The sequence below is a fragment of the Marinobacter koreensis genome (genome assembly GCF_023156285.1).
Taxonomy (GTDB): domain Bacteria; phylum Pseudomonadota; class Gammaproteobacteria; order Pseudomonadales; family Oleiphilaceae; genus Marinobacter; species Marinobacter koreensis.
Map to the genome: position 1 here is coordinate 1 of NZ_JAKZAJ010000004.1, position 57,108 is coordinate 57,108.

General features: G+C 60.7%; 51 protein-coding genes (1 of these 51 only partly in view). 32 read left to right on the forward strand and 19 right to left on the reverse strand.

Features of this window, described 5'->3' with window-relative positions; translation table 11 throughout:
- Positions 1 to 124 precede the first annotated feature (124 nt).
- The 3 genes from MLD04_RS11295 to hrpB all read left to right on the forward strand — a co-directional run bounded on the left by MLD04_RS11295 (position 125) and on the right by hrpB (position 4,905).
- Positions 125 to 787, forward strand: coding sequence for an SCO family protein (locus tag MLD04_RS11295; protein ID WP_248158295.1), 663 nt, complete (start codon positions 125 to 127; stop codon positions 785 to 787).
- Positions 787 to 2,001, forward strand: coding sequence for a YbfB/YjiJ family MFS transporter (locus MLD04_RS11300; RefSeq protein ID WP_248158296.1), 1,215 nt, complete (start codon positions 787 to 789; stop codon positions 1,999 to 2,001). The genes MLD04_RS11295 and MLD04_RS11300 overlap by 1 nt, the downstream gene beginning before the upstream one ends.
- Positions 2,002 to 2,418: 417 nt before the next feature.
- The gene (hrpB, locus tag MLD04_RS11305) at positions 2,419 to 4,905 is read left to right on the forward strand and encodes an ATP-dependent helicase HrpB (RefSeq protein WP_248158297.1); all 2,487 of its coding nucleotides are present in this window, start codon (positions 2,419 to 2,421) and stop codon (positions 4,903 to 4,905) included.
- Here hrpB and MLD04_RS11310 read toward each other — a convergent pair.
- Genes MLD04_RS11310 through MLD04_RS11330 form a run of 5 tightly spaced genes read right to left on the reverse strand, consistent with a single transcriptional unit; the run spans position 4,859 to position 9,672 of the window.
- The gene (locus MLD04_RS11310; RefSeq protein ID WP_248158298.1) at positions 4,859 to 5,704 is read right to left on the reverse strand and encodes an eIF2B alpha/beta/delta subunit family protein; all 846 of its coding nucleotides are present in this window, start codon (positions 5,702 to 5,704) and stop codon (positions 4,859 to 4,861) included. The genes hrpB and MLD04_RS11310 overlap by 47 nt on opposite strands.
- A gap of 38 nt (positions 5,705 to 5,742) precedes the next feature.
- Positions 5,743 to 6,507: a sulfite exporter TauE/SafE family protein gene (locus MLD04_RS11315; RefSeq protein ID WP_248158300.1), complete on the reverse strand. Its 765-nt coding sequence runs from the start codon at positions 6,505 to 6,507 to the stop codon at positions 5,743 to 5,745.
- A complete protein-coding gene (locus MLD04_RS11320) occupies positions 6,504 to 7,445 on the reverse strand; it encodes an SDR family oxidoreductase (protein WP_248158301.1) in 942 nt (313 codons plus the stop codon). The genes MLD04_RS11315 and MLD04_RS11320 overlap by 4 nt, the downstream gene beginning before the upstream one ends.
- 4 nt (positions 7,446 to 7,449) lie before the next feature.
- A complete protein-coding gene (locus tag MLD04_RS11325) occupies positions 7,450 to 8,364 on the reverse strand; it encodes a bile acid:sodium symporter family protein (RefSeq protein ID WP_248158302.1) in 915 nt (304 codons plus the stop codon).
- 6 nt (positions 8,365 to 8,370) lie between these two features.
- On the reverse strand, positions 8,371 to 9,672 hold the full coding sequence (locus MLD04_RS11330) for a flavin-containing monooxygenase (RefSeq protein ID WP_248158303.1): 1,302 nt from the start codon (positions 9,670 to 9,672) through the stop codon (positions 8,371 to 8,373).
- A gap of 99 nt (positions 9,673 to 9,771) precedes the next feature.
- On the opposite strand from MLD04_RS11330, the gene MLD04_RS11335 reads away from it, so the two are divergent.
- Both MLD04_RS11335 and MLD04_RS11340 read left to right on the forward strand, forming a co-directional pair.
- Positions 9,772 to 10,743 carry an AraC family transcriptional regulator gene (locus MLD04_RS11335; protein WP_248158304.1) on the forward strand — a complete coding sequence of 324 codons (972 nt, stop codon included), beginning with the start codon at positions 9,772 to 9,774 and terminating at the stop codon, positions 10,741 to 10,743.
- A gap of 62 nt (positions 10,744 to 10,805) precedes the next feature.
- The gene (locus tag MLD04_RS11340) at positions 10,806 to 11,624 is read left to right on the forward strand and encodes an ATP-grasp domain-containing protein (RefSeq protein ID WP_248158305.1); all 819 of its coding nucleotides are present in this window, start codon (positions 10,806 to 10,808) and stop codon (positions 11,622 to 11,624) included.
- A 24-nt stretch (positions 11,625 to 11,648) separates the two neighbouring features.
- Here the strand turns inward: MLD04_RS11340 and MLD04_RS11345 are convergent, their stop codons facing one another.
- Positions 11,649 to 13,427 (reverse strand): PAS domain S-box protein, encoded by a 1,779-nt coding sequence (locus MLD04_RS11345; protein ID WP_248158306.1) that lies wholly within the window; start codon positions 13,425 to 13,427, stop codon positions 11,649 to 11,651.
- Positions 13,428 to 13,729: 302 nt separating this feature from the next.
- Between MLD04_RS11345 and MLD04_RS11350 the strand changes: the two genes are divergently transcribed.
- Positions 13,730 to 14,905: a type III PLP-dependent enzyme gene (locus MLD04_RS11350; RefSeq protein ID WP_248158308.1), complete on the forward strand. Its 1,176-nt coding sequence runs from the start codon at positions 13,730 to 13,732 to the stop codon at positions 14,903 to 14,905.
- A 134-nt stretch (positions 14,906 to 15,039) separates the two neighbouring features.
- On the opposite strand, the gene MLD04_RS11355 is transcribed toward MLD04_RS11350, so the two are convergent.
- The 4 genes from MLD04_RS11355 to MLD04_RS11370 are packed head-to-tail and all read right to left on the reverse strand — an operon-like array spanning position 15,040 to position 19,539.
- Entirely contained in the window at positions 15,040 to 16,242 is a 1,203-nt protein-coding gene (locus MLD04_RS11355) for an MFS transporter (protein ID WP_248158310.1), read from the reverse strand.
- A gap of 11 nt (positions 16,243 to 16,253) precedes the next feature.
- Entirely contained in the window at positions 16,254 to 16,649 is a 396-nt protein-coding gene (locus tag MLD04_RS11360) for an ectoine synthase (protein WP_008940138.1), read from the reverse strand.
- A 50-nt stretch (positions 16,650 to 16,699) separates the two neighbouring features.
- Positions 16,700 to 18,130, reverse strand: a complete 1,431-nt coding sequence (locus MLD04_RS11365; protein ID WP_248158312.1) for a GTPase/DUF3482 domain-containing protein — start codon at positions 18,128 to 18,130, stop codon at positions 16,700 to 16,702.
- Positions 18,127 to 19,539, reverse strand: coding sequence for a DUF2868 domain-containing protein (locus MLD04_RS11370; RefSeq protein ID WP_248158320.1), 1,413 nt, complete (start codon positions 19,537 to 19,539; stop codon positions 18,127 to 18,129). The genes MLD04_RS11365 and MLD04_RS11370 overlap by 4 nt, the downstream gene beginning before the upstream one ends.
- A gap of 84 nt (positions 19,540 to 19,623) precedes the next feature.
- Here MLD04_RS11370 and MLD04_RS11375 point away from each other — a divergent pair, with 84 nt between their 5' ends.
- The 10 genes from MLD04_RS11375 (at position 19,624) to MLD04_RS11420 (ending at position 32,924) form a co-directional block, all read left to right on the forward strand.
- The gene (locus tag MLD04_RS11375; RefSeq protein WP_248158326.1) at positions 19,624 to 19,983 is read left to right on the forward strand and encodes a DUF6164 family protein; all 360 of its coding nucleotides are present in this window, start codon (positions 19,624 to 19,626) and stop codon (positions 19,981 to 19,983) included.
- Positions 19,984 to 20,265: 282 nt separating this feature from the next.
- Positions 20,266 to 22,365: a D-(-)-3-hydroxybutyrate oligomer hydrolase gene (locus tag MLD04_RS11380; protein WP_248158328.1), complete on the forward strand. Its 2,100-nt coding sequence runs from the start codon at positions 20,266 to 20,268 to the stop codon at positions 22,363 to 22,365.
- Positions 22,366 to 22,480: 115 nt separating this feature from the next.
- Positions 22,481 to 23,926: a sigma-54 interaction domain-containing protein gene (locus MLD04_RS11385; RefSeq protein ID WP_282451871.1), complete on the forward strand. Its 1,446-nt coding sequence runs from the start codon at positions 22,481 to 22,483 to the stop codon at positions 23,924 to 23,926.
- Between the two features lie 322 nt (positions 23,927 to 24,248).
- Positions 24,249 to 25,301: a TRAP transporter substrate-binding protein gene (locus MLD04_RS11390; RefSeq protein ID WP_248158329.1), complete on the forward strand. Its 1,053-nt coding sequence runs from the start codon at positions 24,249 to 24,251 to the stop codon at positions 25,299 to 25,301.
- A 117-nt stretch (positions 25,302 to 25,418) separates the two neighbouring features.
- The gene (locus MLD04_RS11395; RefSeq protein ID WP_248158330.1) at positions 25,419 to 26,057 is read left to right on the forward strand and encodes a TRAP transporter small permease subunit; all 639 of its coding nucleotides are present in this window, start codon (positions 25,419 to 25,421) and stop codon (positions 26,055 to 26,057) included.
- Positions 26,057 to 27,421 carry a TRAP transporter large permease gene (locus MLD04_RS11400; protein ID WP_248158332.1) on the forward strand — a complete coding sequence of 455 codons (1,365 nt, stop codon included), beginning with the start codon at positions 26,057 to 26,059 and terminating at the stop codon, positions 27,419 to 27,421. Before MLD04_RS11395 ends, MLD04_RS11400 begins: the two co-directional genes overlap by 1 nt.
- A 13-nt stretch (positions 27,422 to 27,434) precedes the next feature.
- A complete protein-coding gene (locus MLD04_RS11405) occupies positions 27,435 to 28,214 on the forward strand; it encodes a 3-hydroxybutyrate dehydrogenase (RefSeq protein WP_248158334.1) in 780 nt (259 codons plus the stop codon).
- Between the two features lie 16 nt (positions 28,215 to 28,230).
- Positions 28,231 to 30,222 carry an acetoacetate--CoA ligase gene (locus MLD04_RS11410; protein WP_248158336.1) on the forward strand — a complete coding sequence of 664 codons (1,992 nt, stop codon included), beginning with the start codon at positions 28,231 to 28,233 and terminating at the stop codon, positions 30,220 to 30,222.
- A gap of 140 nt (positions 30,223 to 30,362) precedes the next feature.
- Entirely contained in the window at positions 30,363 to 30,572 is a 210-nt protein-coding gene (locus tag MLD04_RS11415) for a hypothetical protein (protein ID WP_248158337.1), read from the forward strand.
- A 108-nt stretch (positions 30,573 to 30,680) separates the two neighbouring features.
- Entirely contained in the window at positions 30,681 to 32,924 is a 2,244-nt protein-coding gene (locus tag MLD04_RS11420) for an NADP-dependent isocitrate dehydrogenase (protein ID WP_248158339.1), read from the forward strand.
- An 82-nt stretch (positions 32,925 to 33,006) separates the two neighbouring features.
- Here the strand turns inward: MLD04_RS11420 and ybaK are convergent, their stop codons facing one another.
- Positions 33,007 to 33,477 (reverse strand): Cys-tRNA(Pro) deacylase, encoded by a 471-nt coding sequence (ybaK, locus tag MLD04_RS11425; RefSeq protein ID WP_248158341.1) that lies wholly within the window; start codon positions 33,475 to 33,477, stop codon positions 33,007 to 33,009.
- Positions 33,478 to 33,582: 105 nt separating this feature from the next.
- Here ybaK and MLD04_RS11430 point away from each other — a divergent pair, with 105 nt between their 5' ends.
- Both MLD04_RS11430 and MLD04_RS11435 read left to right on the forward strand, forming a co-directional pair.
- The gene (locus tag MLD04_RS11430; protein ID WP_248158343.1) at positions 33,583 to 34,845 is read left to right on the forward strand and encodes a sensor domain-containing diguanylate cyclase; all 1,263 of its coding nucleotides are present in this window, start codon (positions 33,583 to 33,585) and stop codon (positions 34,843 to 34,845) included.
- 1 nt (position 34,846) lies between these two features.
- A complete protein-coding gene (locus tag MLD04_RS11435) occupies positions 34,847 to 36,133 on the forward strand; it encodes a serine hydrolase domain-containing protein (RefSeq protein ID WP_248158345.1) in 1,287 nt (428 codons plus the stop codon).
- A gap of 1 nt (position 36,134) precedes the next feature.
- Here the strand turns inward: MLD04_RS11435 and MLD04_RS11440 are convergent, their stop codons facing one another.
- Positions 36,135 to 36,479, reverse strand: coding sequence for a hypothetical protein (locus MLD04_RS11440; RefSeq protein ID WP_008940153.1), 345 nt, complete (start codon positions 36,477 to 36,479; stop codon positions 36,135 to 36,137).
- 208 nt (positions 36,480 to 36,687) lie between these two features.
- Between MLD04_RS11440 and MLD04_RS11445 the strand changes: the two genes are divergently transcribed.
- Positions 36,688 to 36,927, forward strand: a complete 240-nt coding sequence (locus MLD04_RS11445; protein WP_248158347.1) for a hypothetical protein — start codon at positions 36,688 to 36,690, stop codon at positions 36,925 to 36,927.
- A 14-nt stretch (positions 36,928 to 36,941) separates the two neighbouring features.
- Here MLD04_RS11445 and MLD04_RS11450 read toward each other — a convergent pair whose 3' ends face one another.
- Positions 36,942 to 37,949 carry a hypothetical protein gene (locus MLD04_RS11450; protein WP_248158349.1) on the reverse strand — a complete coding sequence of 336 codons (1,008 nt, stop codon included), beginning with the start codon at positions 37,947 to 37,949 and terminating at the stop codon, positions 36,942 to 36,944.
- 106 nt (positions 37,950 to 38,055) lie between these two features.
- Here MLD04_RS11450 and MLD04_RS11455 point away from each other — a divergent pair, with 106 nt between their 5' ends.
- Genes MLD04_RS11455 through MLD04_RS11465 form a run of 3 tightly spaced genes read left to right on the forward strand, consistent with a single transcriptional unit; the run spans position 38,056 to position 42,625 of the window.
- A complete protein-coding gene (locus MLD04_RS11455) occupies positions 38,056 to 41,586 on the forward strand; it encodes a response regulator (RefSeq protein WP_379883710.1) in 3,531 nt (1,176 codons plus the stop codon).
- Positions 41,587 to 41,618: 32 nt separating this feature from the next.
- Positions 41,619 to 42,170, forward strand: a complete 552-nt coding sequence (locus MLD04_RS11460; protein WP_248158351.1) for a hypothetical protein — start codon at positions 41,619 to 41,621, stop codon at positions 42,168 to 42,170.
- 41 nt (positions 42,171 to 42,211) lie between these two features.
- On the forward strand, positions 42,212 to 42,625 hold the full coding sequence (locus MLD04_RS11465; protein WP_248158353.1) for a response regulator: 414 nt from the start codon (positions 42,212 to 42,214) through the stop codon (positions 42,623 to 42,625).
- Between the two features lie 27 nt (positions 42,626 to 42,652).
- On the opposite strand, the gene MLD04_RS11470 is transcribed toward MLD04_RS11465, so the two are convergent.
- A complete protein-coding gene (locus MLD04_RS11470) occupies positions 42,653 to 42,925 on the reverse strand; it encodes a hypothetical protein (RefSeq protein ID WP_248158356.1) in 273 nt (90 codons plus the stop codon).
- A gap of 543 nt (positions 42,926 to 43,468) precedes the next feature.
- Between MLD04_RS11470 and MLD04_RS11475 the strand changes: the two genes are divergently transcribed.
- The gene (locus tag MLD04_RS11475; RefSeq protein WP_248158358.1) at positions 43,469 to 43,705 is read left to right on the forward strand and encodes a hypothetical protein; all 237 of its coding nucleotides are present in this window, start codon (positions 43,469 to 43,471) and stop codon (positions 43,703 to 43,705) included.
- Here MLD04_RS11475 and MLD04_RS11480 read toward each other — a convergent pair.
- Positions 43,674 to 44,186 (reverse strand): 3'-5' exonuclease, encoded by a 513-nt coding sequence (locus MLD04_RS11480; protein WP_248158360.1) that lies wholly within the window; start codon positions 44,184 to 44,186, stop codon positions 43,674 to 43,676. The genes MLD04_RS11475 and MLD04_RS11480 overlap by 32 nt on opposite strands.
- Positions 44,187 to 44,342: 156 nt before the next feature.
- On the opposite strand from MLD04_RS11480, the gene queC reads away from it, so the two are divergent.
- Positions 44,343 to 45,008 carry a 7-cyano-7-deazaguanine synthase QueC gene (queC, locus tag MLD04_RS11485; RefSeq protein WP_248158361.1) on the forward strand — a complete coding sequence of 222 codons (666 nt, stop codon included), beginning with the start codon at positions 44,343 to 44,345 and terminating at the stop codon, positions 45,006 to 45,008.
- Complete coding sequence (queE, locus tag MLD04_RS11490; protein WP_248158362.1) at positions 45,008 to 45,664, forward strand: 7-carboxy-7-deazaguanine synthase; 657 nt, start codon at positions 45,008 to 45,010, stop codon at positions 45,662 to 45,664. Before queC ends, queE begins: the two co-directional genes overlap by 1 nt.
- A gap of 4 nt (positions 45,665 to 45,668) precedes the next feature.
- Here the strand turns inward: queE and MLD04_RS11495 are convergent, their stop codons facing one another.
- From MLD04_RS11495 to MLD04_RS11510, 4 genes are all read right to left on the reverse strand, one after another.
- Positions 45,669 to 46,733 carry an AraC family transcriptional regulator gene (locus MLD04_RS11495; RefSeq protein ID WP_248158363.1) on the reverse strand — a complete coding sequence of 355 codons (1,065 nt, stop codon included), beginning with the start codon at positions 46,731 to 46,733 and terminating at the stop codon, positions 45,669 to 45,671.
- A 141-nt stretch (positions 46,734 to 46,874) separates the two neighbouring features.
- Entirely contained in the window at positions 46,875 to 47,777 is a 903-nt protein-coding gene (locus MLD04_RS11500; protein ID WP_248158364.1) for an alpha/beta fold hydrolase, read from the reverse strand.
- A 107-nt stretch (positions 47,778 to 47,884) separates the two neighbouring features.
- Positions 47,885 to 49,645, reverse strand: coding sequence for an ExeM/NucH family extracellular endonuclease (locus tag MLD04_RS11505; protein ID WP_248158365.1), 1,761 nt, complete (start codon positions 49,643 to 49,645; stop codon positions 47,885 to 47,887).
- 10 nt (positions 49,646 to 49,655) lie between these two features.
- Positions 49,656 to 50,558, reverse strand: coding sequence for a helix-turn-helix transcriptional regulator (locus tag MLD04_RS11510; protein ID WP_248158367.1), 903 nt, complete (start codon positions 50,556 to 50,558; stop codon positions 49,656 to 49,658).
- 261 nt (positions 50,559 to 50,819) lie between these two features.
- Between MLD04_RS11510 and MLD04_RS11515 the strand changes: the two genes are divergently transcribed.
- The 7 genes from MLD04_RS11515 to MLD04_RS11545 form a co-directional block, all read left to right on the forward strand.
- Positions 50,820 to 52,103 (forward strand): MFS transporter, encoded by a 1,284-nt coding sequence (locus MLD04_RS11515; RefSeq protein WP_248158370.1) that lies wholly within the window; start codon positions 50,820 to 50,822, stop codon positions 52,101 to 52,103.
- Positions 52,104 to 52,254: 151 nt separating this feature from the next.
- Entirely contained in the window at positions 52,255 to 52,683 is a 429-nt protein-coding gene (locus tag MLD04_RS11520) for a MarR family transcriptional regulator (RefSeq protein ID WP_248158377.1), read from the forward strand.
- 12 nt (positions 52,684 to 52,695) lie between these two features.
- Positions 52,696 to 54,087 (forward strand): MDR family MFS transporter, encoded by a 1,392-nt coding sequence (locus MLD04_RS11525; RefSeq protein WP_248159474.1) that lies wholly within the window; start codon positions 52,696 to 52,698, stop codon positions 54,085 to 54,087.
- A gap of 238 nt (positions 54,088 to 54,325) precedes the next feature.
- Positions 54,326 to 54,895 carry a TMEM165/GDT1 family protein gene (locus MLD04_RS11530; RefSeq protein ID WP_248158381.1) on the forward strand — a complete coding sequence of 190 codons (570 nt, stop codon included), beginning with the start codon at positions 54,326 to 54,328 and terminating at the stop codon, positions 54,893 to 54,895.
- 50 nt (positions 54,896 to 54,945) lie between these two features.
- The gene (locus MLD04_RS11535; protein ID WP_248158384.1) at positions 54,946 to 56,013 is read left to right on the forward strand and encodes a L,D-transpeptidase family protein; all 1,068 of its coding nucleotides are present in this window, start codon (positions 54,946 to 54,948) and stop codon (positions 56,011 to 56,013) included.
- A 46-nt stretch (positions 56,014 to 56,059) separates the two neighbouring features.
- Positions 56,060 to 56,812: an SDR family oxidoreductase gene (locus MLD04_RS11540; protein ID WP_248158387.1), complete on the forward strand. Its 753-nt coding sequence runs from the start codon at positions 56,060 to 56,062 to the stop codon at positions 56,810 to 56,812.
- Positions 56,813 to 56,830: 18 nt separating this feature from the next.
- Positions 56,831 to 57,108, forward strand: the start of a protein-coding gene (locus MLD04_RS11545; protein WP_248158390.1) for an NfeD family protein. Its footprint extends 1,129 nt past the window's final position; the window shows 278 of its 1,407 coding nt (coding positions 1–278); its start codon is at positions 56,831 to 56,833; its stop codon lies beyond the right edge, outside the window.

A 57,108-nucleotide genomic window follows, 5' to 3' on the forward strand; every position in this document is an offset into this window, starting at 1 on the left:
TTTTGGGGGGGGGGGGGGGGGGCAGTGTTTCTGCCGGGAAAAAGATGTCTGAGCGAAGCGAGTTATTTTTCCCAGAAGAAACATTTCCCACCCCCGGCCCCCGAACTCTGCTGTTGGAGCCTGAATGAATCGCTCTGTTCGCATCACCGTGGTTGCACTGGTGTTGATCGTTTTGCTTGTTTTTGGATTGGTCATTGCCCGCCAGGCACTGTTTGTGGACAAGGAGCCACTGCCGGCGCCGGATCTGGCGGAGCTGAACACGTTTGTCTATGACCAGGGCCGGCCACTGGCGGCGTTTTCCCTCACCGACGAGAACGGCAAGACCGTGACTCGCGAAGACCTTAAGGGGCATTGGACCTTTGCCTTCGTGGGTTACACCAACTGCCCGGACATCTGTCCGGTGGCGATGACCAATCTTCGGCAGATGGACCAGCTGTTGCCGAAGACACTGCCGCAACCGGATTACCTGTTGATCAGCGCCGATCCGGAGCATGACACGCCGGAGAAACTCGACACCTACATGGGCTTCTTTGGCGAACACTTCCACGGCCTGACCGGCGACCTTGAGACCACCCGTGCCCTGGCTAAGAGCCTGAATGCCGTGTTTGTCCACCGGCAGGAGAACGGACAGCTTCAAGTGGACCACAGCGGCCATTTCGCGCTTATCAATCCCGATGGTGAACTGCAGGCGGTCATCCAGCCCCCGCACAAGCCCCGCCAGCTGGCGGAGGCCTTCGAACGGATCTACCAGTGGGCCCGGGCCAATCGGGAGCGGGCGGGCTCTTGATGACAGCCCAGACTTCCACACCGCCCAAAGAACTCTTTACCGTCCTGGCCGCCGGCGCGGTGGTCCTGCTCGTGGTCCACGGTCTCGGGCGGTTTATCTATACCCCATTGCTGCCGTACCTGGTGGACGATGGCCAGTTCAGCGCCGCCGACGGTGCCGCCGTTGCCACCTGGAATTACCTTGGTTACCTGATGGGCGCGATGCTGGCGATTCGCTGGTACCGGATTAACCAGATTCGCACTCTGCTGCCGGTTGCACTGGCGGTGCATGTGATTACCACCCTGGCAATCACCCAGACCGACAACCTGACCCTGATTTCGGCCAGTCGCTGGCTCAATGGCGTTGCCAACGGCATGGTGTTCGTGCATGCGCCGGCGCTGATTCTCGAATGGCTGGTGCTGCGCAACCGGGCATCGAAAAGTGGTCTGGTCTATATTGGTGTGGGGCTGGGCCTGCTGGTCTCCAGCGGGCTTGTGACCGGTAGCGCAAACCTCCTGGAAGGCGCAGGACGCTGGTGGCCCGCGGCCCTGCTGTCGATACCCCTGGCGTGGTGGGGCGCTCTCAGACTGATCCGGCTGGATGTGCCCGAGGTCCATCGCGACAATACCGGAAAACCGACGACCACCCGGCTGCTCGACCGCGCCAGCGTTCCCCTGTTTCTGTCCTACGCCGGCGCCGGCCTTGGATACATTCTGCCCATGACCTTCCTGCCGCTGCTGGCGAAACTCGAACTGCCGGCGGGACATTGGCTGTTGGACGGTACCTGGCTGATAGTAGCCCTGTGTACCATTCCGGCGCCGTGGATATGGAATCGATTGGGCGCGAAAATCGGCGATTTGTCGGCATTGAAGCTCAATTTCCTGATCCAGCTACTCGGCGTTCTTGCCGCGGTCATTTTGCCGGACGGCATAGGGCTGGTTCTGTGCGCGTTGCTGGTGGGCAACACCTTCCTCGGCACGGTCCTGCTGACCCAGCGCATCGGGCGAGCCCTGCATCCCCACCAGGGCCCCCGTCTTTCGGCCGCGATGGTGGCGCTGTATGGCTTTACCCAGATGGTCGGTCCCTGGCTGACCAAACAGTGGCTCGACGGCGGGGGCACACTTGTTTCTGCCTTCGGTATTGGGGTGGCGGCGCTGGCGTTTGGGCTGGTGTTCGTGTTCTTCGTGCCGCGGCCTGAGGATTGGCATGCTTCTAGCTCTGGTGCTGGTTCGTAGGACTGGCAGTTGGGGGGATTGATCGGGGTGGTGGGGGTATTTTCCCTTGGAAATGGAACTCGCTGCGCTCAGACATCCATTTCTGGCGGGAAAATACCCCCACCACCCCGCTCTAGCTGACAACGGTGATGTCGTTTTCGAAAAGATGAAAGAAATTGGCTAAGAAAGAAATGCAAAGGGCCAGCTTTTTTAATTGGCTTTCCAGCAACATTTGTATCGAGTTAACCCAAGTCACACCATGGTAAGCTCTCGCGTTAACTGAAAACCTGGCAGGGTGTGGGGGTGCATTTGGATTTGGGCCGGAGAAAGATGTCTGAGCGCAGCGAGTTCTTTCCCGGCCCAAATCCAAATGCGCCCCCGCGCCACCCCCAATCCTCCCAGTCTTAAACCAAACCAAACCAGACCAAGCCAAACCGCATGCTCCCAATCGACCACATCCTCCCGGACCTCAAGCGCACGCTGGAACAGACCACTACGGCCCTGCTCCAGGCCCCGCCGGGTGCCGGTAAAACCACCCGGGTGCCGCTGGCGTTGCTGGATGCACCCTGGCGGGAGGATCGCAGGATCCTGATGCTGGAGCCCCGGCGACTGGCCGCCCGGTCCGCTGCCCGGTTCATGGCGAAGCAGTTGGGTGAGAAACCGGGGCAAACGGTGGGCTATCGGACGCGGATGGATACCCGGGTGTCGGCGTCCACCCGCATCGAGGTGGTGACCGAGGGCATTCTGACCCGGCTGATCCAGAACGATCCCATGCTGGAGGGCTATGCCGCGGTGCTGTTCGATGAGTTTCACGAACGATCGCTGCAGGCGGACCTGGGCCTGGCGCTGGTGCGGGAATCGCAGCAGGCGTTGCGGGAGGATTTGCGGTTGCTGGTGATGTCGGCGACGCTGGATACCGCGCCCATTGCCCGGGTGCTGGGGGATGTGCCGGTGATCACCAGTGAGGGCCGGATGTTTCCGGTGGAGGTGTTTTACCGGCCGGCGCCACCCCGGGACCGGAATGCCCGACTGGAGGAGCGCGTGGTGGCCGCGGTGCGTGACGCGCTCGAAGCGCAGAGTGGTTCGTTGCTGGTGTTCCTGCCCGGTGCCGGGGAGATCCGGCGGGTGGAGCGTCGGTTACGGGATTCGTTGCCAGCAGGGACAGTGGTGGCGCCGCTGTATGGCAACCTGAAAGCCGAGGAGCAGGACCGGGCGATTTCGCCGGCGCCCGAGGGCCAGCGCAAGGTGGTGCTTGCCACGGCGATTGCGGAAACCAGTCTGACCATTGAAGGTATTCGGGTGGTCATCGACAGCGGCCAGCAGCGCCGGGCGGTATTCGATGCCAACAGTGGCATGACTCGCCTGGTCACCGGCCGGGTTTCAAAAGCCTCGGCGGAGCAGCGAAAGGGCCGGGCCGGCAGGGTTGAGCCCGGGGTGTGTTACCGGCTTTGGAGTGAATCCGAGCAGTTCGGGCTGGCGGAGTTTACGCCGCCGGAGATTCAGGAGGCGGATCTGGCTCCCCTCGTACTGGAGCTTGCCCAGTGGGGCGCGCGGGAGCCGGAACAGGTAGCCTGGGTGGATGCGCCGCCTCGGGCCCACTGGAATCAGGCGGTCACCCTGCTTCGTTGGCTCGACATGCTGGATGACGAGGGTGCGGTGACCGACCACGGCAAGGCTGCGCGGGAGCTGGGCATTCATCCACGACTGGCCCATATGGTCTTGCGGGGACGCGGTCTGGGGCTGGCGGTTCCGGCGGCGGAACTGGCGGCGCTTCTGGAAGAGCGGGATCTGCTGGGACCGACCGCGGGTGCCGATCTGCACGAACGCCTTCGGGTGCTGCGGGGGGAATCCGGCGGCGTCCGGGTGGACCCCACACGGCTGAAAGCCATTCGTCAGTCGGTCAGGCGCCTGGCGGGCGATGACCGACACGGGGATGAGTTACCAACCGATGCCGAGGTCGGGCGTTTGCTGGCGCTCGCTTACCCGGACCGGATCGGTCGGCGGCGGCCGGGCGCTGCACCACCGTATCAGCTCAGCAACGGCAAGGGAGCCGTGCTTCGGGACGAGGATGCGCTGGCCCGACACGAGTGGCTGGTGGCCGCGGATCTGGACGGTCAGGCCCGGGAATCCAGGATTTATCTGGCGGCACCGGTGGATCTTGCGGATCTGGAACAGGATCTTGGCGGCCATATTCAGGAGGTCGAGGAAGCACTCTGGGACGATGCGCGGGGGACGGTGGTCGCGCGGCGGGTCCGGAAACTTGGCGAACTGGTGTTGGAGGAAAAAGAACTCGGCAAGCCGGCGCCGGAGCTGATCCAGCAGGGGCTGGTGAACGCGGTACGACGAAAGGGGCTGGGCAACTTGCCGTGGAACGACGCCAGCCGGCAGTGGTGTGCCCGGGTAAGGCTGCTCGCGAGAACCTTTCCCGGAGACTGGCCCGAGGTTGACGACGACGTCCTGCTCGCGACCCTGGAGACGTGGCTTTCGCCGTTCCTGGTGGGGATGCAGCGCTGGGCCGACCTGGCAAGACTGAACCTGCTGCCAGCGCTCAACAGCCTGCTGGATTACCGGCAACAGCAACAGCTGGATGAGCTGGCGCCGGGGGCCCTCACTATTCCAACCGGCCAGTCGGTGTCGCTGGACTACACCGCCGATAACGGCCCGGTCCTTGCCGCCAAGCTTCAGGCCCTGTTTGGATGGACGGAAACGCCCCGAGTGGCCGGCGGCCGCGTTCCCGTGGTGATTCACCTGTTGTCGCCGGCGCAACGACCGCTGGCGGTGACCGCGGATCTCGGCAGTTTCTGGCGCAATGCCTACCCGGAGGTCCGTAAGGACATGCGGGGGCGTTACCCCAAGCACCCCTGGCCGGAAGACCCGTTCACGGCCGAGCCCCAGCAGGGAACGAAGAAACGCCCTGCTCGCTGATCCGGCCCGAGATCAGTGACTCCGGGACGGTTTCGAAATAGATATTGCGGGGGGTAATGCACGATCCTTCCGGTGCCTGAAGTTCCTCGCCCGGCATTTCTTCCAGGATGACGGTCTTGCTGGTATCCGGGCTGTCCCGGAAGCTGTCTGCCAGCACCCAGAAAGGGACTCCCCTTTCCCGGGCGGCCAGGGCCAGCAGGCGGGTGCCGGCCTTGTTGACGAAGTGGTGGTCGGCGAGCCAGCAGTCACAGCCGGTGATCACCAGGTCTGCCTGATCCACGAACAGCGCCATCTGGGCGTCCGTAATCAGGGTAACCGGAATGTTGAGGTCATCCAGCTCACGGGCCAGCCCGTGTCCTTCCAGGCCCGGACTGCTCTGGGTACAGATCACCGACACCGGTCGCTTCTCGCTGGCCAGCCGCTGGAACAGCTTCAGTACCACTGAACTCGCGCTGTGGGTCATGATGATCGCGCCATCGGGAATCCTTGCCACGGCATGGTCGAGGATGCCATCCGTAGCCTGCTCAAGCTGTCGCAGAACACTCCGTACCGCTTCGTCCGGATGTTCCGGCTGTTCGAGGCACCGGGCCTCCACCTTCTCTATCGCGCTGCCGATCACCACCATGCTGGGTCTGGCGGTTCTGAGCGCATTGAGCAGTGCGGCCCGCTCAGAGGATAGCGGACGGGTCTGGTCGAGATAGTCCGCCAGGTCCCGGAGGGTCTTAAGAGCCAGCTCTGTGGCTCCCGACTGATGATCGCTTCTCAGCGCCGATAGCAGCGCTTCTGCCTGCGCATCCATGGACGTGTTCCGGAAGGGTTTGAGTCAGGTTAGCAGGCTCAGGGGGCGAGGAAAAATGTGCCGGCGCGAAGGACCAGGAGGAGGCCCGTGACCAGCAGGACACCGTAGACCGCCCTCCGGAAATGGGTCTCGTTCAGGCGCTGGTGGAGATATTCCCCCACCAAGACCCCGACCACCAGCAGTGGCAGATACCACAGCAGATGGCCCGCACTCGCGACGAGTCGACCGTCGAACAGGTAGAGCAGGCTGAGCGTCAGGTTCAGCGTGAACCACACCGTCAGCAGGGTTGCCCGGGTACGGCCCTTGTCCAGCCGGATGCCGGCCAGGGCGTGGACCAGAAGGGGGCCGCCGGAGGCAAACAGGCCATGGGTAATGCCGGCCGCCAGGGTTATGCCCCGGCTGGCGTTCAGGCTGTGGGGGATGGCTTCGTGTCCGCCGGACAGGCGCCACAGCTCCCTGCCGGCGAACCAGACTACCAGCATGCCGAACAACAGTCTGAGACTGTTGGCGCCCAGCCAGGGAGCCAGCAGATAGCCGGTTACCGTTCCGATCAGCATCAGGGGCAGTATGAGGGTTTTCAGACGGTGCCAATCGATGTGCCGGTGATGTTTCCAGGTCAGGTAGCCACTCATCATGACGTTCAGTGGAACCAGCACTGGCAGCATCTCGGAAATGGGCAGCATCAGCGCCCCCAGGGACAGGGCAATGACGATGGACCCGAACCCGGTGATGGCTTCGATGGTGTAGGCGAGCAGGATGGCACCGCCAAGCCAGACCCAGGGATCGATTGCCGGGCCAGTCACAGGTCCCCCTTCTGACGGGCATGGGCAATGAAATGGTCGAAGGTCTCTTCCGAGGTTTTCTGCAAACGGTAACCGAATTCCTCCTTGAGCCGCCGGTTGCTCAGCACCGGTCGGTACCGCAGAAAGTTGACCTGTTCCGGGCCAACCGGTTTGCCCAGCCATTTGGCGACCTGCAGCCCGGCTTTGACGACAGTGGCCGGCAGGGTGATCAGCGGCTTATCGAGTTTTTTCGCGATGTCGCCGATGGTCAGGGCGCCGTCACCGGCCATGTTATAGCGCCCGGTACGATCCTCCCGTATGCCCTGCTCCATGGCGGCCACCACGTCCTGGTCCCAGATGAACACGAAGGGTGAGTCGCTTCCCCGGATGGCGAGTAGCCTGGGCGCCAGGAACAGACCCGTGATCTGATTGCGGGTCTCGGCGCCCAACACCGTGCCGGGCCGGAAGATCAACTGTTGCAGCTCCCGATGTTCGGTCCGGTAGGTGGCGAGCATTTCCTCGACCAGCCGTTTGTGGTCGGAATAGGCAAATTCGGGATTGCCTCGCAGTGGATCGTTTTCGTCGATCCATTCCGGGTTGTCCGGGTGGTAGCCGTAGGCGGCGCCGGAGCTGGTCACGGTAATGTGCCGGACGCCGGCAGCGCTGCAGGCTTCCAGGACATTCCGGGTGCCGTTCACATCGATATCGTGGTCGCGCTCGCGATCCGCCGAGGCCTGGAGGATGGAGGCAAGGTGAACCACGTGAGTAATGCGATTGTCGCTCAGGTGGTGTGACAGGCCAGGATCCCGGACGTCCAGTCTCTCCAGGGGAAAGTCCAGGTCCTGCCGCGTTCGGATGTCGGTACCGATCACGAAAAAGTCCCTGGCCAGCCGGTTGCCCAGCTGGTGTCCAATGTAGCCGGCTGCGCCGGTGATCAGGATGCGTTTGTCGGTGGTCATGGCGTCAGCTTTGTTGTTGTGCGGGTTCGGGGATCGGGCGCCGGGCCCAGATCTGGGAGAGCGTCAGGCCGGATACCAGGTGCCATACGCCCCAGAAGGCGGTAATGAGCATCATGCCCCCGGCATCCGGGAAGAAGGTGAACAGGATCACCAGTCCCAGCCCGGAATTCTGGATGCCGACTTCCAGAGTGACCGCCCGCTGGTCGGGTACCGACAGACGCATCAGGCGGGCCATGGCGTATCCCAGCGTCAACGCGAGCAGGTTGTGGCCCACGACCAGCCAGAAGAAGGTGTGGAACTTCGCCAGGAACAGATCGACATTGTTGAAGAAGGCGATCGCCACAAACGCCAGGAAGATCAGCAGAGAGGTAAACCTCAGCGGCTTTTCGCTGCGTTCCGCGAGCGACGGAAACCGGCCACCCACCAGCATGCCCAGGATCAGAGGCAGTGCCAGTACCAGGAGTACCAGCATCAACACGTTCTCCGGTTGCAGTGCAATCTCCTGCAGGTAACCCCGGGTATGCGGGTTGAGCCATCCGTAGAAGGCAAAGTTCAGGGGCGTCATTACCGTCGCCGCCAAGCTGGAAATGGCGGTCATGCTGACCGAGACCGCGACGCTGCCCCGGCTCAGCCAGGTCATGATGTTGGAAAAGCTGCCTCCGGGACAGGACGCTACGAGAATCATGCCGAGGGCCAGTTGCGGATCGATGTTCAGCGCCCAGGTGAACAGGCAGGTAGCCAGGGGGAGCAGGACGAACTGGGCAAACAGACCGGCCACCGGTGCCCGGGGAATGGACAGCACCCGCCGGAAATCGGCGGGTCTCAGGTTCAGGGACACACCGAACATCATCAGTGCCAGAATGGCGTTCAGCGTCACCAGACTGGCCTGATTGAAGTGAATGGTCAGGGGAGCAGACATTGGCTTTTATCCCCTCTGCCCGGGTTCAAGTTGATCAATGTCCCGCGCCAGCGCATCCAGGTAGGTGTCCTTGTTGACGTAGTACGCCATGCGCGCCAGCTTGATGTAGTGGTAGCCGCCATCCAGACGTTCACCGGCGCGGGCTTTTTTGCGATCCCTGAGGGCGCTGGCGGCGGCGGATCCCTTCTGCTGTTCCCGGATGAACAGCGCCGCCAGACGGGCCTGCTGGTTGCGACCTTCCCAGCCCAGGCCGGTGGCCTCCACCATGCCCATCAGAAAAAGGTTGTTGTAGTCCGGGTGCATCATGTTCAGGTACAGCCGGGGCGCATCCTCATTCTCCGGCCAGTTGAGATGCTTCCGGTCGATGAACGGATAGTCGAGCCGATAGCCGGTGGCCATCAGGATCATGTCGTAGTCGGCCTGCTCGCCATCACTGAACTGGACGGTGTTGCCTTCGACCTTCTCGATGCTGCGTCGGGGCCGGATGTCGCCGTGTCCCAGGTGATGCAGGATCAGCGAGTTGATCACTGGGTGGGACTCGTACATCCGGTAGTCCGGGTCCGGCAGTCCGTAATCCGAGGGTTTGCCCATGACCAGGCGGATCAGCAGGCTGTCCAGGCGTTGTTTGAGCGGGCGGGGAAGCTTCACCTTGCCACCGATGGTATCCACCGGTTTCCCCTTGAGAAATTTTGGCAGAAAGTAATAGCCTCGGCGCAGGCTCATATCCACCGAGCGGGCGTGATGAACCGCATCCACCGCGATGTCGGCACCGGAGTTGCCGCAACCGACAATCAGTACCCGCTTGTCGTGGAAAATGTCCGGGCTCCGGTAGTCCGCGGAATGCAGCCGTTCACCGGTAAAGGTGCCCGGCAGGGTCGGCATGTTGGGGGTGTGCAGGGTCCCGTTGGCGATCATCACGCCTTCGTACCGGCGGGTCTGCTGCTGGCCGTCGTGTTCGGTGGTGATTTGCCATTGGTCGCCGTCCGGCACCACCTCGACCACGCGGGTGTCGAATTCGTAGTGCTGCCGCAGGCCGAAATGATCCACAAAATCCTGAAAGTAGGCCTTGAGTTCATGGTGGCTTGGGTACTGGGCGACGGAATCCCCCATGGGAAATTCCGCAAACTCGGTCATCCGCTTGGACGAGATCAGGTGCGCGGTGTCATACATGGTGCTGTGGGGGTTATCGATATCCCACAGACCGCCGACATCACTGTGAAGCTCGAATCCGGTAAACGGAATCCCCTGTTTCTGGAGGTTGCGGGCGCAGGCGAGGCCCATGGGCCCGGCACCGATGACTGCATACATGATGGCTTTTCCTGATTTTGTTTTTATCATCCCGTATCTTATGAGCTTACGAACCGGTTTTCCCGACCGGACGGGACACAAACCACGACAATTCGAGCCATGATCGGATCTTCACCTACGGTAACCCACCTTTATGCCCGGGCGATTCTCCAGGCGGCAGAGCGCCAGGGGATTGCGTTGTCCGAGGCGGTGATCGAACAACTGGTGCCCGGCCAGCGGGTGCCTCTCACGGTTCAGGATCAGCTCTGGGATGAGTATTGTCGGGCCAGTGACGATCCACTGACCGGGCTGGACATCGGTCTGGGGTTGCAGGTGGGGCACCTGGACAGTGCCGGAATGCTGCTGGTGAGTTGCGACACCCTGCGTGAGGGACTTGAGACGCTGGTGGACTATGCCCCGGTGGTGGGCGACGGCAGCGAATTTTCGCTGTCGGAGGAAGGAGCGTTGGTGTCGCTCTGTTACCACCCCGGCTATCGGGTGAGGGTTGCCGAGCGGGTTGAGGCGGTGATGGCCTCGTTGGTAAGGCTTGCGGGATGGGCGACCGGCGGGGCTTTTAGCCCGGAAAGGCTGCTGCTGGGTCACGAGCCCCTGACGGAACCGGCGCAGTATCGGGAGCGTCTGGGCATGTCGGTGGTCTTCGGCAGTGACCGGCATTGTCTGCAATTCCAACGCGACCAGGGCGCCCTGCCGCTGATTCAGGCCAACAGTGCCTTGCGCGATCACCTGCGCCAGCTCGCCGACGAGACACTGGCAGCCCTTGGCCAGCAAAGTCTGAGCGGCCAGGTGGCATACCTTGTGCGGACCAACCCCGCCTGGGGCAAGGAGCGGGTGGCGTCTGAGCTGGCCGTCAGTGGCCGGCACCTGAACCGGTTGCTGGCGGACGAGGGACTGTCCTTCAAAGTGCTCCGGGAGCGGGAGCTGCATCGTTTGGCGGTGGACCTGCTGCAGGCGGGGCAAACGGTCACAGCGGTCAGCGAACGCCTTGGGTTCTCTGAAGAGGCCGCCTTTGCCAGGGCATTCCGGCGCTGGGAGGGCGTCACTCCGTCCCGTTTTCGGGCGGGAGTCTGCTGAGGACTTGCCAAACCCGGAATTGTGCATAAAATGCGCAGGTCCCTTTCCGAGTACCCGACTCCATGCAGTGTGTTTCCTTCAATGTCTTCCGGACCCTGGGTTTTCCGGATACCACGGTTCTCAAGCCGGAACAGTTCCTGCAACACAAGACGTTGTTGCAGGAGGCCGACTGGGTTCTGTTCCCCGAGTACTGGCAGCTTAATGCGCTGGTGCATGGGCTCAAGTGTCGCGTATTCCCCAGCGTGGCCAGTTATCGTATCGGCCACGACAAGATCGAGATGACCCGGGCTTTCCAGACCGTGGCGCCGGAACACACCCCCTGGACACTCATTGAAGCCAATGGCCCACAGGAACGGGAAAGCCTCTGGGACGCCATGAGCCATCCCTTTGTCGCGAAGCTGCCCAAGTCCAGCATGGGAGAAGGGGTCTGGCTGATCGAGACCCGCGAGGACTGGCGCCGCTATTGCGACCGTAGCGATGTGCTTTATGTTCAGGAGTACCTGCCCATTGACCGGGATGTTCGCGTCGTTGTGGTGGGGGACCGGGTACTGACCGCCTACTGGCGGACCCAGGCCGACCAGGGCTTCTACAACAACGTGGCCAGGGGCGGGCAGATCGACAAGGGACCGGTGCCGGCGGCGGCGACGGATCTGGCGTTGCGATTAGCGCGGGATTTGGGGGTGGATCATGCCGGGTTTGATATTGCCCTGGTCGAAGGCTATCCCTATGTCCTCGAATTCAATCGGCTGTTCGGGAACAAGGGCCTCGACCAGGGCGGTGAGTTGCAGACGGCGATCCTGAGTTACCTCCGGCAACAGACCAAACCGGAGGACCCGGACGGGCCGCAGCCGCCAGCGCCGGTATGGCCGCTGGCCAGCTAGGGTTGGCCCGCCCGGCCCTGTAACTCAGGCCGACTCGTTCAACTCGTCGCTGGACACCTGGTTCAGTCGTCGGAGGGAGTTGGCGAGGTCTTCCACCCGTTGAGAGGTTTCCGATACCAGGCGATTGATCTCGTCGGCCGACTGGCTGGAACGCTGGGCAAGCTGGCGGACCTCGTCCGCCACCACCGCAAAGCCCCGGCCGGCCTCGCCCGCCCGGGCCGCCTCGATGGCAGCATTGAGCGCCAGGAGATTGGTCTGGCTTGCGATACCGTTGATGACTTCGACGATGTTGGAAATCTCCCGCGAGGAACTCAGCACCAGCCCCATTTCTTCATCCGTAACCCGGACTGCCTCAAGCTTCGAATTGATGTCGATCCCGTAAGTGACGATGTAACGGAGATTGCCCTCGAAATCCGAGATGGGGCAAAGGGTGGCATCAAACCAGTGGGGGCGTCCGTCACGGGACTGGAGGTCGAAGTTGCCCCGGACCTGTTCTCCGGCCAGTACCCGCTGGAAGATATCGCCACCGACGATGTCGCGCAGGTTCCGGCTCCGGGTCTTCAAGGCTTCCTCGCTGGCGTCGCCCAGATGAGACACCATGTAGCTGTTCGCCTTGATCAGGTGCCCGTCCAGGTCCCACTCCCCCACACCGTTGTTAGCGCTGATGGCTTCGAATCGGCGGGTGAATTCCAGGGACTGTTCCTTGGTCTGGGTCACGTTGGCCTGAATCGAAATGAAATGGGTCAGTTGGCCCCCATCGTTGAACACCGGATTGATGGCCAGCGAGACCCAGTAGGGTTGCTTGTTCCGGTCGTAGTTCAGAATTTCATCGTAGAAAGGCTCCCGGCGTTCCAGCTTGTCCCGGATTTTCTGGATGGTCGCCTGGTCGGTGTGAGGGCCCTGGAGCAGGGTGCCCGGGTTTTCACCCTGCACTTCCTCCAGAGTGTAGCCCGTGAGCTGGGTGAAACCCTGGTTGACATACTCGATGCGCCGTTCGGGATCGGTGATTACCACAGCGTTGTCGGTTTCGTTCGCCACCATCGATAGCAGCTGGAACTCTTCCCGTCTCGCCACCTCGGCGGTGACGTCCTTCAGAAACGCGGTATAGAGGATTCGGTTTTCCAGCCGGATCTTGGACAACGCCAGTGACGCCCAGCGCTTTGAACCATCCTTGCGATACACCGGTACTTCCCGGGTTGTGCCGACAATCTTGTCCACGCCGGTGCGGCGGTTGGCGTTCACCATGTCGTCGTGCCGGCTGCGGATATCCGATGGGACCAGCATCTTCACGTTCTGGCCGAGCATCTCCGAGCGGTCGTATCCCCAGAGAGTCTCGGCGGCCGAGTTCGCGAAGGTGATGCAGTTGTTCTCATCAATCGTCACCACGGCATCCAGTGCCTGTTCCAGCGTCTGGCTGATGATTTCGCGATCAGCGTATTCGGCCGAGATGTCGCGAACGAAGGCCGTGTAGGTGATGGACTTGCCGTACACCACCTTATTGAGGGCCAGGTTGGCCCACAGGGTGGAGCCGTCTTTGCGGGTCATTAAAACGTTGCGGCTGGTTCCGACAATCTTGTCTTCGCCGGTGGTGCGGTTTTTTTCGATATAGCTGTCGTGGGCGCCCTGAATTTCCATGGGCACCAGCATTTTTACGTTATTGCCGAGAACTTCACTCCGGTCATACCCCCACAGGCGCTCTGCGGAGGCGTTGAAGAAGGTGACCTGATTCTTTTCATTGATGCTGACGACAGCGTCGAGGGCCTGCTCCAGGATCTGTTGGAGCTGGTTGCGTCTAAAAAGCATGGTGCCCTGAGCCTCTTGTAATAGTTGTTCTGATAAACCGACTGAACAGATAGTTTCAGTTTAAAACGGTTCAGGTATTTATCGGGTCAGGATGCAATGCTTTACAGGACTACTTTGTGGCTTTTTGTGCCTGATCAATTTTTGATCGTATTGTTGTGTAACAGGCCTCCGGAACCATGGGTAGAAATGCTCATATCCGCTCCCTGAAAAAAGCCCGATGATCGCGCCATCTGACGGGTGCTGCAGCGTTGCTGTGGTGCCTTTTTTTATGCCCGGTTGCCCTGTGGAGGGACACACCACCCATGACTGAAGCCGCCAACGCGACCATTGCCGACTACTACGATGCCGAGACCTTCAAGCGCATCAAGGAATTTTCCGATACCCGGGAGACTCCGTTCGTGGTGATTGATACCAAAACGATTGATCGCCAGTACAACGAACTGGTGGAAGGTTTCCCCTACGCCAAGGTTTACTACGCCGTGAAGGCGAACCCGGCACCGCAGATCCTGACCATGCTGCGGGACAAGGGCGCCAATTTTGACATCGCGTCGGTGTACGAGCTGGAAAAGGTGTTGGCGTTGGGCGTCACCGGTGACCGTATCAGCTATGGCAACACCATCAAGAAAGCGAAGGACATCCGCACCTTCTATGAGCAGGGTGTGCGTCTGTTTGCCACCGACTCCGAGGCGGATCTGCGCAACATTGCCAAGGCGGCGCCGGGTTCAAAAGTGTACGTGCGTATCCTGACCGAAGGTACGCTGACAGCAGACTGGCCGTTGTCACGGAAGTTCGGCTGTCAGACGGACATGGCGATGGATCTGCTCATCCTGGCCCGGGACCTGGGACTGGTGCCCTACGGCGTGTCCTTCCACGTGGGTTCCCAGCAGCGCGAGATCGGTGCCTGGGATGCGGCCCTGAACAAGGTCAAGGTCATCTTCGAGCGCCTGAAGGAAGAGGATGGCATCGAACTGAAAATGATCAACATGGGTGGCGGCTTTCCGGCGAACTACATCACCCGGACCAATGAGCTGGGGGTGTACGCGGAGGAGATTGCGCGGTTCCTGCATGAGGATTTCGGTGATGATTTGCCGGAAATCATTATCGAGCCGGGCCGGTCGCTGATCTCCAATGCGGGTGTGCTGGTCAGCGAGGTGGTGCTGATTTCCCGCAAGTCGCGGACGGCGTTGCACCGCTGGGTGTTTACCGATGTTGGCAAGTTCAGCGGTCTGATCGAGACGCTGGATGAGGCGATCAAGTTTCCGATCTGGACGGAGAAGTCCGGTGAAGGCGAGGACTGTGTCATTGCCGGGCCGACCTGTGACAGTGCTGACATCATGTACGAGCACCACAAGTATCCGTTGCCGTTGAATCTGGCGATCGGGGACAGGATGTACTGGCTGTCGACGGGGGCTTATACCACGACTTACAGTGCCATTGAGTTTAACGGGTTTCCTCCGTTGAAGGACTACTATATCTAAGCTGGAGTCTGGCCGCGGGGCGAGGTGTCTTTCCTCTGGGAAAAATAACTCGCTTTGCTCGGACATCTTTTTCCCGGCGGAAAGACACCTCGCCCCACGGCCCTCGGCCGTTAGAGTTGGAGTCTTTGAAAGGGTCAGCCTTCGGGTTGGCCCTTTTGTCGTTTTAGATCCAGGGTAAATGCCAGGGGCAGGACCAGGAGGCTGTAGGCGATCATGACCATGAGGGCGTGGCGGACGTCGCCGGTCCAGTCGGCGAGAACGCCGCCGAGCATGGGGACGGTGAAGGCGATGGTGTAGCCGACGAGGAAGGTGCCGGCGGAGAGGCGGCCGGTTTCTTCGGAGCTGACCAGCAGGGGTGGCAGGGCGACCAGGAGGATCAGGAGGATGCCGGCGACGAAGCTCATCAGGGTGGCGCTGGCGATGGACCACCAGCCGTCCAGGGTGATGGTGCCGATGGTGCCGGCGATGCTGAGGCTGGCCATGGTGACGATGAAGGTTCGGCGGCCGACCCAGAGTCGGGCCATTTTGAGCATGATCAGGGACGCGAACACCTGGGCGATGTTGTAGCTGAACAGGGCTTCGGAAAGCCGGTCGAACTGGCCCTGCTGTTCCAGCAGGTTGCCCATGTAGGCGTTGAGGCCGAAGAACATGGAACCCGAGAGGCCGAGCAGGAGGCCGAGTTTGAGCGTGAGCGGGTTTTTCCAGTCCGGGAGCCAGGCCATTTTTCGCGTGGGGCGGGCCAGGTCTCGTCTGGGCAGGAACAGGGCGGCGGCGATCAGCAGGGCCGGGAGTGACCAGGCGATCAGGGTGGCGCGCCAACTGTTGTCCAGCAGGGGCATCAGCACGGGCAGGGTAATACCGGCGCCGATGAATTCGCCCATGAGCATGCCGTTCATGTAGATGGCGGAGCCGATGGCGAGGTGATGCGGTTGCAGCCATCGGGGCAGCAACGCCGGCAGTGCCGGTTGCATCATGGCGACGCCAAGGCCCATGACGGCGCTGGCAACCAGCAGGCTTGCGGTGTCCGGAACGAGCCCTCGCCCTGCGGAGCCGATGGCCATGACTACCATGGCCATCGCGAGGGTGTTCCTCGGGCCCATGCGAGCAATGGCCAGTGAACCGGGCATGGCGCCGATCGCCAGCATCAGGATGGGTAAGGTGGTCAGGGCACCGGTGAGTGCCTTGGACAGGTCCAGCTCGTCGCCGATGAAGGGGGCGAGTGGCGGAGCTACCAGTACCGGTATCCGGAGGTAAACACCGGCCAACCAAAGCAACACCGCCACCGGCAGCAGCGTTGCTGGCGGTGGCGGTGTGGTTGCGGCCTGTTGATCAGCCACGGACGACCGGATCAGTTGTCGCTGGTGTCCGGCAGGTAGGCACCGTCTTCGTCGTGGATTTCACGACCGGTGACCGGCGGGTTGAAGGCGCAGATCAGGCGCATGTCTTCAGTGCCACCGTACAGGGTGTGACGGTCGTGCTTGTCCAGGGCATACAGGGTGCCGTCGGTGATTTCGTGGACTTCGCCGGTGGCCAGGTCCTTGATGCGGCCGTTACCGGAAACGCAGTAAACCGCTTCCAGGTGATGCTTGTACCAGAAGGTATGCTCCGAGCCGGCCTTGATGATGGTCTCGTGGAAGGAAAAGCCCATGCCGTCCTTCTTCAGCAACAGGCGGCGGCTGGTCCACTGCTTGTCGCTGACTTCGCGCTCGGTACCGATGATGTCCTGAACTCGTACAATTTTCATTTGCATTCCCCAATGTGTGATGGAATAGCCATACAGTATAAACATGCGGATCAGCCGCGGTTCAACCGCCAGTCGTCGTAGGTCAACATCGCCTTTTCGATGGCGGCCGCGAATTTCTGGCGCTGGCTGTCGTCCAGGGGACGTTGCTTCCGGCACCGGTCGAAGGTCCGCTGAATGGTCTGCCGGCTGCTCTTGTCGAGGTCTTCCAGCCAGTGGTGATCGGCTGGCGCCAGGTCGAGGAGATCGCGGCCTGCATGGTTCCGGTTGCTGATTTGCCACCAGTGATCCACAGCCCTTCCTAATACAACATAGCCGAACTGACTGTCCTGTACAGGACCGAAGGTGGCTGTTTTCAGCCCGTCTTTTAATGGGCCGATGTTCAGCGCCGGCAGGGCCAGGCGGTCGCCGTACAGGTAGCTGCCGGCGGCCCCGATCAGCCCGCCGACCAGTGCCCCGGTGCCGAGGGATGAGCCGAAAGTCAGGGCGTCGATGCCGGCCCCGCTGACCGCCCCGGCACCAAAGCCGGCCGTGGCCAGGTAGCGTTTGCTGACGCCCCAGTTTTTGCGGCTGCTTTCGGAGAACAGGTCGTGATCGTGGTGCCAGCTCAGTTCCGCCTCCTGGCGGCGGATTCGCTGATGCTGGTACAGGTGTTCGATGTCGGATCGCAGAGTCTGTTCTCTCTGTCGTTGCCGCCGGTACCAGCGTTCCCGGAGCTGCTCGGCGACGGTGGTGTCACTGGTTTCGGCAACCTGGCCCGGAGTCAGGATGCGTTTTTCCTGGAAGGCCATCATGTCTGCAAGGGCTTCGGCAATCCGGCTGGCGGACTGGTGTCGGCGCTGTTCCCGCTGTCTGGCGAGGAACTCGGTGGCGAGGTTCAAGGGGGCTTCCCACTCCGGTTCCAGTTGGCCGAAGGCCCTGAGAAGGCTGAGGTGCTGGTCGAATGGCGCGCGCACGGCATCGAATTTGCGAACCACCTGGAAGAACTGGCCAAGGGCCGTTTGCCAGGTGTCGCTGTGGTCATCGGGCCCGATACTGTTGATCAACGCCAGGCTGGGCCGGCCGGTCCAGCGCAGGATGGTCATCTCCGCCTCGTGTTCGGCGCTGTAGGGAACCGAACCGTCGACCACATAGATAATACCGGCGCCCTCCACAAGCGGGGCCAGCAACTCGCATTCATCCACGAAGCGGTTGTCGCCGCGATGCTGAACGACGAAGGCTCGCACCGTATCCGGGTGGTCGGAGGCGGACAGGCTGTGCGCCTCCAGCCACTGCAGAACACGGCGTGGCCGCTGGAAGCCGGGTGTATCGACCAGGGTGTAGAGTACGGTGCCGTCGACGGCGAGTGGGTAGGACTGGCGTCGGCGGGTGGTGCCCGGTTCGAGGGCAATGGCAATGGCGTCGTTCTGGGACAGGGTTGCGACCACGCTCGACTTGCCCTTGTTGGGATGACCGACCACGGCAAAAACCGGCGACGGTGTCATGGCGAGATACTCCCGGTGGGGTGGATCCCCGGTGCCTCCAGTGCCGGAAGGACGACCGAAACCTGGCCGCCGGGCAACCGTTCGGCGAAGCGGAGCCAGGTTTGCAGTGGCCCGTCAGCCGGCCGCTCCAACGGATTGGGCGCCAGCGGCAACAAGGCAATTCGAGTGTTCCGGGGCCAGTGTTCCCGGGCCTCCAGAAGGAAATCCTGCAACTCGCCGGTCGGCGGTTCCCAGCTTCGGCTCACCAGCACGACGGCCGGTTCCGGGGCCTGTTCCAAGGCCCGTGCGAGTTCGTGGATAACCTGTTCGTCCTCGGCCAGGGTGGCGCGCCCTCCGGCCTTGAAAATCCGGGTTCCGGGGTCCTCCAGGGCTGCGGGCAACGGTGAATCGCCGGTTCCCGCCCAGCAGATCAGCAGGTTGGTGTCCGGAAGCCGGTCGGGTACGGCGCGGGTGCGGATGTCGGGAAGGTCGTCCGCGTCGTTGTGCGCGTAGCCTGTGTCCAGCGCCGGCGTTTCCATACGGTACAGCAGGGCCTGCATGCCCGGGTGGTGGGCCAGCAGGCGGCGGGCCCGCCGGCGAAGCAGTCCCTGACTCACGGCGAGTAGGACAAGCCGCGGAAACAGGGTCCAGCTCACCCAGAGCATCACCACAAAGGGCCACCACTGGCCCCATTGCCCTGGATCGGCGCCGCCGGTCCCCGCTGACGCCCGGAAAAACCGGGTAGCCTCCACCAGCTCCGTCGACGGCACCGCCGATGGCCACAGCCAGGCCCAGGGTGTGGCGACCTGCCGGATCAGGCTGTGGTAAGTGGGTGCGGCGGTGTCCAGGGTTGTGCTCCAGCCGAAGGCCAGATCCTGCATGACAATCATCGCCAGAAGTGTCAGCAGGCCGGTCATGGCAAAGCATGCGCCCCCGATGTGTGCGGCCCGGGCCATGAGAAAGGGCTGCAGGCGGGTCAGCGAGGATGTGGTGGGAGGCCGGCCCAGGCGTCTCAGCAGCCAGGCCCAGGGCTGGCCGCCAAACAGGGGTTGCAGGGTGGTGGCGAGGGCCAGAAGCAATTGCAGCGCGACGAAGCCGAGGATGACGGTGATGTTGATTCGCTGGACACCGTCGTAGAACAGCAGGCCCGTCATCGCGAGGATGCCCAATACACTGCCGGCGATGGCAAAGCCGGTGTTGACGGACCGCCAGCGCCTCAGGTCCCGGCGGCTGTCGGTACTCCGGCCCCCGGGCCCGCTGAGCCGGTCCATGAAGGCCATCCACTGGGCGACGTCCGGCGTTTTGCCCTGCTGTTCGCAGTCCAGTGCAAACCGACGATCCCGGCGATGGAGAAAAGCAGCGGACTGGTCTCTGTCCCGCTGGAAGCGATCATCAAAGTCCAGCAGCAGACGGAGGGGGCTGTCGCTCATGCAGTGTCCTGGTGGATTCGGTCGTTGGTCCTTTGATGATAGGATATCGCCAACCCCGATCCCGATACCAGCCAGCGAACTGCCATGCCTCACCATCTGATGAACCTGCGCCATGTCCCGGACGACGAAGCCGACGAGATTCGGGCGCTGTTCGAGGCCCATGGCGTGCAATATTACGAAACGCCCCCCAGCCGATGGGGCATCAGTATGGGAGGCTTCTGGGTCCACGATGATGCAGAGGCGGAACGCGCCCGAGCCCTGCTGGATGACTATCAGGATCAGCGCCGAACGCGGCAACGCCAGGACTTCCAGGATCGGCAGGCTCGCGGGGAAACCGGCTTCTGGTTCCTGTTCCGGCAGCGTCCGGTCCGGGTTGTCGTGGCACTGCTTGCCGCCGTGGTGATTCTGGGTCTGAGCCTGTTGCCGTTCCTCCATCTTGGTTGATGCCGTCAGCCATCAAAACCCGGAGTGTCCGGAAACCCTGACACTGTCCGGATAGCAGGACGAATTGCCTCTGCCGCAGGGCTACAGGCGCCTTCTTCCCGTCGACCGGATCTTCAAATGTCCGGAATTCCGGAGAGCAACCGGTGGTCATTCAGGATCCCTTCTCATAAATCCTCGTTAAATCAGTGGTTTGCCCTGTTGGCATGGGATACGCATAAGCCAGTCTGGTTTTGATCAGGAATCAGGACCGGATTCGCTAACAACAACAAACAGGGATCGATCATGAAACGAATCATGCTTTGCACCCTCATCGGTGCAACCGGTATTGCCTTGTCTGCCTGCAAGGAACCGTTCAACGTCCGCCCCGCGTTTCTCCAGGGCGAGATCCAGATGACTCAGTATGACGGCATCACCGACGACCTGCTGACGGCTGGGCTGGGTGCCACCGGCATCGCGAGTACCACGCCTCCTGCTTTCGACGACGCGCTCAACCCGACCCCGGCGGAGCTCAGGCGACTGGCGATCTACAACAATTACCGCGCCCTGGTGGACACGGTCCCGGGCGGTGGCTACGGAACCTTTTTCGGCCCGGGTGTCGGTGTGTCGGGCGAGGGGTTGATCGCTGGGCGGGAATATCGCGCCTACATGACCGTGCCTGGCAGCAACGTCCCGGTCACCGTGATGGCGCAGGTGCCGGACAGCTTTGATCCGGCGCAACCCTGCATGATTACCGCGCCGTCTTCGGGCTCCCGGGGTATCTACGGCGCCATCGGCACCGCCGGTGAATGGGGGCTCAAAAAAGGCTGTACCGTGGTTTATACCGATAAAGGCACCGGCACGGGCTCACACAATCTCGAAACCGATGCCGCCCAACGGCTTGATGGTACGCTGACCACCGCTGACGACACGGTCCAGTTCCGGGCGGATCTCAACGATACGAAGCGGTCGGATTTCAACGACCAATGGCCCAACCGCTTTGCCTGGAAGCATGCCCACTCAAAACAGAATCCCGAAGCGGACTGGGGACAACACGTCCTGCAATCGATCCGTTTCGGCTTCTATGTGCTCAATGAGCAGTTCGGCCGCAAGCTCGGCAATGGCAAGGTGCTTGCGACCATCACGCCCGACAATACCCGGGTGATTGCCTCCAGCGTGTCCAATGGCGGTGGCGCCTCGGTGCGGGCGGCGGAGCTGGACGACCAGAATCTCATTGACGGAGTGGCGGTCTCCGAACCCAACGTGAATCCTGAGGTCGACCGCCGGTTCACCATCCGACAGGGCGATGGATCGGTCATTACCCGGCACAGCCGCAGCCTGCTGGATTACACCACAGCGCTGGCGGTGTATCAGGGGTGCGCCAATCTGGCCCCCTCGGTGCGTGATTCTGCGCCTCTGAATGCAGCCCTGAACCCGCCTGCGATCGGGGCAAATATCTGTCAGTCCCTGGCCCTGAAGGGGCTTGTTACCGGCGCGACACTGGATGAACAGGCGACCGATGCGCTGCGGATCCTGAACGACGAATTCGCCATTCAGCCCGAGCAAAACCTGCTCGCTCCGGCCCATTTCGGCCTGTCGGTGGCCCAGAGTATCTCGATGACGTACGCCAATGCCTATGCCCGGGCCGGTGTTGAAGACCGGCTGTGTGATCTGAGCCTGGCTGCAACGGACAGTACTGGCGCAGTCGCCCCGCTGCCCGGAGCCGCAGAGGCCGCCCTGTTCTCGACCAGTAATGGCATCCCGCCCAGTGCCGGGGTCAATCTGGTCTACGACGGCGCCGTCGGGCAGCCCACACGGTTGGCCGCCAGCGTGTCTCCGAGTGATGGCCTGGCGGACCACGGCCTGGATGCCCTTCTGTGTCTGAGAGGGCTTGCGTCCGGCCGGAATCCGGCCACCGGTGAGGCGCTGACTGGCACGGATCGGGGCTGGTCCGAGCGGATCGCCCGGGGTATCGATGCCATTCGCGCCGATGGCGACCTGCACGGCAAGCCGGCCGTTATCGTGACCGGTCGGTCCGACGCGATCCTGCCGATCAACCATACGTCCCGTCCCTACGTGGGTCTGAACCAGGAAATCGAGGGTGGTGGCTCCGGTCTGCGGTACTACGAGGTGCTCAACGCGCACCATCTGGATGTCCTGAACGGTTTCCCGGGCTTTGCCGATCGCTACGTGCCGCTACACCACTATTACTTCCAGGCCCTGGATCTGGTGTGGGCGCACCTGGAAGACGGACAACCGCTGCCGCCAAGCCAGGTGGTGCGGACGGTGCCCAGGGGCAGTATCGCCACTCCGTTGTCGGCAGCGAACCTGCCGGAGATCAGTGCGGATCCGGATCCGGCCGACCGCATCGTGTTCGCCGACAACCAGTTGCGGATACCTCAGTGAACGGTGTGCTGGCACTCCCGGGCGTCGGGCCCGGGATGAGCGGTTTGCCCCCGTTGCGGGGGCCCCATATACTTTCGTCAACGCACCCGCACGTTCGGGTGCCGGAGTTTTTCTGATGTCCGACCTCCAGGGCGATGGTACAGGCTACATGACGCAGTTTTTTGGCAAGACAAACCGGAACGGGTTGACCCGTGAGCTGATTGAAGCCCTGTTCCCCATGTTCGAGGAAGCCAGCGCCGGTGCCATTGCCGTGGATCGGGAAGCTCGTATTACCTGGATCAATCACAGCTATTCCCAGCTTTTGGGACTGAAGGACCCTACCGAAGCCATGGGTCGTCCGGTCCGCCAGGTCATTCCCCACACCCGCATGCCTGAGGTGGTGGAAACCGGCAAGCCGCTGTTGCTGGATATCATGGAGCACAACGAGCAGCAGCTGGTGGTCACGCGCCTGCCTTTCTACGACGACGAGGGCAACATCGTCGGCGCGGTGGCCTTCGTTCTTTACGATGACCTTCAGCCTCTGACGCCGCTGGTGAGCAAGTTCCGGCGGTTGCATCAGGATCTCGCTGCCGCGCGCAAGGCGCTGGCCCGGAAAACGCGGGGCACCCGGTACAGTCTGGGTGATTTTGTCGGCGCCAGCCCCGCGGCACTGGAGGTCAAACGCCGGGCGCGGCTGGCGGCCGGACGGGATATGCCGGTGCTGCTGCTGGGTGAGACGGGTACCGGTAAAGAAGTTCTGGCGCAGGCGATTCATTCGGTGTCCGCCCGTGCCGAAAAGCCCTTTGTCGGTGTGAATGTGGCCGCCATTCCCGATAACCTGCTGGAAGCCGAGTTTTTTGGTGTGGCACCGGGTGCCTACACTGGCGCTGACCGGCGGACCCGTGAGGGCAAGTTCCAGCTGGCCAACGGTGGCACGCTCTTCCTGGACGAAGTCGGCGATATGCCATTGCCGCTCCAGGCCAAGCTCTTGCGGGCGTTGCAGGAAGGCGAAATTGAATCCCTGGGCTCCAACAAGGTCGTGCCCGTCGACGTCCGGGTGATTGCCGCCACCAGTCGAAACCTGGAAACCATGATTGCCGACGGTGAATTCCGGTCCGATCTGTATTACCGGCTGAATGTGCTTGAGATCGCGATTCCTCCGTTGCGCGATCGGATGGCAGACCTTGGCGTGCTGTGTGAGGGTTTGCTTGAGGAAATCTGTGACGGACTGGATCTGCGAGGTGAGATCAATGACGCCGGGGTGGCCGCCCTGTCCAGTTACGATTGGCCGGGCAACATCCGGGAACTGCGAAATGTGCTGGAGCGCGCCCTGACCATGAGTGAGGATGGCGGTGTCCTGGACGCCGATGCGATTTTCCGGGTTCTGCCCAGGAGTAGCGTCCGGTTGATGTCCATCAACACCCCCCGCCCCGTCCGCCCGCTTGCCCAGACCATTGCCGACGCCGAGGCTCAGGCCATCGAAGAGGCCCTGGTCGCTACCCGCGGAAATCGTACCCGGGCCGCGAAACTCCTGGGGGTTTCGCGGTCCGTCCTCTACGAGAAACTTGCCAAGATGTCCTGAAATCCGGACGAGTGTCCTGGTATCCGAACAATTACGTACGACTAGGGTATTAGGGCGTCCGGAAATCCGGACAGTTAAGTTCCCAAAGTAAAACCTGAAAATCCCTAACTAACTGTTTTATAGGCACTTTCAATCGCTGGCACGATGTCTGCTCCATGTTGAGATGCAGGACGTCAGAACAACGCAGAAACAATATTGACGAAACCCTGTTGGACCCAATGACCCCTGTCAGTGTCGTTTCCTGCGTTGTCTGGCCAAACACAGACCCGATTGCCTCTCTCTGCATCGGGCGTATACAAGAACAAAGCCAGGAGAATCATTGATGAAACTGCTCAAGGCCGCCACCGTCATTGCCGGTGCGCTCGCGATTACCACCGGTTCCGCGTTTGCCGACAACCTCCGCTGGAAAATGCCAGTTGCTTTTTCCACCAATCTCCCGGGCCTGGGTTCCCCCGCCGCCTGGGTTGCCGATAACCTGACCACCGCTTCCGACGGCAGCATCCAGGTCCGCGTCTACGAGCCGGGCAAACTGGTTCCACCGTTCGATATCCTCGACTCCGTCTCTGATGGCAAGGTATCCGCCGGCTACACCTGGATCGGTTACGACCAGGGCAAGGTTCCGGCCGTTCCGCTGTTTGCTGCTGTACCGTTCGGTATGAAGCCCTGGGCCTATATCGGCTGGTACTACTACGGTGGCGGTGAGCAGATGCTTCAGGACGTCTACGCCAACAAGGGCTACAACGTCCACGCGCAGCTGTGCGGTATCATCGGGCCCGAGACTGCTGGCTGGTACCGGAACAAGATCGAATCCCTGGATGATTACAAGGGGCTTAAGATCCGGTTCGCCGGTCTGGGTGGCAAGGTGCTCGAGAAACTGGGTGCGTCCGTAACCATGATGCCGGGTGGCGAGCTGTACCAGGCGCTTGAGAAGGGCACCATCGACGCCACTGAATTCTCCATGCCGGCCATTGACCAGATCCTTGGCTTTGACCAGGTGGTCAAGTACAACCTGTTCCCGGGCTGGCACCAGCAGTTCACCGCCCAGTACATGCTGATCAACAAGGATGAGTGGAACCGCGCCACCAAGGCACAGAAAGCTCTGATCGAGGCCTCCTGTACAGCTGCCACCACCCGCGGGCTGGCCGAGGGTGAGTACAAGAACGGCAAGGTACTTGCCGGCTTCCAGGACGAAGGTGTCCATGCGGACCAGATTCCCCGAGAGGTTCTGGAGAAGCTCAAGTCCGTGACCGAAGAGGTTCTGAAAGAGGAAGCGGCCAAGGACGCGGACTTCAAGAAGGTCTACGAGAGCCAGCAGGACTTCCTGAAGACCTACAAGGTCTGGGACAAGCGGGCTTACCTGCCGGCGGATCTGTAACCATCGGATAGCCACTGTTATGCGCCGAACGGAGTTCGGCGTCATGAACCACTACGGATGGCCCTTCGGGGCCATCCGTGTTTCGCACCAACGGCTTTCTGAGCGAGGTATTCCACCATGACGGTGTCTGATCAGGGCTCACCGCAAAAACCCCGGGCGTCCATCGACGATCCGGATGAATTTCTGCATCACCATACGGAGCTGCCAACAACCCGCCTCAGTCAGTGGATTGACGGTCTGATGACGGCGATTGGCAAGGGCGCCTCCTGGGCCTGGGTCATCGTGACCGGGTTTATTATCTACGCGGTCATAGGCCGCTATGTTTTTGGCCAGGGATCGGTTTTGCTGGAAGAGATGGAATGGCATGTTGCCGGCGCAGGCTGGTTGATGGGCATGGCCTACACCCTGGTCGTCGATGACCATGTCCGGGTGGATGTGTTGCATGAGCGACTTTCCCTCAAGGCTCAGGGCTGGGTGGAACTGTTCGGTTTGCTGATCCTGCTGCTGCCTTTCCTGGGGCTGGCGATCTACGAGATGGTGCCCTATGCCGTCAATGCCTATAGCGTGGGTGAAACCAGTCAGGCCCCGGCCGGACTGTCCAACCGGTGGGTTTTGAAAGCTGTGCTTGCCCTCGCCTTCATGCTGATTTTCCTCGCGGGGGTTTCCCGGCTTTTCAAGGTGACCGCCCTGCTGTTTGGTATTCCCCGGCCCATCGCGGTCCAGTCCGCCCCCAATCAAGAAGAGGAAGCGTCCTGATGGAGCTCGAAACGCTGTTTGTAATCGGCATGTTCGCTACCTTCGGCGTGCTGCTTTTGACTGGTTTTCCCGTTGCGTGGGTCCTTGGCGGTACGGCTGTGATCTGGACCGTGATCGGCGTGGTCGCGGTGGATCAGTTCGGAGCCGATCTGTGGTTTGACTATCCCTCTTCCATGGGCCTGGTGCCCGAACGGATATGGAGCATTGTTGAAAACCCGACGCTGGTCGCGCTGCCCATGTTCATATTCATGGGCATCATGCTGGACCAGTCCGGCGTCGCCGAGCGTCTGATGACCAGCATGGTCAAGCTGTTCGGTAATGTTCGTGGCGGTTTTGCGGTTACCGTGATTGTCATTGGTGTTCTTCTGGCTGCAACCACTGGGATCATCGGTGCGTCGGTGGTGCTTCTGGGCATGCTGTCACTGCCGGTCATGTTGCAGAGTAAATACGACAAGGGCTTTGCCGTGGGCACTGCCTGTGCCACGGGCACCCTGGGGATCCTGATCCCGCCGTCGATCATGCTGGTTCTGATGGCCGATCGGCTGGCGGTTCCCGAGGCGTCTGTGGGCGACCTGTTCATGGGCGCGTTCCTGCCCGGGCTGCTGCTGGGCACCATGTATGTCGCCTATGCGTTGATTCGCCCCTTCCTTCAGCCCAAGGTGGCTCCGGTTCCCGAGGGAATCGAGAAGGTCAGCTGGGGTCTGGTCTGGGAAGTCTTCAAGGCGGTACTTCCGACGGCCGCACTGATCCTCGGTGTCCTCGGGTCCATCTTCGCCGGCATTGCAACACCAACGGAAGCCTCTGGTGTTGGCGCCCTGGGTGCCCTGATTCTGGCCCTGGCGGCCCGCCGACTGAACCTGGAGGTGCTCCGCTCTTCGCTGTACCAGACCACCCGGACGTCGGCTTTTATCTTTGCCATTTTCCTGGGCGCAACCGCGTTCTCCGTGGTACTGCGGGGTCTGGGCGGCGATGTCGTTATCAAGGATGCCCTGCTGGGCCTGCCCTTCGGCCCCGAGGGCGTCATCCTGACTATTCTGTTCGTGGTCTTCCTGCTCGGGTTCTTCCTGGACTGGGTTGAGATCACCCTGATCATCCTGCCGTTGGTGGCCCCCGTGGTTCAGCATCTGGGCTTTGATCTGGTGTGGTTCACCATCCTGTTCGCCATGTGCCTGCAGACCTCGTTCCTGACGCCTCCGGTCGGGTTTGCCCTGTTCTACATCAAGGGTGTGGCGCCACCGGAGATCAAGGTGACAGACATATATCGTGGCGTTGTGCCCTACATTCTGATTCAGCTCGCGGCCCTGGCCATCGTGTTCGTGATTCCTAGTATTGCGACCTGGCTGCCGAGCATTGCTGCCAATTAAGGAGAGACTGACAATGCGTCTAGAGAACCGGATTGCCCTGATTACCGGGGCAGGCCGCGGTATTGGCCGCGCCATCGCCGAAGCCTACGGCCGGGAAGGGGCAAAGGTGGCGGTCGCCGACCTGACCCTCGACAGTGCACAGGAGACTGTGGCGGCCATCGAGCAGGCCGGAGGTACCGCCATGGCGGTGGCCATGGATGTAACCAACGAAACCCAGGTGGACCAGGGTGTCGAAGCGGTGGTGGAACAATGGGGCGGGCTGGACATCGCCCTCGCCAACGCGGGCATCCAGCATATTGATCCGGTGCACAAGCTGGCCTTCTCGGACTGGAGCAAGGTTATGAGCGTGCACCTGGACGGCGCCTTCCTGGTGACCCGGGCCGCGCTCCGGCACATGTACGAAAGCGGTGGTGGCACCATGCTTTATATGGGCTCAGTGCATTCGCTGGAAGCCTCACCCCTGAAATCCCCCTACGTTGCCGCCAAGCACGGCATGCTTGGCCTCTGCCGGGCCGTTGCCAAGGAAGGCGCCGAACACGGCGTGCGCAGTAACATCATCTGCCCCGGCTTTGTTCGTACACCGCTGGTCGACAAGCAGATCCCGGAGCAGGCGAAGGAGCTTGGCATTTCTGAAGAGGAAGTGATCAGCAAGGTCATGCTGAAAAACACCGTGGACGGTGAATTCACAACCCTCGAAGACGTGGCGGAACTGGCCGTTCACCTGGCCGCGTTCCCCTCAGCCGCGTTGACTGGACAGTCCATCGTGGTCAGTCACGGATGGCATATGCAGTAAGAATCAGGAGAAACGGATGAGCAAGACGGAACAATCACCGGTGGTCTGGTCGCCCTCGGAAGACACACTCACCCACTCCCGGATGGGGGAGTTCAAGACGTGGCTTGAAGAGCAGGGATTTGGCCCGTTCCCGGATTATCACGCGTTGCACCAATGGTCCATTGATGATCTGGAGACGTTCTGGGGCAAGGTCTGGGACTACTGTGGCCTGGTGTGTGACACACCGGCGGAGCGAGTGCTTGGCAAGCGGGATATGCCCGGAGCCGAGTGGTTTCCCGGGATGAAACTGAACTTTGCCGCCAACCTGTTGCGGTTGGCGGACGGGGATCACGCCGATCGCGAAGCGATCGTGGCCTACTGCGAAACCCGGCCGGTCCTCCGGAAGACCTACGCTGAGCTGAAGGCCGATGCCGGTGCACTGGAGGCTTTCCTGCGCAGCAAGGGCATCCAGCAGGGTGACCGGGTCGCCGGCGTCGTTACCAATGGGTATGAAGCCATGGTGGGCATGCTGGCTGCCACCAGCCTGGGCGCGATCTGGAGCTCTGCGTCACCGGACTTCGGCATCGGCGCGATCAACGACCGCTTCGGTCAGATCGAACCGGCGGCGCTGATCGTGGTGAATGGTTATGGATACGGCGGCAAGGTGTTTGCCCGCCAGGACGACTTCGCGGAGCTGATCGCCGGGCTGCCGTCCCTGAAGGCGGTTGTCAGCGTGGCGCAGCTTCCCGACGAAGCCCCCATTCCGGGCGATCTGGTTACCACCTGGGACGACGCACTCGCCTTTGGTCAGGGTAACGCGCCGTCGTTCACCCCTCTGCCCCCGGATCATCCCGTCTATATCCTGTATTCCTCCGGGACGACCGGTAAACCCAAGTGCATCGTTCACGGCAACGCCGGTCTGCTGGTGAACCATGCCAAGGAGCTGATGCTGCACGGGGATGTTGGACCGGTTGACCGCTTCCTTTATTTCACCACCTGCGGCTGGATGATGTGGAACTGGCAGGCCTCCGCGCTGATGACCGGTGCTGCCGTGATCACCGTGGACGGCTCGCCGGGATATCCGAACCTGAGCTTCCTCTGGGAGACGGTGGCACAGGAAAAGGTCACCCACTTCGGTACCAGCGCGCGCTTTATCGCCGGATGCCGCAAAGCGGGTATCCAGCCAGCAAAGACCCTGGACCAGAGCGACCTTCGGGTTGTGTTCTCCACCGGTTCACCACTGCTGCCTGAAGACTACGACTGGATCTACACCGACGGCTCCCCGGACGTGCTGCTGGGTTCCATCGCCGGCGGTACCGACATCTGCGGCTGCTTCGTGGGCGCCTGCCCGCTGCTGCCCGTCCGCCGGGGCGAAATCCAGTGCCGCTTCCTTGGCGTCGATGCCGTGGCCTACGGTGATGACGGCAAACCGGTGAGCGAGGGCCGGGGCGAACTGGTCTGCCGCCAGCCGCTGCCCTCCATGCCGGTCAGCTTCTGGGACGATCCCGAGGGTGAACGCTACCGCGATGCCTATTTCAACACCTTCCCCGGTGTCTGGGCCCACGGCGATTTCATCGAGTTCACCGAGCACGGTGGCGCCATCATCTATGGTCGCTCCGATGCCACCCTGAACCCGGGCGGCGTCCGCATCGGCACCGCGGAAATCTACCGTCAGGTGGAAACAGTCGCCGAGGTCAAGGACAGCCTCGTGGTCGGGCGCCAGATCGACGGCGACGTCGAAGTCGTCCTGCTGGTGGTACCTGCCGACAACGAGGAACTCACCCCGGACCTCCTCAAACAGCTCCGCACCCGAATCCGCGAGGGTGCCAGCCCCCGACACGTGCCCAAACACATCGTCGAGGTGCCGGACATTCCCTACACCCGTAGCGGCAAGAAAGTGGAGTTGGCGGTCGCCCGACTGATCAACGGTTCCAGGAAAGCCGATAACCGCGATGCCCTGGGCAATCCGGAAGCGTTGGATCAGATCCGGGAGCGACTGGCTGACGCGAAGCTGTTGCCGGAAGGCTGATACCCTGTGGCAGCATGAGGCGGCGTATTGTTGACAATATAAGGTCGGAATACGCCGTTTCTTTTCATCGCCCGAGAGGATGACGAAACCGTCTGAAGAGCGGTGGTGTGACCGCGGCCCAAAACTGTGCGGAGCCATGGATGGCGGAGCTCAAGCGCCCCATGGACGGGCTTGAGCGGGTTTTGGGCCGCGGGCGCACCGCCGCGATACTCCCGGATCAGAAAAATCAAAATGTTAGAAACTTTCGTAAATTCCTGCCATTTCATCGTCCTGTAACCGAAGATCTGGCATTTTTAGTCCGTTCTTATACTAAGATCGTAACCAAGAATTACGAAAAAATGGTATCTTAGTAGCCCTATCAAAAGTTCCTGAATCAGTCATGGCGCAGGCCCCCTGTCCAAAAGACCCCGGGCCCGGCAATGACCGTCCTGAATCCACCCAATAGCCTGAGGACGAAAATGACATCATCCAAAGCCAAGATTGTCTACACACTGACCGACGAGGCACCCGCTCTCGCCACGCGGTCCCTGCTTCCCATCCTGGAAACCTTCTCCAAGCCGGCTGGCATTGAATTCGAAACCAGCGACATTTCTCTCGCGGCGCGTATCCTGGCGGCGTTTCCGGATTACCTTGAGGAAGATCAGCGCGTCCCGGATGCCCTGGCTGAATTGGGTGAGTACACCAAGGACCCGGACGCCAACATCATCAAGCTTCCGAACATCTCTGCGTCCATTCCCCAGCTGCGTGCGGCCATCAAGGAGCTGAACGAGCAGGGCTACAAGGTGCCCGAGTACAAGGAGCATCCGGAGACCGACGAAGAGAAAGAAGTCCAGGCCCGATACAGCAAGGTGCTGGGCAGTGCCGTCAACCCCGTCCTGCGGGAGGGTAATTCCGATCGTCGTGCGCCGGCAGCGGTCAAGGCCTTCGCCCGCAAATACCCGCACACCATGGGCGAGTGGAGCCCGGCTTCCCGTACCCACGTCGCGCACATGCGCGGTGGCGATTTCTACTCCAGCGAACAGTCCGTCACCCTGGACAAGGCCACCAATGCCCGCATCGTGTTCGAGAACAAGAAGGGTGAGCAGACCGTTCTGAAACCCGAACTGCCGCTGCAGGAAGGCGAAGTGCTGGACGGCATGTTCATGAGCAAGAAGGCGCTGGTGAAATTCTTCGAGGACGCCATTGCGGACTGCGAGAACACCGGTGTCATGTTCTCCCTGCACGTGAAAGCCACCATGATGAAGATCTCCCACCCGATCGTATTCGGTCATGCGGTGAAGGTCTTTTTCAAGGAGCTGTTCGACAAGTACGGCGATCTCTTCGAAGAGATCGGTGTGAACCCGAACAACGGCCTGTCCTCCGTTGTCGAAAAGATCAAGCAGCTGCCGGAGTCCAAGCAGGAAGAAATCCAGGAAGCCCTGCATGCCTGCTACGAGCACCGTCCGGAAATCGCGATGGTAGACTCGGTCAAGGGCATCACCAACCTGCACGTCCCCAGCGACGTCATCGTTGATGCCTCCATGCCGGCCATGATCCGCAACTCCGGCAAGATGTGGGCCCGGGATGGCAAGCTGAAGGACACCAAGGCGGTCATGCCGGAGTCCACCTACGCCACGATCTACCAGGAAGTCATCAACTTCTGTAAGACCCACGGTGCGTTCGATCCGACCACCATGGGTACCGTGCCCAACGTCGGCCTGATGGCCCAGAAGGCGGAAGAGTATGGTTCCCACGACAAGACCTTCGAAATCAAGGAAGACGGCATTGTTCGTGTGATCGCCGAGGACGGTACCGTCCTGACCGAGCACAACGTTGAGCAGGGCGATATCTGGCGTGCCTGCCAGACCAAGGATCTGCCGATCCGTGACTGGGTCAAGCTGGCTGTCAGTCGTGCCCGCGCCACCGGTATGCCGGCCGTGTTCTGGCTGGACGACGAGCGCGCCCACGACGCCCAGCTGATCAAGAAAGTCGAGATGTACCTCAAGGAGCACGATACCGAAGGTCTGGATATCCGCATCATGTCTCCGGTTCGTGCCATCCGCTGGACCATGGAACGTCTGATCCGCGGCCTGGACACCATCTCTGTCACCGGTAACGTCCTGCGGGATTACCTCACTGACCTTTTCCCGATCCTGGAACTGGGTACCAGCGCAAAAATGCTGTCCATCGTACCGCTGCTTAATGGCGGTGGCCTGTACGAGACTGGCGCTGGTGGTTCCGCACCCAAGCACGTGCAGCAGCTGATTCAGGAGAATCACCTGCGCTGGGATTCACTGGGTGAGTTCCTGGCGACGGCCGTGTCCCTGGACGAACTGGGCGAGAAGCAGCACAACGAGCGCGCTCGTCTGCTCGGCCAGACTCTGGACAAGGCGACCGAGCGCCTGTTGGAGAACAACCAGTCACCGTCCCGGGTCACCGGCGAGCTGGACAACCGCGGCTCCCACTTCCACCTGGCCCGCTACTGGGCGGAAGAGTTGTCGAAGCAGGACGACGACAAGGAACTCAAGGAGTTCTTCACGAAACTGTCCAAGCAGCTGGAAGAGAACAAGGACAAGATCCTGGAAGAAATGACCGTGGTACAGGGGCATCCCGCCGATATCGGTGGTTACTACCACCCGCCGATGGAAAAGGTCTGCCACGTCATGCAGCCGAGCGAGACCCTCAACAAGATCCTTGAGGACGCCCGTGCGTCTGTGAAGTGATCTGGTCAGGCCCGGCCTGACAGACTGGAAAACCGGAGTGCCCGAGGGGCCTCCGGTTTTTTTATGCCTGCGCTGGAAGGTGTTATTCCTGTTGCAACGGTGCGTAGTGTCCGCCGGTGAGTGACAGCAGATCGTCCGGCGCCAGCTCGATTTCCAGGCCTCGCCGCCCGGCACTCACGTAAATGGTCGGAAAGGATTGTGCCGACTCGTCGATCACCGTGCGCAGCCGCTTTTTCTGGCCCAGCGGACTGACGCCGCCAAGCACATAACCGGTGGCTTTCTGGACTTCCTTTTTGTCGGCCATGGCGGCCTTTTTGCCACTGGCCGCCTTCGCCACCAGTTTCATGCTGAGCATGGCACTGACCGGCAGAACGGCCACGACCAGTTCCTTGCCGTCCACGGTCACCACCAGGGTTTTGAATACCTGCTCCGCCGGGACCCCCATTTTCTCCGCGGCTTCCTCACCATAACTTTCACTGTTCGGATCATGCTGATATTCGTGGATCTGGTGGCTGACCTTCGCCCGCTTCGCGGTGTTGATCCCGGGTGTCATGGGAACTCCTTTTTACGATGCTTGACTTCCCGGTTCTCGACTTGAGGCGCGGGCAGTACTATTTTGCTAGAAGAAACAGAACCGAATTCGGGATAAAGGGTATCCATGGCTTCATTCGATGTCGACAGGCGGCGCAAGCGACGCCTGGACGACGAAAGCGGTCCGGTGCGTCGCGCGCTTTGGGCCGTACTGGTTTACATTCTGTTTGGTACCGCCTGGATCGCCTTTTCAGATCGTCTGGTTGAGCACTGGTTTCCGGCATCTAATGTGCTTACCGTTGTGCAGACCTGGAAAGGCTTTCTGTTCGTGCTGCTGACAGGCGCCGTCCTGTTCGCGGTGACGCTTCGCCAGCTCAACAAGGATCGCAAGCTTTTGAGGTTGCAGCACAATCAGAGGCTGGCCCTTCGCAAGCGTGAGCGACAGTTGTCCATCCTGATGGACAACCTGCCGGGGATGGCGTACCGGTGCCGCTTTGACCAGTACTGGACCATGCTGTTTGTTTCTCAGGGGTGTGAGCGGCTGACCGGCTATCTGCCGGAAGAACTCGTGAACAATCGCAGTATTCCCTTTGCCGATCTGATAGCCAGCGACGATATCAACGAAACCTTAACCGCCGATGTTCAGGACGCCCTGGAAAAAGGCGAGCCTTTCTCCCTGGAATACCCGTTGATCCGTAAGGACGGTCGGGAAATCTGGGTCTGGGAGCGGGGGCGTGGCGTTGAGGATGACGGTGGTGAGCTGGTATTGGAAGGCATCGTTCTCGACATTTCAGATCGCAAGGCGCTCGAAGACGAACTCGAGGAACTTGCCATCCGGGATCCGCTGACCGGCCTGTTCAACCGGCGGGAAACAACCCGTCTGCTGGATGAAGAAGTGCAGCGGGCCAGGCGTTATGGCCGGTCCATGGCTGTGCTCTGGATCGATTTCGATCACTTCAAGGAGATCAACGATACCCATGGTCATGCGGCGGGTGACCGGGTGCTGATTTCCACCAGTCAGTTGTTGTCGGAAAGCGTTCGCAGTGTTGATATTGTGGGTCGGTTCGGTGGCGAGGAGTTCGTCATTATCCTGCCCGAAATGGACGTCCCCGAGGCACAGGAAACGGCGGAACGGTTGCGTCAGAAGGTCGGCGGTACTCGCATCCTGCTGGACAATGGCGACAGTGTCGGGTTGACCATCAGCGTCGGGGTTGCTGTCTATCCCGAACACGGAATCAATCCGGAAAGGCTCTGCGCTGCCGCCGACAAGGCCATGTACACCGCCAAGACCGAAGGACGCAATCGGGTCGTTATGGCACTTCGGCCAATGTCATCGGAGGAAACCCCCGACACACTCGAACCTTCAGCCTCGAACAACGATAAACGATAATATGAAGTCGATTACCCGTCGTACCCTGCACACCTTCGAAGTGCCTAAAGACCTTGCCAGCGTTACCTTCCGGGACCCCGATGGCGAACATCCCGCGGCGGCGGGCGTGTCGCCGTCCTCCGTTGAAGCCGTCTGGCGCAGTGTCGAGTCGTTGTACCGGACGGGGGTTCATCCGGGGATCCAGTTATCGGTACGTCACCGGGGCCATCAGGTCCTGCATCGGGCGATCGGCCATACCCGGGGTAACGGCCCGGAGGATGGGCCCGAAACCCCGAAGGTACCGATGACCACGGACACACCCATCTGCTATTTCTCAGCGTCCAAGGCGGTGACCGGCCTGCTGATGCACATGCTGTCCGAGCAGGGTCTGGTCAACCTGATGGATCCGGTGTCCTATTACTGCCCGGAGTTTGCCAGTCATGGCAAGCGGACGATCACCGTTCACCAGATTCTTTCCCATCGGGGCGGTATTCCGGCCATTCCACGGGAGACGCCGATCGATGTGCTCTGGGATCGGGACGAAATCTGGCGGATCCTGTGCGCTGCCAGGCCGGTAGAGGTCGATGGTGCCAAGGTGGCCTATCACGCCATCACCGGGGGCTTTGTCCTGCAACGGGTGCTGGAGAAGGTGACCGGGGCCAGTATTGAAGCCTATATCGACGAGCATCTTCGCAAACCGATGGGTATGAAGTGGTTTACCTACGGTATTGCCCCCGAACATCTCACCGAGCTGGCCACCAATTATGCCACTGGTCCGAGACCGGTCTTTCCGGTGTCATGGGTCGTGAACCGGGCCCTCGGCGGGGATATCAAGACCGTTGAACAGGTGACCAACGATCCCCGGTTCCAGGAGGCGGTGATTCCGGCCGGCAATCTCTGCGGCACGGCGGAAGAGATGGGCCGGTTTTTCCAGATGATGCTCAATGGTGGCGTCTGGAACGGCAAGCGGATATGCCGGGAAATCACCATCAAGCGGGCTGTCCAGCAGTTCGGTTCCCTGCAGATCGATCGGACCATGATGATTCCGATGCGCTTCAGTGCCGGCCTGATGCTCGGCGGCAACCCCGTTGGCCTGTGGGGCCCCCAGAGCCGGTATGCCTTTGGTCACATCGGCCTGATCAACAAAATGTGCTGGGCCGACCCTGCCCGTGATATTTCGGTCAGCCTGCTCAACACCGGCATCCCCATCGTAGGTCATCACCTGCCGGCCCTCGCGCGCTTCGTTTACACGGTGTGCAAGCAGTTCCCGCTGATTCCGGAAACCCAGCGGCCCCTGGTCGCGATCTGATTCAGAGGGTTTCGACCTGGGCTTCCAGGATGCCGAGCACCGAGGACAGGATGTCCCGGAAATCGGTCAGGGTCTGGGTGCGCTGAATGACATCTTCACGGTGTTCGTCCAGCCGCTCCAGCTTGGGCACAACCCGCCGCATCCCTTCGGTCACCACTTCGTAGGGGAAGTGGTGATCCTGAACGCTCAGCTTATTGATCTCGGCCACTTCCTGGCTGAGGATGCTGATGATGTCATAAAGCATGTCCTTGTGCTGGATACTGCTGGCTTCCCAGTAGGCATCATCCAGCAACTCCAGCAGTGACTGGTATTCTCGGAGCGTGTCCGCAACGGTGGTCTGGGTCATGGTTTTCTCGACTTCTGCTGTGGCCCGGAATGGACGGGAAACGCATTGGTTGCCAGATGGAACTATAGCAGGCGATCTGGCGTGTCAGGCATATGGGGCCGGTCCGCAAAAGTGAAACACAGTTCATTTTTATTGCAGTCCGCCCCGGGAACAGGCAGACTGCCACTCAGAAACCGGATGTTTCAGTGCTCAACGGACGAGGCCGAACATGGAAAAAACCGATCCCCCACGCCCGGCGCAGACCCGCCGCTCGGTCCGGCTGGACCAGCATGAGAGTGTGCGTAGCCACGTGCGCGACCAGGTGCGCTCCGAAGTCGAACGACTGGAACGCCGCATCGAAACCCTCCGACTTACCCGGGCGCCCCATGCCGACATCATGATCTCTGCTTACGAGCGATTACTGGATCAGAAGAGTTCTTTTCTCGAATCATGGGATTTAGTCGATTGAGAGTCTTATAGCCTCTATTGAGTTCTGCGCTCAGGAATTTTTGTGCCCGTATATTTCAGCTCTTCCTCTCCATCTTGCTGGTTACCGCAGTAGGCCGGATTTGGGGTGCTACTTTCATTGACGGTCTTATAGGAGGGTTCATCTTTTGATGTGAATACCTGAACAAGCTGGCTTTGGTAGTTTACGACAACTTTTATGCAGTCTGGCTCATCCGCCCCGATCATTATCCCCGAGGTTTTACTCAGTGTGAGTGTGTCACGTTGCTGATTAATGAACTCCTGTAATAGCTCAAGTTCACCGAGCGTTCGGCTCGTTAGATCAGTCGCCGCATATTCCGGGCGATTATATCCTGCAGTCCGAAATTCATCGCCGTCATATTGAGCGCTCCAGAATGCACTTTTCAGTTCAGGGATGTTGGTTTCAGAGTTGGCAGTGCCGCTTGCAATAAACTGAAAAGAACGAAAAATCTTATTTATCCCCGGGTTGCTTTTCCAGTCCAGTAACGGATAGATCCAGTTCTGGTCACTGGCTGGTGTTGCTTTGTCAGGATTTAGTTCCGTGAGGCGAATTAACGCGTCTTTGACTGGCGTATTGTAATTAGCGGCGTCGCCGTTGGTCAGAGCCCGGCGGACCAGATCTCGTCCGTCGTTGAAATTTCCTATCTGGTTTGAGGAGATGATTTCGTTAAGCAAATCCAATGGATTGCGAGCACGAATGTAATCGGTGCCCTCATCATTGGGTGTGAGCCCCATTAACCTGTCTAACCGAGCTTGGAGTTGATCGGAAAACCCTTGGTCATTCCCTTCGGTAGAGGGCTCGACGCCCCGATATAAATCGCGAAAAATGGTATGAGGTAGTACCGGTGGCAATCCGCTTTGGTTTTCAAGGGCAAACGTGTTGAGCGACTTATTCACATCGGTTGCTGGATTATAGTAGCTGGGTCCCCCGGCAGTTTCCGTTCCGCATCCTGCCAAATTCATCAATATTACGGAAAAAGTGGCAAAAATGCGGGAATGTCTCATTTGTGAAACTCCGGGATGCAGTAGAAGGAATTTAGCGATAGAGTGTATAAGGCTCGCGTCGACAATAACTTATAATTTGGCGTCTGGCCCGCGCGGAGATCACATTTTGCAGCAACGGTTGAACCACTCCTGTCCCCGTCCGGCGGTGTTTGTATCGCTGTTGATGGTGCTTGCGTTGCTCTGTGTGTCGGTGGCCGCGCACGGACAGGAACGGTGCCGTAACGGCACCCTGGTCGTGAACAGCAATACCACCAGCATACGGGATCTGGGTGGTTGCATCGCCTATCTGGAGGATCCGGGCAAGGCAATGACGCTGGACGACATCCTGGCACTACCCGCCGGAGCCTTCACCCTGCATGACGGCGGCATTCTCAATTTCGGCTACACTGAATCCGCCTACTGGACCCGGATTGACCTGAAAACCACCGACAACACCGCACCGTCGGACTGGATCCTGGAGCTGGCGCTGCCGCTGGTGGATCAGGCGACCCTGTACCTTGTGCGTAATGGCAAGATGGTTTCCACCGGCCGGGCCGGATACACCGATAACTGGCAGGAGCGGGATCTGTCGGTACCCAACCCCACGTTCCGTCTGAAGTTGCTGCCGGATACGGTCACTTCCGTGTACCTCCGCATTGTCACCACCAACACCTTCCGGCTTCCGATCACACTCTGGCATCCGGACAGCTACATCGAGAAAGTGTCGGTAGAGGAAGCGGTCCGGGGACTGCTCCTGGGCGCCATTCTGTCGATCCTGGCCTACAACCTCTTTGTCGCAGTGTCGGTGCGTGAACGAAGCAACGTGTATTACGTGCTCTACCTGGTTTCGGCGGTCATCTTCATATCCACCGAGCAGGTGCATGGCATCCAGCTACTGGATGAACGCCCGGCCTTTCTCAACAAGCAGTATCTTCATTTCCAGATCGTGATGACCTGGTTCTGGGGCCTGTTGATGGCCCGGTCGCTGCTGGAAACCCGGGAACACTCCGCCGACCTGGACCAGGTGATTCGCCTGTGTCTGTATTCGGTGGTGGTGACCTTTATCCTGTGTTTCTTCCTGCCCTACCACATTGCCATGGAGTGGATCGTACTGGGATCGATCCTGCTCAGTGTCATCATGATCGTGGTCAGTTACCTGGCCTGGCGCTATTACAACCCGGCCGCCCGGTCCTATTTTTTCGCCTGGACCCTGGCGCTGATCGGCGTGGGTGTCTACGCCCTGACCGTTATGGGCTACCTGCCCCTGAATACCTTCACCATGTATTCCACCCAGATTGGCCTGACCGCCCAGATCATCCTCTTTTCATTTTCGCTGGCGGACCGCATCAAGCAGGTACAGGGCGAGGCTCTTGGTTGGAGCCAGCGGGCGCTGGCCAACCTGAAGCGTTACCAGTCGCTTTTCGATAACGCCGTCGAAGGCGTGTTCCAGATGACCGTGGACCGGCGTTTCCTGACCGCCAATCCCGCGATGGCGGGGATGCTCGGCTACAGCAGCAGCGGAGAGTTGCTGCGCCACAACCCGGACGTGCTGGAGACCTGCTTCCCGCACGAACGTCTCCGGCGGCTGGTGATCGAACAGCTGGAAACGAAAGGGACCGTCAAGGGTATCGAGGCCCGCTATCTGACCCGGGACGGTGCTGAACGCTGGGCCACGCTCTCTCTTCACACGGTCTATGACGCCGAAGGGGAGCCGACCCATCTGGAAGGTACCTGCATTGATGCCACGGAGAGCCACCAGCGCCAGCGCATTGAGCGTGAGCGGGAGCAGGAGCGTCTGGAGAAAGAGCTGGCACGCAATTCGGCAGAAGCCAAAAGCCAGTTTCTGGCCAACATGAGTCACGAGATCCGCACCCCGTTGGCGGCGATAATCGGCTACGGCGAAACACTTCTGGATCCGGATCTGACCGCCATCGAGAAGCGGAACAGTGCCGAGACCGTCGTGCGTAGCGGCCGACACCTGCTGGATCTGGTGAACGACATCCTGGACCATTCCAAGATCGACGCCAACAAGCTTGATGTGGACATCGTGGCCGTCAATCTGCCGGAGATGCTGGACGAGATCCGGGCATTCTTTACACCGCGGGCCCAGGAGAAAGGCCTGGAGTTCAGCATCGTCTGTGATTTCCCCCTGCCGGAACAGATCCTCACAGATCCGACCCGGTTCCGGCAGATCATCATCAATCTGTGCGGTAATGCCCTCAAATTCACGGAAAAGGGTTCGATCACGCTCATAATACGTTGCGACAGTGACCGCGAAACCCTGATCGCCAAGGTCGTCGATACCGGCATCGGAATGAAGCCGGAACAGCTCAACCGACTGTTCGATCCGTTTGCCCAGGGCAGCGCCGCCATTTCCCGCCAGTACGGTGGTACAGGACTGGGTCTCAGTATTTCCCGCCGACTGGCGGAATTGCTGGGCGGTACCATCACGGTCAGCAGCACCTATGGCGAGGGCAGTGAATTCGAGCTGACCATCCGCACGGGCTCGCTGGATGGCGTCCATTTCCTGCGGGATGCCTCCGAGCTGAGTCAGCGTCGGCGTGCCATTCCCATGGTGTTGGCGCCGAAGCTTTCCGGCCGCATTCTGTGTGCGGAGGATAATGAAGTGAACCGGCGCCTGGTGTCGCTGCTGGTTTCACGGACCGGGGCAGAGCTCGTTCATGTGGGTAATGGCGCCGAGGCACTGGAGCTGGCGATCCGTGAACCGTTCGATCTGATTCTGATGGATATCCAGATGCCGGTGATGAACGGTCGTGACGCCACCGCGGCGCTCCGTGAGGCGGGGGTAAACACCCCGGTGATCGCATTGACGGCAAACGTCATGGCCGAGGACATTGCGGACTATCGCCTCGCCGGTTGTAATGAACATCTGGCCAAGCCGATCGATAAGCGCCGGTTCTATGAGCTGCTCGCCCGGTATCTGGTCGTCCAGCCGGGCACAGCGGCATCCGCCAGCGATCGTTACCGGGGGCGGGTCCTGGTGGCAGAAGACAATGAGGATAACCGGCAGCTGGTGGAACGGATGTTGCGCCGACAGGGCCTGGAAGTGACCTCGGTGAGCGGCGGTGACGAGGCCGTGAAAACGGCGCTCGCGGAGACGGTTCACCTGGTATTGATGGATCGTCACATGCCCGGCATGGACGGCGTGGCCGCGACCCGACTGCTTCGTCAGGCCGGATTCCGCCGACCGATCATCGCTTTCACGGCCGGAGACCAGCAGGAGACCGATGCCCTGATGGACGCTGGCTGCGATGGGGTACTGAACAAGCCGATTGATCAGGTACATCTGGATGCGCTGCTGGCTCGCTTTCTGGAAGCCACGGAAGCCCATTCCGGGGAGCCGGAGGAAGACGACATAGCGGATCTGGTGTCCCGCTTTCTGGATGGATTGGGGGGCCGCCAGAGCATCATGAACGATGCTTTGCGCAGCCGCGATAGCGAGCGCCTGCGCACGGAGGCGCACCAGATCAAGGGGACGGCCGGCGCCATGGGGTACCCGGCAATGACCCGGCAGGCGGGCACGGTCGAGGCCCTGGCAAAGAGTGCCGACCCCGACTGGGAACGGATTGGCCGTGAGCTTTCCGCGCTGAACGATATGATAGACCGGGCCCTGGCATCCCAGACGGAATCGCCCTGACCCGTTTATACCGAGGAAAACAGGAACACACCATGGCAACAACATCTCAAGACAGTGAGCAGCAATCCCTGAGCATGATGTACGGGACCTACGCGGATATCCTGTTTGTGCTCTTTCCCTTCCTGGTGATCGGTATGCAGCGGCTCTGGGATGGCAGGCTGTATGATACGCTCATGCAGCCGGATCTCAGCATCGCTGCAGCGATCCTGGCCGGGCTCGCGATGGGCAAATTTGTTCTCGGCCTGGTGGTGAACCGGGAACTGGGGCGTTACAAGGAACGCATTGTGTTTTTCATTGCGTTGACCCTGTTCGTGGTGCTGGGACCCTCAATCATTCTGATGCTGAGTATCGTCGGGAACGCGGAAGTGCCGGGTTTTGTCGCCTTTGTGCAGCCTGTCCTTCTGATCATCGCCATTTCCCTGTATAGCACGGCAGTCAGTATCAGTAACCTGCTGACCCGCTTTGCCGCTGACGAAGGGCAACCGGAGAGGGGGGAAAAGGGCCGCACGTCTACCGATCCCGACGCCCGGCCTCGCCCGGCGCCTCTGGATCTTCCCCGTAGAACCGGCAACGATGGTGTGTGAATAGCATCCGGTAATGCGGGTCAAATCACTGGAGATTAGGAATGACGGACCTTAGAGTATTGGTAGTGGAAGACGAGCCTGTCATGCGCGAGCGACTGGTGGAGATGCTTTACCATGCGGGAGCATCCAAAGTGGCGGAGGCCGTCGACGTCGCATCGGCACGTGCGGCATTCGCTGACCAGGAATACCAGATCATCCTGCTGGATCTCGGGTTGCCGGACGGCAACGGTCATGACCTGATGCTTGAATTCAAGAAGCAGCGTGAAGAGCAGCATGTCGTGCTGGTCACCGCCGATGATTCCATTGAGAGTATTCAGAAGGCCATCAGTGCCGGTGCGAATGGGTATGTGGTCAAGCCCTATTCCCAGGAGAAGATTCACGATGTGGTCAACAACTACGCCATGGTGCACGGTAATGAGATGGCGATGATGCAGGGACTGAACCGGCCGCACTGACCGGTCCGGTCCCCCGGATTCACTGGATCACGCCACCTGGCGGGCAATCCAGGAATTGTAACGGGTCGCCAGGGCGCGCACGTAACGGGCTTCGGCGCCCCCGAGGTTGCCCAGCACACCCTTGAAAATCCAGCCTCTTTCATACAGCCCAAGCACCCGCTGTTCATCGTCCAGATTGACGCGCTGGTTGAGTTTTTTGCAGATGGCATCCAGCAGTGGCAGCTTCTCCGGGCGCTTGATCGGGCCCTGGCGACTGGCCATGGGCTGATTGGCTGCACGGTGTGTCGGATGTCTTTTCATGATAGTCCCCTTATCGTTTTGCGACTGCAAAAACAAAAACCCCGGTGCCACTGGCAACCGGGGTTCCTGGGAAGTACCGACCCGGTCGCTGCAGAGGCTCCCGGGACTGACCGAAAGCCGCTAGATGTCTTTCACCATGGCGCGCACGAACTGCCCTTTGCGACAGTCGGCGGCTGTTTTCAGAATGATGGCTGGTGTCATGCGGCTCATACCGGCTCTTTGGTTTCGATTCAGCTCTCAGTGTATCGGCTATCGTCCGCTTTGCAATAGGCGCACCGCTTCGGCAAACCCTTACAGACGGAAGGCCGGCATGAACGCATAATTCGTCGCGTCACGTGTTTTACGTTGTGCAATCCGCGATGCCTGCCGCGCCAGGTGTCTATGGATCTCTCCTTTCTACGCAGCCGTCTCGGCTGCGTTTTTTTTGGCATCTCGGAAAGTTCGTAGCCAGTACTTCGTACAGACCTTTCGCAGGAATTCGAAGATAATTCGCACCCTACATTGTGAATTCCCAGACGAATAAAGAGGTTGAAACCGAACAAAATGTCCGACAAAACCGGATCTGCCAGCAACAAGTTCCGTACTGATTTCATGGTTGAGATAGCTCTGGTCGCTGCGCTTGCATGCTATCTGGTATTGGCCCGAGGGCAGGCGGTCGGCGAGGATCTGAGCTTTACCGTTGCGGGCGCGGGGCTGATGGCCTTGGCAACTTACTGGACCTTGCACACCCTGAAGAATGGGTTGCAGGTTATTGCACTGCGGCTTCGTCCTGGAAAATAATCCGTTCCCAGGTTTTGTGAAGGATCAGGGCATCGTTTGCGGCGCGGTGAACAGGCAGACCCAGGTCTGAAATGACTTGCTGACGCACGCCTGACCAGTGCCGGACCTGCTGGCTGTTGAGGAGCATGGAGATCGACTCCAGCTGAAACTTGGGTTGCGTTTTTGCGGCCCGGAACAGTCGGTGCAACCAGAAACTGTCAAACGTCCAGGCATCGCAGAAAACCTGATCCGGAAGCAGGCCGTTCAGTTGTTGCGCCACTTCTGCGACGGCCATTCCCTCTTCGTGCAGCGTTTCCCTTGAGATGCCGTGAATGCGCTCGGCGCTCTCGGACCAGTCCTGCCAGAGCACATGGGGGCTGATGAGCCAGCTGTGCAGTTCACCGTCCGGCATGCAGATACCCACCTCGATGGGATAACTTGCGATGAGATCCAGGCTTGAGGCCTCGAAATCGATGAATGCCGGAGTGAAATCGCTGGTCATGATACCCGTGTCGTTTTCAACGTTGTTTTCAGTCGAGTTTACCCGGCCCACCGCCGAGACGCGAACCCAACCTTGCCCTCCACTGTTACAATATCTCCACTCATTGTAAAACCGTGATGACACCTGCGGTTATCCAAACCCGTTGTGGGAGCCTGAATGACTGACACAGTAGTTGTGATTTACTCCGGAGGGATGGATTCGTTCACCCTTCTTCACCATGCGCGCGCCTGTGGTTATCGCGTTCACGCACTGTCCTTCAACTACGGACAGCGCCATGTTCGCGAACTGGACTGTGCCCGGGACGTCTGTCGCGATCTGGGGATTCCCCATAAGGTTATCGATATTCGTGCCATGGCAGACGTCATGAGTGGATCCGCATTGACCTCTGATATCGATGTGCCGGAGGGGCACTACGAAGAGGACAGCATGAAGGCGACGGTGGTCCCCAACCGGAACATGATCCTGCTCTCCCTCGCTACCGGCTATGCGGTAACGGCAGGCGCATCGGCTGTATGGTTTGGAGCCCACGGGGGCGATCATGCCATCTATCCCGACTGTCGCCCTGAATTCATCCAGAAGATGGATGCCGTGTGCCGGATCGCCAACTACGAACCAGTCGGGATCGAGGCACCCTTCATGGCCATGGACAAAGGCGCGATTCTCGCCCGCGGCCTGGAGTTGGGCCTGGACTACAGCCAGACCTGGACCTGCTACAACGGCCGTGACAAGGCTTGTGGTCGGTGTGGTTCCTGTGTTGAAAGGCTTGAGGCCTTTGCGGCCAACGGGGTAACCGATCCAGTGGATTACGAGGTGTCCGCCTGATGTACCGGGTCAAGGAGGCGTTCTACACACTGCAGGGAGAGGGCGCCCAGGCAGGTCGGGCCGCCGTTTTCTGCCGCTTCAGCAAGTGCAATCTCTGGACAGGGCGGGAGAAAGACCGGGCCAATGCCGTCTGCAATTTCTGTGATACGGATTTTGTCGGCACTGACGGCCAGAATGGCGGACGGTTCGAGACCGCAGAAGCCCTGGCGGATCACATCAGGAGACTCTGGCCCGACGCGGCCGGGCGGCCTTATGTCGTCTGCACGGGGGGGGAGCCTCTACTGCAGCTCGATGAGCCGTTGATCGCCGCCTTGCACCACCGAGGCTTTGAAGTAGGGGTTGAAACCAACGGGACACTGCCGGCGCCGGCGGGGATTGACTGGCTTTGCGTCAGTCCGAAGGCGGATGCTGAGGTGGTGATTGAATCCTGTGATGAACTGAAACTGGTGTACCCTCAGCCACTGGCGATGCCCGAACGGTTCGAGCATATCCATGCACACCACTATTTCCTGTCCCCCATGGCCTCACCGACGGTCCCTGCTGCCGGCGATGATCCGGTCAAGCAGAGCAACACCCGGAAGGCCACCGATTATTGCCTGGCCCACCCACGCTGGCGTCTCACGCTCCAGATGCACAAGATCATCGGCATCGACTGATGACTCAGGCGGTCGCCCTGTTGCGAGCAAGATCCGCGGCAGCCTTCTGCGCATCGCTGCGATACTGGCTGGGACTGGATCCCGTCCATCGCTTGAAGGCGCGGGTGAAATTGGCGGCGTCAGCGTAACCAAGGGCATCGGCCACCTGGCTCAGGTTCATCCGGGTGCGGGTCAGCAACTCTCCGGCCCGCTCCAGCCGCACGTCATCCACCAGATTCTGGAAGCTTGCGTCTTCTTCCTGCAGCCGTCGCTTCAAAGTCCTTTCGGACACAAAGAGGGTGGCGGCAACCCGCGCGAGTTTCGGCGGGAAAGGGTGGCTGGTCTCGATGACGCGTCGAACCCGACAGGCAAAGCCGGCGTTTTCGGTCAGGCGTTGCAGGGCTTCTTCACACTGGGCGCGTGAGGCGGCCGCGAGCTGATCATCCGAGAATCGAACCGACAGGTCGAGGCTGGCGCGGGGAATGACCAGCGCGTCTTCCATCGTATCGAACTGGACCGGTACCGGAATGGACTTCCGGAACCGGGGGAAGTAATGGGGCTCCGGACCCCGTCTCAGAATTCTCGCCCCCGCAACCGGCGTACCGGTGAGCTGGCTGCCCATGAAGGCGCAGCCAAATAACACCGCGTCCATGATGAAACCCTGCAGTGGGCCCAGGTCGACGTCGCAGGAGACGCGGAAGTGGGCCTCATCGTTGACAAGGCGTTTCTCGATTCGAAGGTGCGGTGCCCGCAGGGTCAGAAACCGGGTAAGCAGGGCCAGGCTGTCTGCCAGCCTGCGGCTGCTCATGACGGCGGTGCCGAGATTGCCATGGAGCGGGAGCTTCATTTCCCGGGCCATCAGGATGCCCAGTCCGGGCTCCCCGCTCTCGATGATGGCGCGAGTCACAAATTCGCTCGCCTGTGCCTGGCTGACCCGCAGTTCTGCGGAATTGAGACGGGAGGGATCCAGGCCGACGCGAAGGAGTAGGCCCTGATCATCAACTCCAAGACTGTGGAGCAGTTCTGCCAGGATATGCAGGTAGATCGCCGGCATACCCAGGTCCTGAGCGGTCGAGACTGAGGCGTGCATGGATGTCCTCGTTAGGTCATTCTTGTTATGTAAGGGATGAAGTCAGTTATTCGATTATCCCGTCTGTCCGCTCCCTGCCCATGGCTTCGGTGACGTCTCATTCGGCTCGATGGGCCAACTGGCCCGATCGACAGCCTTCGCTCATGCCGGCTGCGGGCCGGTTGCATAGCGCTCGACAAAGTGCCGGAGCACTGCCGCAGATTTCGCCGGTGTTTCCACCATCGGGAGGTGGCCTACCCTGGGAAACACATGCACTTCCGCGTCTGGCGTGGCCTTCTCGAACCATCGGACACACCGGGTCGGCGTGATGACATCGCGCTCTCCCCATTGGACCTGCAACGGTGGCGTGTCCGGTCCCAGGTAACGCGCCGGTGCCAGTGGATCGGCCAGCATGTCCCGGAAGATATGGCGCAGCGATTCGGTCCGTCCAAGCAGATCCGGGCCGAGCAACCCGGTCATGGCGATCCCCGACGCCGTTGGCTTGCCATTGCCCACGGTATTGAACATCCGGTAGACGCCACGCCAGTCCTGCGGAATCAATATGGCGTCACGATCGCTCTCGAACGGCGCGTTCAGGTCCGCATCGGGATGTTCGGGAATGCCCGCACTGTTGAGCAGCGTGACTGACCGGGGTGCCGGCGTCATGATGTGCGCCAGTATGGCCGCGATGGCACCACCCATGGAGCTTCCCGCCAGGTGGATGTTGTCGGTGGGCAAATCGGCCAGCCAGTCCCTGAGGCGCCTGGCCTGGCTCTCGTAGCGATAGCTGGCATCTGGCCGGTAATCGCTTTCCCCTAACCCGGGCAGATCCGGCGCCAGTACGTGCCAGTGCCTGGGCAGGCGTTGAAGCCAGAGTGTCCAGTTTTCCTTCATGGAGGCAAAGCCGTGAATCAGCACGACTGTCGGGCGTCCGTCGCCCGCCTGTCCCCTTTCGAGGTAGACCATTTCATGGCCATCCAGGGTTGTGGTGCGTCGCCGGGCATTGAGCAGCCAGCGCTGTCCGGTGCGGGCAGCGGGCCAGAGATTCGGGGCGGGGACTCTCATACACTATCCTGACACGTTAACGGTAGTATTCAGTGTAGCGGGGGCCGGCGCAGGGACGATGGCCCAGGTGCCGGCCGCCGCGGGCACCCGGGTCATCTGCCATAGTGTCAGAGGCGGAGGTCGGTGATGACTGGATTGTGGTCAGAGGAACGCCAGGGGCCGTCGACCCGATCGGCGGCCACGCCCCGGTAGCCCAGCGCCGGAGGTTCGTCGGCATTGATCAGCCAGGTCGCAGCACCGACGACTCTGGCCTCCAGCCCGGGGGATGTCAGCGCATGGTCCAGAGAACCTTTGAGGCCTCTGAAACGGTAGGTGTAGTGGTCGCAGTTTCCCGGTCTGCAGGGATGGCGTTGGGCAACCTCGTTGCGGTATCCGTGCTTCCGGAAGACGGTCAGAGGCGCCTCCCGGGAGTAGCTGTTGAAGTCTCCGGTTACCAGCGTACCTACCATACCGGTTTCGGGCGCGAGCCCGTTGAGCCACTTGGTTACGGCCTCGGCCTCCCGGGTTCTCCGGTGGTTGAAGCAGCCCTGTCCATCGCTCTGGTCCCGATCGGCACCGGTGGCGTGCCGGCAGGATTTGGATTTTAAGTGAACGACAACGACCCGCAGCGATGGCTGGTCGCCGGGTCGTCGAAACGATTGCGCTACGGGTGGACGACCCCAGTCCCTGAACGGGCCGCTGTTCAGTCGGTGAGGGCGTCCCGTGGGAACCAGTCGATCAGCACGGTAGAACAGCGCTGTCCGGATGGCATCCGAGCCGTCCTGTCCGGGGGTTCTGACGAAGTCCCAGGCGGGCCCCAGGGCACGGCCAAGCTGGTTGATCGCGCTGGCTGCCCCATACCCATCGTTCTCAAGTTCGGTCAGTGCCAGGATGTCCGCATCGGGTTGGCTCAGCGCCGTGACGAGCCGCTTCTGCTGTTGCTGAAATTCGCTTTCGGATCGTGCGCCGCGCGCGGTCGGAAAACCTCCCCCTTGTCCGTCACCATTAAAAAAGTTGTTCAGGTTCAGGGCGACAATCCGGACGGTCCTCTCGCCCGGCGGGCGCGTCGGGGGCGGGGATCTGGGATTGATCGTGGCCAGGGTGGGAGTGCCGAGAGGTTGCAGGCGCCACCGTTTGAACCGGAAATCGAGAATGCCGCCAAGATCCTTCAGTGTGTCTCCACTACGAACGGTTGCCCGGCCATGCCCGGGGTCGTCAGGCCAGGGGAGTGGCTTTGGCTGACGGACGCCACGACCGTCATCAAGCACGAGTTGTCCGTGGTGGATGTTGGCGAGTTTCCTGGCCGTCGAAGATGCGGGTGGCAGGTATTCTGTTGGTACGATGGCATCCGTGGACCCCAGGACCAACTCGCCATACCGTGCGAAGTTGTGCGTATCGAGCACGGTCATGCCGGTCGGCAGTTCAACCCGCATATTCTCGAACGCTTTGAAAGTGTCCGGATCTTCAGCCCTCAGAGTGACAGCGCCGGGCATCGTGCCATCGCGACAGACTCGCAGCGAGTCGATGTCCGCCAGTTCCGTCAGGCCATGGAATTCCCGGACGATACCGGTAACGCGAAGGCGCTTTCCGGGGGATCCGGCGCTGCGTCGCGTGTACACGAACAGAGCTTCGGAGGTGGCCGGGTCATCGTCGGTTTCGGTGTCGGCCTGCTGGAGATAGAAACCCCGGAATCCGCCAGGATTGCGGGAATCGAGCGTCAGGATGCCCTCGACGGTGACGCGCTTTCCTTCGAGTGGAGAACGGGGCCCTGATCCCTGGACGGCATGGATGGGAGTGAACTGGTCACCACACGGGGTGGTTGCGGCAAGGACGGCGGATGTCCCGGGGAAGATCAGGCACGCGGCGACCAGTACACGGTAAAACAGCATCGCGGGCCGGTCAGCAGAGACCCGCGACTGCCTTGAGCGCCCTTTCCCGGCGACTGCCGAAGCCAAGCTGATCCGGATTGGCCAGTTCCAGTTGCTGGATCAATGGGTCCGGATGCTGATTATCAAAGGCAATGCCCAGTTGCGTCAGAACATAGGGCGCCAGTGCGGCGCGGGTCCGGATTTCCAGGCGCCCACCGGTCATTCCGTAATCCCGGGCTATGATCTCTCTCTGCGGTGCTGTCAGCCGCTGATCCGGGGTGACGAGGAGCACGACCTGACGGTTCCAGTCCTCATCCTGGTCTCGAGTATGTCTGGCGCGCTGGCGCAGGGCTTCCGGTGCCTTGCGGAAGCGGGTCAGGGCAAAATCCCGGAATTCACGATTGGAGTCGCACCAGGCGCGCAGGTGCCAGTTGGCGCCATTACACACCAGGGTATGGGGCTCTATGATGCTTTCGACCGGTTCGGGCCGGCTCAGGGACGTATAGCTGGCTCTCAGGCGACGCCCATTGCGGGTAGCAGTGACCACCGCCCGCATGGTGTCGGGTGAGATGGCCTGGCTCGGGGCCTGGACCACGTGACTGTCAGGCAACCCGATATTGAGCGCGTCCACGGTGTGGCTGAGAGTTTGCTGGCGCGCCAGCAAATCCACATACTCACTGACCTGGCCACTGGTGACCACCGGCTGGAAATCCGGTGCAGGGACATATCCCTTGAGGTGGCGGTCATACACCAGATTGCCTGGCGCAAGCTCGCGCAGGTAGGTGTTGATGTCCTTTGACGCCTGCTGGCGGCCAATTCCAAAACCGTGGCAGATGTGATTGGTGGTCAGCCGACCTTCCCAGTAAGCGACGGTTTCGATCAGTCGATATCGAAGCAGCAGATCCCAGCGGATGGGCCAGTCCGTTTTTTTCATATCCAGGGTGCTCGTTGGAATCGTTTGAAAACGTGAATTTATGGTACCTGCTCGCGGAGTTCGGGTCTGTTACGGCCCATTAATAATGTAAAATCTTGTAAAAGCAATCTCCGTGCACGAAAGCCTTCCCGTATCGGCAATTGCCTAGTGGTGCGTCCGTCCGCTTGCTGTTCTAATGCCGTGCCCGGCAATTCCGGGTTCCCGCTGCTATCTTGTCCATATTCGACTGTTCCCGTAACACGTGTCCTGGAGCCCGTTGTCATGACCCGTATGGTCGCTTCCCTGTCTGCTCTGATTCTGAGCATTGTGCTTCTGGTAAGCGGCAACGCTTTTCTGATGACCCTGCTGGGCATCCGCCTGAGCATTGAGCAGGTTCCACCCGATGTCATTGGCTGGGTGCTGGTCTGTTATTCCATCGGGTTTGTGCTGGGCACGCTTTACGTACACCGCATCATTGGCCGGGTGGGCCATATTCGGGCCTTCGCCGCCCTGGCAGCATTGGCGGCTATCGTTTCCCTGATGTACCCCATGGCCGTATCCACCGTCTTCTGGGCGGTTTTGCGGGTCCTGTCCGGATTTACCGTCGCCGGTGTACTGGTGGTCATTGAAAGCTGGTTTTCCAGCCGTGCCACCAACGCCAATCGGGGTGCCCTGTTCGCCGTCTATCAGATCGTCTTCTATCTTTCGGCCGCCAGCGGACAGTTGCTGGTGAACGTCGGTGATCCGGCCAATTTCATGCCTTTTTCCCTGGCCGCCATTCTGTTGACCCTCGCGCTGGTGCCCCTGTCCCTGACCCGTATGGAGGCTCCGGCTATTGAGCAGGTCAGTCGCCTCTCTTTCTTCGTTCTCGCGCGGGAATCCTTTACCGGCGTAGCGGGTGCCCTGATCTGCGGCATCCTGATTGGCGGCTTTTATGCCCTCGGCCCGGTCTACGCCACGCTCACCGGGCTCGATGTCGCCCGTACATCCACATTCATGGCCAGCGCCATTGTGGCGGCCATGATTCTGGCCTGGCCGCTGGGCCGGCTCTGTGACCTTTTCGATCGTCGGCGCGTGATGTTCTGGGTAGCGCTGACGGGCGCGGCCGCTGCCGGGGCGGTCGGCCTGCTCGGTGCACTGAACCTGTGGGTTCTGACCCTGCTGGTCGGTGTATTTACCGGCCTGTCGGCAACGGTCTACCCGATTGCCGTGGCGATCACCAATGACCGGATGGAAAGTTCCCGGATCGTGTCCGCCAGCGCGACGCTCCTGTTGAGCTATGGTGTTGGCAGTGTCATTGGTCCCATCGTCCTTGCCGAACTGATCGGTCTGATCGGTCCCCGTGGGCTGTTCCTGGGCGATGCCGCCGTTCTGGTCCTGCTGGCGGTGATCACCAGCTACCGCATCAGCCATACAGAGGATGTTGCTGTTGCCGATCAGGAGCATTTCGTACCGGCCATGCCGGAGTCCTCACCCGTTCTCACCGAGCTCGACCCACGTAACGAGGATTTCCATCAGTCTCCGGAAGCCCACACCATGGCGCAAGAGGCCGAGCAGGCCAGATAACCGGATCGTAAGGTGATATTTTTGCATTGGCATCTGTTTTTTTCTCAATGGTTAGCATACTATTGGTAGCTATCTGATAATGTAAGCATAGGCTTTGTTGCGGAGCGGTCCGCAGTGACAGTCATTTCCTCTCGGAAAGGAGCGATAGTTCATGAGAGAACAGTTTCCATTCGCGGTGGCACGGGTTACACGTCGCTGGCGCAAAATGCTGGATGAGCGCTTGAAGGATCTGGGCGTTACCCAGGCTCGCTGGAGCACCATGGTCTACCTGCAGCAGGGTGGTGAAGGCCTGACGCAGAGAGAACTGGCCAGCTTGATGGCCATCGAGAACCCGACGCTCGTGCGTCTGCTCGATAGCCTGGAACAGCAGGGGCTGATCGAGCGCCGTCCCTGCCCCAACGATCGTCGGGCCCGGCGTCTGCACCTGACCGATGCCGGACGTTCCTTTATGGACGATCTGTCCGAGCGGGCGGCGAGGTTGCGTGAGGAAATGCTTGATGGCGTCAGCGATGAGGACATCGAGGTCAGTCTGCGCGTTTTCCACAAGATCATGGAAAATGCGGAAAAGCAGAGATCATAACGGAGTCCGGACCTGTCCGATAATACGGTAGAGGGGCTCCGAGCCCGATACGGCGAACGCTGGCGCTGGCTGGCGGTGATCACGGTGATGCTGGGCACCATGGCGACGGTGCTCAGTGCAACCGTCGTCAATGTGGCGCTGCACGACATCATGGTCGAATTCGGCATCCGCCAGGGACAGGTGCACTGGCTGGCCACCGGGTTTATCGCCGCCATGACCACCACCATGCTGGCGTCGTCCTGGCTGCTGGACCATTTTGGCGTCCGCAAAACCCTGGCCGCGGCCATGACTGTGTTTACGGCCATATCCGTTGCCGGCGGTTTCGCCGATTCACCGTCCCAGCTGATCGCCGCCCGCGTGGGCCAGGGGGCGATGGCCGGGTTGATGCAGCCCATGGGCATGTACCTGGTGTTCCGGATATTCCCCCGGGATCGCCGGGGCCAGGCGATGGGTATCTACGGCACGGGCGTGATCCTGGCGCCCGCCCTCGGACCGGTGTTGGGTGGGTTCCTGGTGGATGAGATGAACTGGCGCTATGTCATGTTCGCACCTGCCCCGGTGACGCTCATCGGTGTGGTGATGGCATGGCGTTTTCTGCCGCTCCCGCCTTCCCGTCCGGAACCCTACCGATTCGATACGCCGGGGCTGCTGCTCCTGGGTGCCACCATCGGGCTGGCTCTGGATACCCTGAACCGCCTGCAGGAGCTTGCGGGGCAGGAGTGGCGGATCGGGGTTCAGGCCATTGTCGTGCTGGTGCTGCTGACGCTCTTCGTGATTCGGGAGCGATCGACCCGGCACCCGCTGGTCAATCTGGCCCTGTTACGTATGCCCTCCTTCCGCAATGCCAATCTGGGCGCCATGGCACTCGGGCTCGCGCTGTTCGGGTCGACCTATCTGGTGCCCCTGTTTGTCCAGACGTCGCTGGCCTTCTCCGCCACGGAAGCCGGACTGCTGATGCTGCCCGCAGGCATCGTTCTGGGGATGACCTTTCCACTGGCCGGTCGGCTGGCGGACCGGCAGAGTGCCCGCAGCCTCGTGGTTTTCGGGATCGTGATGTTTGCCATCTCGGCGACGCTGTTCGCCATCTCCGACAAGAGTCTGGCGTTTGGCTGGCTGGCGTTCTGGACCATCCTCGGCCGCATCGGTATCGGATTCATGTTGCCGGCGCTGTCGACCGGCGCCCTGAATCCCCTGGCGCCGGAACAGCTGGGTGCAGCGTCCAGTACCATCAATTTCACCCGGCAACTCGGTGGCGCGTTCGGGGTGAACATCGTTGCGTTGACGGTAGAGTTCGGCGAGCACAGCGATGGCCTGCCCACCATTGATGCCTTCCACAATGCCTGGTGGCTGGTCGCGGCTTTCGTCGCGCTCGCGGTGATTCCGGTCTGGCGAATGCGCGCCTAGTTCGGTTGCGCGCGGAAGGGTAATTGGCTAGGATAGCGCTTCCTTCAGGGGAGTAGCCTCCGTGCCGTCGAATATCGCCGGCCGGACGATGGTCAACACACTTGGGGCTCAATCTCCATGGCCATCGTGTCTCGCATTGCATCGGTGCGGGTCTGGCAAGACCTGAGGCAGATCACCTCCAAAGGGCGGAAGGTGAGCTGTCTCATGTCTGACTTTCCGCCCTGGAGCTGTAATCCTCATGGACGCATTCCTCGCCTCGACGGCCGCCGTCGCGATTGCCGAAATCGGTGACAAGACCCAACTGCTGTCTCTGTTCCTGGTCGCCCGCTACGCCACCCGGCTGCCGATCATTCTGGGCATTCTGATCTCCACCATTCTCAATCATGCCCTTTCCGCATGGTTTGGCGCCTGGGTTGCAAAGTGGATTCCCGAGGCGTGGCTGCCCTGGATACTGGCAGTGAGTTTCGTTGCTATTGCACTGTGGCTGCTGGTGCCGGACAAGGACGACAGCGAAGACTCCAAATTCCTGGGCATGGGCGCTTTCATGGCCACCACCATCATGTTCTTCCTGGCGGAGATCGGCGACAAGACCCAGGTCGCAACCGTGGTCCTGGCGGCCAAATTCGATGCGACATTATGGGTTATCATGGGGACCACCGTGGGGATGTTGCTGGCCAACATACCGGTTATCATGGCGGGGCGCTGGCTGATGGAGCGAATGCCGCTGGCAACCGCACGAATCAGTGCCAGTATCCTGTTTGCAATCCTGGCGGTGGTCACAGTCTGGACCACCGTGATGAACTCCTGAGCACGCCCGCTGTCACGGGATGCGAGAACGAGAGATTTCGGAACGACATTATGCAGTTTGGACTTTTCTGGAAATGCCTGGTCTTTCTGGTGCTGGTATCGCCGCTGGCCTATGCCGCGCCCTCCAAGGAGCAACAGCAGGAGCAGGATGCTGCGTCGGCCCAGTCCGAACCGGATCGCACACCTCGGGTGCCAACGTTCCGCATTCACGGCGATCTCGCCGGCCACCTGCAGTCGTTCAAGACGCATTATGAGGATACCTTCGCGTCCATCGGCAGCCGCCTGGCGCTGGGCTACCTGGAGCTGGTCAAGGCGAATCCGGGCGTGGATCCCTGGCTGCCCGGTGAAGGGACCACTATTACGCTACCGCGCCAGTATGTGATTCCGGACGACTTCCACCGTAAAGGGATCGTGATCAATCTGGCGGAATACCGGCTCTACTATTTCACCGACAAAGGTGACGTGCAGGTCTATCCGGTGGGGGTGGGCACCGACGAGAATCCCTCCCCGCTGACCGATGCCAAGGTCACCATGCCCCTGGAGTCGCCCGCCTGGTATCCGCCCAAGAGCATTCGTGCGGCCGCCGAGGCGTCCGGCGGGTATCTGCCCAAGATGATCCCGCCCGGACCGGATAACCCGCTGGGTACCCACGCATTGCTGCTCAGTGAGAAGGGTTACCTGATTCACGGTACCAACAAGAAGTTCGGCGTGGGTACGCCAGTCAGCCATGGTTGCTTCCGGATGTACAACGAGGACATTTCCCGCTTTGTCTATCAGGTGGACAAGGGCACACCGGTCCAGATCGTGCGTGACCCCGTCAAGATCGGTATGTCGGAAGGCGAGGTCTGGCTGGAAGTGCACCGCCCGCACGAAAAATACCCCCAGGACGAGCGGGATCAGCTCTGGCAGAAAGTCACCGAGGAAGTCGAGGCATTCCGGAAAAGGCATCCCGGCGTAGAGATGAAGCGGCGGGCCATTGAGTTGGCGGTAGACGAGGCATCCGGTATTCCGACCATGATTGGTGAGCAGGTCGCCCGTATGGCGGCGGATGACACGTCGGAGGAAAAGACGCCGAAGAAGGCGAAAAAATCCGAAAGCGGGCCTGAACTCTATTTTTGAGGCCCGGTGCGGGTGACGGACACAATAACGATAACGAGGAGAATCCATGAGTCGCACCATTATGATCACCGGCGCCAGTTCCGGCCTCGGTGAGGGCATGGCCAGGGAATTTGCCGCCCGCGGCGATAATCTCGCGCTCTGCGCCCGACGGACCGAGCGGCTGGATGCCCTGAAAGAGGAATTGCAGGGGCGATACCCCGGGCTGACGATCAGTGTCCGTGCGCTGGACGTGAACAATCATGATCAGGTATTCGATGTCTTCCGCGCGTTCCGCGATGAGTTCGGCACCCTCGACCGGATCATCGTCAACGCCGGGATCGGCAAGGGGCAGCCCCTGGGTACCGGAAAATTCCGGGCCAACCTTCAGACCGCCGAAACCAATTTCGTGGCGGCGCTGGCCCAGATGGAAGCAGCGATGGAGATTTTCCGGGAACAGAACCGGGGCCATCTGGTAACGGTGTCGTCGGTGACGGCCGTTCGGGGGCTTCCCGGGAACGTCACCACCTATGCCGCGACCAAATCGGGTCTGGCGGCACTTTCCGAAGGTTTGCGGGTCGAACTGAAGAAATCCGGCTCACCGATACGGGTCACGACGCTGTATCCGGGCTATATTCGTACCGAGATCAACGAAAAAGTGAAAAATACCCCGTTCATCGTGGATGCCGAAACCGGTTGCCGTGCCATGGTGAAAGCCATCGAATCGGGGCGCAACGAGTGTTTTGTGCCGGGCTGGCCGTGGACGCCAATCGGTTTCATTCTGAGGCGTTTGCCGGAGTCGATGCTGGCAAAAATTTTCTGACGATCGCGGAGACGTGCCATGCAAGGAATGCCCTCGGCCAGATCCAGATCCCCCGGGAGGCGCCTCGCCTTCGCGCTGGTTGCCTTTCTCGGACTGCTCCTGGCTGGTTGGTCGCTGTTCCAGGACCTGTCCGCCCAATCCGGCCCCCGTCAGGCATTGGTGCTGAATGTTGAGGGCGCCATCGGTCCTGCGACCATGGATTATGTGACCCGAGGTATACGGCGCGCCGAATCGGCCAACATGGCGCTGGTGGTGCTCCGGATGGATACCCCGGGCGGTCTCATGGAATCCATGCG

Coding starts and splice junctions, on each gene's coding strand:
- MLD04_RS11295 (WP_248158295.1), top strand. CDS start 125: ATGAATCGCTCTGTTCGCATCACCGTGGTTGCACTGGTGTTGATCGTT.
- MLD04_RS11300 (WP_248158296.1), top strand. CDS start 787: ATGACAGCCCAGACTTCCACACCGCCCAAAGAACTCTTTACCGTCCTG.
- hrpB (WP_248158297.1), top strand. CDS start 2,419: ATGCTCCCAATCGACCACATCCTCCCGGACCTCAAGCGCACGCTGGAA.
- MLD04_RS11310 (WP_248158298.1), bottom strand. CDS start 5,704: ATGGATGCGCAGGCAGAAGCGCTGCTATCGGCGCTGAGAAGCGATCAT.
- MLD04_RS11320 (WP_248158301.1), bottom strand. CDS start 7,445: ATGACCACCGACAAACGCATCCTGATCACCGGCGCAGCCGGCTACATT.
- MLD04_RS11325 (WP_248158302.1), bottom strand. CDS start 8,364: ATGTCTGCTCCCCTGACCATTCACTTCAATCAGGCCAGTCTGGTGACG.
- MLD04_RS11330 (WP_248158303.1), bottom strand. CDS start 9,672: ATGTATGCAGTCATCGGTGCCGGGCCCATGGGCCTCGCCTGCGCCCGC.
- MLD04_RS11335 (WP_248158304.1), top strand. CDS start 9,772: ATGATCGGATCTTCACCTACGGTAACCCACCTTTATGCCCGGGCGATT.
- MLD04_RS11340 (WP_248158305.1), top strand. CDS start 10,806: ATGCAGTGTGTTTCCTTCAATGTCTTCCGGACCCTGGGTTTTCCGGAT.
- MLD04_RS11345 (WP_248158306.1), bottom strand. CDS start 13,427: ATGCTTTTTAGACGCAACCAGCTCCAACAGATCCTGGAGCAGGCCCTC.
- MLD04_RS11350 (WP_248158308.1), top strand. CDS start 13,730: ATGACTGAAGCCGCCAACGCGACCATTGCCGACTACTACGATGCCGAG.
- MLD04_RS11360 (WP_008940138.1), bottom strand. CDS start 16,649: ATGAAAATTGTACGAGTTCAGGACATCATCGGTACCGAGCGCGAAGTC.
- MLD04_RS11365 (WP_248158312.1), bottom strand. CDS start 18,130: ATGACACCGTCGCCGGTTTTTGCCGTGGTCGGTCATCCCAACAAGGGC.
- MLD04_RS11370 (WP_248158320.1), bottom strand. CDS start 19,539: ATGAGCGACAGCCCCCTCCGTCTGCTGCTGGACTTTGATGATCGCTTC.
- MLD04_RS11375 (WP_248158326.1), top strand. CDS start 19,624: ATGCCTCACCATCTGATGAACCTGCGCCATGTCCCGGACGACGAAGCC.
- MLD04_RS11380 (WP_248158328.1), top strand. CDS start 20,266: ATGAAACGAATCATGCTTTGCACCCTCATCGGTGCAACCGGTATTGCC.
- MLD04_RS11385 (WP_282451871.1), top strand. CDS start 22,481: ATGTCCGACCTCCAGGGCGATGGTACAGGCTACATGACGCAGTTTTTT.
- MLD04_RS11390 (WP_248158329.1), top strand. CDS start 24,249: ATGAAACTGCTCAAGGCCGCCACCGTCATTGCCGGTGCGCTCGCGATT.
- MLD04_RS11395 (WP_248158330.1), top strand. CDS start 25,419: ATGACGGTGTCTGATCAGGGCTCACCGCAAAAACCCCGGGCGTCCATC.
- MLD04_RS11400 (WP_248158332.1), top strand. CDS start 26,057: ATGGAGCTCGAAACGCTGTTTGTAATCGGCATGTTCGCTACCTTCGGC.
- MLD04_RS11405 (WP_248158334.1), top strand. CDS start 27,435: ATGCGTCTAGAGAACCGGATTGCCCTGATTACCGGGGCAGGCCGCGGT.
- MLD04_RS11410 (WP_248158336.1), top strand. CDS start 28,231: ATGAGCAAGACGGAACAATCACCGGTGGTCTGGTCGCCCTCGGAAGAC.
- MLD04_RS11415 (WP_248158337.1), top strand. CDS start 30,363: ATGGCGGAGCTCAAGCGCCCCATGGACGGGCTTGAGCGGGTTTTGGGC.
- MLD04_RS11420 (WP_248158339.1), top strand. CDS start 30,681: ATGACATCATCCAAAGCCAAGATTGTCTACACACTGACCGACGAGGCA.
- ybaK (WP_248158341.1), bottom strand. CDS start 33,477: ATGACACCCGGGATCAACACCGCGAAGCGGGCGAAGGTCAGCCACCAG.
- MLD04_RS11430 (WP_248158343.1), top strand. CDS start 33,583: ATGGCTTCATTCGATGTCGACAGGCGGCGCAAGCGACGCCTGGACGAC.
- MLD04_RS11435 (WP_248158345.1), top strand. CDS start 34,847: ATGAAGTCGATTACCCGTCGTACCCTGCACACCTTCGAAGTGCCTAAA.
- MLD04_RS11440 (WP_008940153.1), bottom strand. CDS start 36,479: ATGACCCAGACCACCGTTGCGGACACGCTCCGAGAATACCAGTCACTG.
- MLD04_RS11445 (WP_248158347.1), top strand. CDS start 36,688: ATGGAAAAAACCGATCCCCCACGCCCGGCGCAGACCCGCCGCTCGGTC.
- MLD04_RS11450 (WP_248158349.1), bottom strand. CDS start 37,949: ATGAGACATTCCCGCATTTTTGCCACTTTTTCCGTAATATTGATGAAT.
- MLD04_RS11460 (WP_248158351.1), top strand. CDS start 41,619: ATGGCAACAACATCTCAAGACAGTGAGCAGCAATCCCTGAGCATGATG.
- MLD04_RS11465 (WP_248158353.1), top strand. CDS start 42,212: ATGACGGACCTTAGAGTATTGGTAGTGGAAGACGAGCCTGTCATGCGC.
- MLD04_RS11470 (WP_248158356.1), bottom strand. CDS start 42,925: ATGAAAAGACATCCGACACACCGTGCAGCCAATCAGCCCATGGCCAGT.
- MLD04_RS11475 (WP_248158358.1), top strand. CDS start 43,469: ATGTCCGACAAAACCGGATCTGCCAGCAACAAGTTCCGTACTGATTTC.
- MLD04_RS11480 (WP_248158360.1), bottom strand. CDS start 44,186: ATGACCAGCGATTTCACTCCGGCATTCATCGATTTCGAGGCCTCAAGC.
- queC (WP_248158361.1), top strand. CDS start 44,343: ATGACTGACACAGTAGTTGTGATTTACTCCGGAGGGATGGATTCGTTC.
- queE (WP_248158362.1), top strand. CDS start 45,008: ATGTACCGGGTCAAGGAGGCGTTCTACACACTGCAGGGAGAGGGCGCC.
- MLD04_RS11495 (WP_248158363.1), bottom strand. CDS start 46,733: ATGCACGCCTCAGTCTCGACCGCTCAGGACCTGGGTATGCCGGCGATC.
- MLD04_RS11500 (WP_248158364.1), bottom strand. CDS start 47,777: ATGAGAGTCCCCGCCCCGAATCTCTGGCCCGCTGCCCGCACCGGACAG.
- MLD04_RS11505 (WP_248158365.1), bottom strand. CDS start 49,645: ATGCTGTTTTACCGTGTACTGGTCGCCGCGTGCCTGATCTTCCCCGGG.
- MLD04_RS11510 (WP_248158367.1), bottom strand. CDS start 50,558: ATGAAAAAAACGGACTGGCCCATCCGCTGGGATCTGCTGCTTCGATAT.
- MLD04_RS11515 (WP_248158370.1), top strand. CDS start 50,820: ATGACCCGTATGGTCGCTTCCCTGTCTGCTCTGATTCTGAGCATTGTG.
- MLD04_RS11520 (WP_248158377.1), top strand. CDS start 52,255: ATGAGAGAACAGTTTCCATTCGCGGTGGCACGGGTTACACGTCGCTGG.
- MLD04_RS11530 (WP_248158381.1), top strand. CDS start 54,326: ATGGACGCATTCCTCGCCTCGACGGCCGCCGTCGCGATTGCCGAAATC.
- MLD04_RS11535 (WP_248158384.1), top strand. CDS start 54,946: ATGCAGTTTGGACTTTTCTGGAAATGCCTGGTCTTTCTGGTGCTGGTA.
- MLD04_RS11540 (WP_248158387.1), top strand. CDS start 56,060: ATGAGTCGCACCATTATGATCACCGGCGCCAGTTCCGGCCTCGGTGAG.